The following is a 41324-nucleotide window of genomic DNA, read 5'->3' as shown; positions in this document are numbered from 1 at the left end:
CAACCCAGCAGCACCACCGACCGCACGAAAACACGCCCGGCCTTGGGGCGTCGACCCACTACGGCCTCCACACCCCTTGACTCGACCTACAGCCAGCTAGTACTGGTTGGCGACGAACAGTTCCTGGGCGGGAAACTTGGTCAGGATGACCGGGCCATCCTCGGTGACCACGACCTCCTCCTCGATGCGCGCGGCCGAGGTGCCGTCGGAGGCCGGACAGTAGGTTTCCATCGCGAACACCATGCCCGCCTGGATCTCCAGCGGGTTCTCCAGCGAGTTCAGCCGCGAGATGATCGGCCGCTCATGCAGCCCCAGACCGAGCCCGTGCGCGAATTGCAGACCGAAGGCCGCCATCTCGTTCTCGAAGCCGAAATCCTCGGCCTTGGGCAGCAGTCGGGCGATCTGATCAGACCCGACACCGGGCCGGATCGCCTCGATGGACCGATCCATCCATTCCCGGGCCTGTTTGTAGGCGTCGCGCTGACTTTGCGTGGCGCTGCCCACCCCGAAGGTGCGGTAGTAGCAGGTCCGATATCCGTTGTAGGAGTGGATGATATCGAAGAAGGCCTGATCACCCGGCCGGATGATGCGGTCGGTGAAATTGTGCGGGTGCGGGTTGCACCGCTCCCCGGAGATGGCGTTGACGGCCTCCACCTGATCGGAGCCGAGTTCGTAGAGCCGCTTATTGGCCAGCGCCACGATCTCGTTCTCCCGCACGCCGGGTTTCAGCGCGTCGACGATGTCCTGATACACCCCGTCGACCATGGCCGCGGCCTGGTTGAGCAGCATGATCTCGTCGGCGGACTTGATCACCCGCGCGTCGAGCATGCTCTGCTGCGCATCGACGACCGTCAGACCCTGGCGTTGCATCTCGAACAGGAACGGCGGCTCGACGATGTCCATGCCGACTGGGGCGTCGGCCAGGCCGGCCGCCGCCAGGATGCTCTTGATCTCGGTGACCGCGTCGCGCATCAACCCGGCCTCCGGAGCCACCGCCCCGCGGAAACCCAGGAAGCCGGCCCGCCAGTTCTCCTGGGGCAGCCACGGCGAGTACAGCTTGTGGTGGCGTACCGCCGAACCGAAGTCCCACAGGATCGGATCACCCTCGCGGGTCAGCAGACAGTACCGAATCATCTTGTCGCCCAGCGCACCACCGATCCAGGTCTGGGTGGTGTAGCGGATGTTGTAGAAGTCGAACAGCAGGAAGGCGCCGCAGCCGCTGGCCTCCAGCGCCGCCTTCGCCCGCCCGATCCGGTACTCCCGCAGCCGGGCGAAATCCACCCGCTCCTCGTAGTCGACACCCATATGGCCGGGGGCACCGAGCGGTCGGGCAGCCACCGGAGGTGCGAGCGGCTCGTGCAGGGCCGTCACGAGTGCACCGGGGTCAGGCCGTCATCCACGCTGACGTTCTCCGACGCCAGTTCGACACCGGCGCCACGGGCCACCTCCAGCAACAGGGTGGCGAAGTCCTCCTCGACACCGACGCCGGCGCCCGCGGACTGGGCGATGATCTGCCGGGTCGCCGAGGCGATCGGCATCGGCGACTTGAGGTTGTAGGCCGCCTCCAGCCCGAGGTCGAAGTCCTTCTGCAGCAGGCCCATCGTGAAGGTCGGAGTGAAGTCCAGGTTGACGAACGCCGGCGTCTTGTACTGGGTGAACACCGACCCCATCACCGAATCGTTCAGGAAGGCCAGGAAATCGGCGCGGCTCACCCCACCCTTCTCGACCAGCACGGTGATCTCGGCCATGCACTGCGTCACCACCCCCAGCATCAGGTTGTGCGCGATCTTGACCAGCCGGGCCACCTCGCCCTCACCCACATAGGTGACGCTGCGACCGAACACCGACAGCACCGGCTCCACCGAGTCGAACACCTCACGCGGACCGGACACCGCCACGGTGAGTTTGCCTGCCGCAATGACTTTCGGGTTGCCCGACACCGGGGTCGCGAGGAAGTCGCAGCCGCGGGAGTTGGCGGCCTCCCGGATCAGCACCGAGGCCTCCGCCGACACCGTCGACGAGTCCGCGATGATCCGCGGTGACACCTCACCGGTCAGCAACCCGCCCTCACCCAGCATCACCTGCTCCAGGTCCTTGGAGCTGGACACCATCGAGAACACCAGATCGCGATCCGCCAGATCGACCGGCTGCGTGACGACCTTGGCACCCTTGTCGGCGAGCGCGGCAGCCTTGGACGCGGTCCGGTTGTAGACGGTCACGTCATAGCCGGCATCCAGAAGCCGCAACACCAGCTGGGCACCCATCCGGCCGGCGCCGATCCAGCCGATCTTCATATTCGAGGCAGACATGTGTGTGTTTCCTTTTCTCGTTAAGCCGTAGTGGGGGTGGCCGGGGTGTCGGACGTGCTGGGTGTATGCACGGCACCACCGAAGTAGAGATCGGCGATCTCGGGGTTGGACAGCACCGACTGGGCGGGGCCGGTGAGCAACACCCGGCCGCTCTCCATGACGATGCCCGAGGACGCCATCCGCAGACCGAACCGGACGTTCTGCTCGACCATCAGGATGGCTTTTCCGTTGTCCCGCATGATCGCGACGGCCTCGTCGATGACACCGAGCGATTTGGGATCCAGACCAAGGGAGGGCTCGTCGAGCAGCACCAGTTTGGGGTCGAGCATCAGGGACCGGGCGAATTCGACCATCCGCCGCTGCCCGCCGGACAGGTTGCCGCAGCGGATTCCGGTCTTGTCCCGCACCAACGGGAACATGCCCAGCACCTGGTCGTAGCGCTCCTTGACCAGCGCCCGCTGGCGGCGGATCACGTAGGCACCCATCAGGATGTTCTCCTTGACGGTCAAGGTCGGGAACAGCCCGTTGCTCTGCGGCACCTGGGTGACACCACATTCGAGCACCTGATCGGGCGCCAGCCCGGTGATGTTCTTGCCGTCGAGTGTGATCCGGCCGGCACTGGGTTTCAGGATCCCGCTCACCGCCCGGAGCACGGTGGACTTTCCCGCGCCGTTGGGTCCGACGATGCAGCCGAGTTCACCCGGCCCCACTTCGAGATCGACCCCCTGCAGGACATTGCCACCGCCGTAGCCGGCGACCACCCCTTCGAGCTTGATCATGCCGGGTTCCCTTCCTTGACAGACACTTTGGACGGTGCCTCCAGCAGGTAGTCGTCACCGAGGTAGGCGTCCAGGACCACCGGGTCCTTCTGGATCTGTTCGGGCGTGCCCTGCGCGATCACCGCACCACGGGCCAGCACCCGGATCGGGTCGCACAGCCCCACCACGAACGGCATGTTGTGCTCGACCAGCAGGAAGGTCTTGCCGCCCGCGTTGAGTTCGCGGATCAGGTCACCCATCCGCTCGATCAGGGTCGGGTTGATACCGCCGGCGGGTTCGTCGAGCAGGATCAGCTTCGGGTCGAGCATCAGCACCTGGGCCAGTTCGACGAGCTTCTGCTGCCCATAGGACAGCGCACCGGCCCGGGCATCCCGATAGGCGGCCATGCCGACGAATTCCAGCAGTTCCTCGGCGCGGGCGGCTTCCGATCCGCTGACCGCGCCCAGCCCCAACTGCGGCACCGAGAAATTGCGCAGCGGTGCGACGACGTTCTCCAGCACCGTCATCTCCCGGAACAACCGGGTGATCTGGAACGTTCGGCCGAGGCCGTGGTGGGCGCGTGCCCAGGGTGACGCGTTCTCGATATGCGTTCCACCGAGCAGGATCTCACCCTTGTCCGGGGCCATGGTGCCCGAAATCAGGTTGAACACCGTGGTCTTGCCGGAGCCGTTGGGCCCGATCAACGCGGTGATCGATCCCTCGGGCACGGTGAAGCTGCAGTCGTTGACGGCATGGTTGCCACCGAAACTCTTGTGCAGGCCCCTGACTTCCAACAGGGTCTTGCCGGTGGGTTCGGGTCGGCGGATGTCGGCCCGGACCAGGGGACGGTCCAGCGGGTTGAGCCGGGCACCGGAAAGCCCGACGGTGCCCTTGGTCCTGAGTTTCTCGATGAGGTTGGCCAGGGTCGGCAGGATGCCCTTGGGCAGCAGGATCACCAGCAGCACCAGCAGTCCACCGAACAGCACCAGGCGGGCGTTGCCACCCCCGAAGGCCTGGTTGGCGTAGATGTTGACGGGCTGGATGATGAAGGCGCCCAACACCGGTCCCCACAGTGTGCCGCGGCCGCCGAGGATGACGGCGAGCACGATCAGCGCACTGGTGATGATGGAGAACATGCCGATCGGGTCGACAAAGGACAGGTAGTACCCGTACACCGAACCGGCCATGCCGACGAACAGCGCCGACAGCCCGAAGGCCAGCAGCTTGTACACCGGTGCGTTGACACCGATGGTGCCGGCCTTGCCCTCGTCCTCGCGGATGGCGATCAGACCCATGCCGAACTTGGTGCGCCGGATCCACCAGGTCATCAGCAGCGAGGCCGCCAGCAGCGCCACCAGCACCAGGTGGAAGGGCCAGTTGCCCCATGCCTCAGGCCAATCCGGCAGCGGCAGGGTGAGCCCGGAGGTGCCGTTGGTGACAGAGACCCATTCGATGGCGACGAATTGGATGAGGAACAGGAACGCCACGGTGATGATGACGAAGGCCGGGCCACGTGACCGGTAGGTGACCAGACCCAGCAGCATCGCGATCACCGCGGCGATGACACCGGCCAACGGGACCCACAGCAGCGGTTCCATATCCGGGAACCGATTCGACATGATGGCGCCCACATACGCGCCGATGCCCACGAACGCGCCTTGGCTCAGCGACAGATAGCCGGTGAAGCCGGTGATGACATTGAGGCCGCTGGCGCCGATGGCCAGCACCAACGACAGGATCACGATGTTCTGCGCGGACATGCTGGGCGAGAGCGGGAAGAGCAGGATCACCAGCGCGGCGACCGTGATCAGCGCCCGGGAACCCCATTTGTGCAGACCGGGGTCCAGAAGCTTTGCCCTGGTGGTGTTCTGGGTCGTCATGCCACCGCATCCTCTCGGAGTCGAGTGCCCATCAGGCCCTGCGGCCGGGTGATGAGCACGACGATGATGACCAGGAACGGCACCGCCACCGGCCAGGCCGCACCGACGTAGGCGGTGGCCGCCATCTCACCGATGCCGATGACCAGCGCGCCGAGTACCGCGCCGGGCAGGCTGCCGAGACCGCCGAGGACGACGATGGCCAACAGTCGGGCGATCCACTGATAGTGGGTGCCGGGCAGGAACGGGTAGATCGTGGAGAGCATCGCGCCGCCGGCCCCGAGGGTGGCCACGCCGATCGCGAAGGTCAGCGCGGCGATGGTCGCGACGCTCACCCCCACCAGCAGCGCACCATTCTCGTTTGACGAGGCCGCCCGGATGGCTCGGCCCGCCCAGGTGTGGTTGAGCAGCAGGTACAGACCTCCCATCACCGCGACCGCGATGACCGCGGCGATGAGCATGGCCTGCGGAATGTAGATGGAGCCCAACGACAATGAGGCGTCGGTGTAGGACACCACCACGGTCGAGGAGGTGTTGCCCCAGATGAAGCCCATGATGCCTTCGAGCATCAGCGCGATACCGAAGGTGGCCAGCACCGTCATCGTCACGTGTGCGCTGCGCACGTGCTGGATGATCAGAACGTAGATCACCCAACCGAATCCGAACATCACCGCCATCACGATCGGGATGGACAGCAGCGGGTCGAGGCCCAGGTTGCGCCACAGGGTGAAGGTCAGGAACGCCGCCAGCACGGCGAACGCACCGTGGGCCAGATTGATCACCCGCATGACCCCGAAAATCAGGGTCAGGCCGGAGGCCATCAGCGCGTACAGCGCGCCGACGAGCGTTCCGAGGATGAGTGTTTGGACGAGGGAGGTCATGGGATCAGATGTCCCCACCGCGCCAGCGCATGATCTCCTCGGAGGTGGAGACATCGGCCGGCAGCACCACCTGCGAGACGCCGGCCTGCCACTGCCCCACCAGGAAGTCACCCTTGGGGCTGCCGTCCTCGTTCCAGCTCAGCGTGCCCAGCAGTGTGTCGACGCTGTTGTTTCGTAGCCAATCTGCCAGCGCCGCTTGGTCGTCGATAGAACCGACCGCTTCGACGGCAGCCTTGAGCACCTGGCCGGCGGCGAAACCGTCGGCGGCATCCTCGGGCGGGCTCTGGCCGAACTTCTGCTCGTAGCGCTCGACGAACTCCTTGTTCTGGGTGGTGTCCGACAGCGGGCTGTAGCTGGAGGAGAAGAAGACACCCTCGCTGTTCTCCGGGCCGACCGCATCCAGGTACTGCTGGCCGTAGGTGGGCGAGCTGCTCTGGTACAGGATGGAGGGCTGGTAGTTGGCACGGTTCATCGAACGGATCATGTTGACGCCGTCTTCGAACTGGGCGCCTTGGACCACGATCTCGGCGCCGGCGTCACGCATCGCGTTGACCACCGAGTCGAAGTTCTTGGTGGTGGCCGGGTATTTGTCCTTATAGACCGTCTGGATTCCGGCGGCGGACAGGATCTTCTCGGCGCCCTCGACGACGGGCCCGGCGAACGGATCGTCGAGCGTCGGGTATGCCGCCGTCTTGGGCCGCTGCTCCGGCGGGAGCCCCGCGATCCACTCGGCGAAGACCTTGGCCTGATCGGTGGCGATGGCCTGCTGCGAGAAGAAGATGTAGGAGAAGCCGCGGTTGAACATGTCCGGCGATCCGCACGAGGGGCAGACGAAGAGCATCTTGTTCTTCTCGGCGATGGCCGAGGCGGGAATGTTGAGCAAGGAGGACTGGCTGCCCAGCAGCAGGTTCACCTTGTCCTGCGAGATCAGGTTGTTGTAGTTGCTGACGGCGGTTTCCTGTTGGGTGGCATCGTCTTTGATGACGATCTCGACCTGCTTGTCGAGCAGACCGCCTGCCTCGTTCGTCATCTCGACCCAGGTCTGATAGCCCCGCTGGGTGTCCAACCCGCCCTGGCTGAATTCACCGGTGAGCGGCAGCGAGGCCCCGATCCGCAGGGTGTCCCCGTCGGTGGCGCTGTCCGCCGAACACGCCGACACGGTCAGCGCGATCGCCGCGGACGCGGCGACGGCGCGAAATACATGGGTAAAGCGCATGTCCAACCTCTCTGTCAGACCGATTGCCCCATCGCGACGACCGACTGTTGCGGAGATCACTTGCAATCGATTGCAGTGAATCGTCACATAGCACCTGGGGAGTGTCAACACCCCGAAGGGCCGGCCAATCGCCGAACCTCTCGGTAGCAACGCCGGATTGCGCGGCGACAATCCCGACACATTCCGGCACCCTTCCGTGAACCAGCAACCCGGTCTATAGTCGACCGCAATCGATTGCAACATCGACCTGCGCGCGGATCCGCACCTGACGGAGGCTCATGACCATCACCGATACCGAGACGGCTCGGCCACCACTGGCCCGCACCGAATGGGGCGCCTACATCGATGGCGGCTTCGTTCCGGTCGCTGACCTGCCCACATTCGAGGTGGTCGAGCCCGCCACCGCCACCGTCCTGGCCACGGTGGTCTCCGCAGACGACGCCCTCGTCGACCGGGCCGTCCGGTCCGCCCGCGCGGCATTGCCGGCCTGGCGGGCCCTGTCCGGCAGGCAACGCGGCGCGTACCTGAAGAAGGTCGCCGACCACATCCGGGCCCATGCCGACGAGCTCGGCGAATTGGTGTCGCGGGAGAACGGCAAACCCAAACGCGACGCGCTGGCCAACGATGTGGCGTTCTCGTCCAACTGTTTCGATTTCTTCGCCGGCCTGGGTGACAGCCTGCCAGGTGAGATCATCGACCAGGGCCCCATCGAGACCCGGGTCATCTACGAGCCGTACGGCGTGGTCGCGTGCATCCTGCCGTTCAACTGGCCGCCGATCCACTTCGCCAAAAAGGGCGCACCGGCGCTCATCACCGGCAACACCGTAGTGATCAAGCCCGGCGAACAGGCACCGTTGACCGTGCTGCGTCTGGTCGAGATCGCCAACGAGGTGCTGCCGCCCGGCGTGCTCAACGGGGTCCCCGGCCTGACCGCGGGCGCCGCGCTGGCGGGCCACCCGGGTGTCGAGCGGATCAGCTTCACCGGGGCCACCGCAACCGGCCGGCGGGTACTCGAATCGGCCGCGCAGAACCTCACCTACGCGACGATGGAACTCGGCGGCAAGAACGCGCTGATGGTGTTCCCCGATGCCGACCTGGATCTCGCGGTCACTGTGGCGATCGAGGCGATGTACTACAACCAGGGCGAGGCGTGCACCTCCACGGCCCGGATCCTGGTGCAGGACAGCGTGTACGACGAGTTCCTGACGAGGTTCAGCGCGGCGGCGACCGCACTGGTGGTCGGCGACGGCCTGGACCCGGGCACCGATATCGGCCCGATGGTCGACGCCCGACACCGCGACCGGGTGCTCGAATATCTGCAGATCGCACTCGACGAGGGCGCCCGCATCGTGGCGCAGGGACATGTCCCGAGCGAGGCCCCGTACGCCGCCGGCTACTGGGTGCCCCCGACGGTGCTGGCCGATGTCACCCCGGATTCCACCGTCGGCCAGGAGGAGATCTTCGGCCCGATCGCACTGCTGATGCGCTACTCCACCCTCGACGAGGCGATCGCGATCGCCAACGGCACCGCTTACGGTCTGACCGCCGCGATGATCACCCGCGACGAGGCGGCGGCCTGGCACATCGCCGCCCGTCTGGAGGCGGGGATGGTGTTCGTCAACAACTACATGCGCCGGTCCTTCCTCGGTTCACCGTTCGGTGGACAGAAGGGCAGCGGCTTCGGCCGGGAGAACGCGCCAGAGACTCTGCACGAGTTCGTCCGGTCCAAGGCGGTACGGTTCCGGTCCGGCCGTGGAGAGGTGCCGGTGTGGCCGCCTAGATGATCCTGATCATCGGCGCCTTCGTCTCACTGCTCGACCGATCGGTGATGCCACCTCTGATCCCGGTCATCGCCGCGGATTTCGGTGTACCGCTGGAGTCCATCGGCCACTCGCTGACGGTCTATGCGGTGGTCTATGCGGCCTTTCAATTGTTCTGGAGCACGTTGGCCGCGCGCTATGGCCGGGTCCGCATGCTCGTCATCTCGACCGCTCTCGGCGGATTATCCAATCTCGCAACGGCATTCACCCACAGTGCAGCGACCTATGGTCTCGCCCGGGCCGCCGCGGCGGCAGCCTTTTCCGCCACCATCACCACGGTGCTGATCTACTACGGCGAAACCTTGACCCTGCGGCAACGTGCGGTCGCCACCGCCAACCTGGCGGCCGCCATCGCGATAGGCCTGGCGGTCGGCACGGTCGGTTCGGCCGCAATAGCCCAATGGTGGGGCTGGCGTTGGGTTTATGTCGTACTGGCGGCGGCCTCGCTGGCACTGGCGCTCGGGTTCACCCGCCTGCGGGAGGCGACCACCGACACCCGCGAGCGGCTCCTCCCGTCGCTGCGGAAGCTGGCGGCCAATCGGTGGGCACTGGCCATCCTGGCCTTCACCGTCGCCGAAGGCGCCCTGCTGGTCGGAGTGTTCAACTACCTCGCGGTGGCCCTGCAGACCGCCGGTGCGTCGGTACTGGCCGCCGGGATCGCCACCGCGATGTTCGGTGCCGCGGTGGTGGCCGTGAGCCAGCTGATGAAGCTCATCCTGGATCGCTGGCCGTCGTGGGTGCTGATGCTGCTGGCCGGGGTGGCGACGGTGGCGGCGTATATCGCCGTGGCCGTACAGATCTCGCCTATCACCGTGGTAGTCGCGGCGATCCTGCTGGGAACGGCCTGGGCCGGTGGCCACACCACGATGCAGACCTGGATGACCGATGCGGCCGCCGACAGCCGCGCCATCGGGATGTCGTTCTTCTCGATCGCGTTGTTCGTCGGCGCGTCGCTCGGTGCGGCCGCAGGCAATGCCGCCGCCGCCACCGGCCGTTTCGGGATGCTGTTCGCGCTGACCGCGGCGGCAGCGGTCGTGTACGCCGCCGTCACGACGTCGGCCCGGGCCCGATATGTGGTGCGCGAGTAGCCGTTCAGTCGACCAGCACCGCCGGGCGTACCATCTCGTCGAAACGTTCTGTCAGCCCGTCGAGTTCGGGCATCGGGAGGAACTGCCTGCGCAACCCGACCAGGGTGCCCAGCGCCGCGGCGCCGACCGCACCGTCGCCGATCAGCCCGCGTAGCGGATCTTTCAGCACACCAACATGTTCGGCGGCCAGCTCCGGGTCCAGCCCGAGCAGCCGCGCGGCGGACGCCTCGGCCTCGGCGTCCAGCGCACCGGACCGGATGGCCCGGGCGGTGTCCCCGAGTGCCTCCACCAGCCGGTCCACGGCGGCGGCGTGCGCGCCGTCGCGCAACCGTGCCACGACGGTTCCCAGGTAGGGACCGAGCCGGGTCACCTCCGCGAGCAGCAGGCAGCCGTGCGCCCGCGCCGTCAACTCATTCCCGGCATTGAGCACCGTCAGGTCACAGCCGCCGCTGCGGAGCGCCTCGGCGCGCTTCGGCGTCGACCCCAGCGTGATGATCTCCAGATCCTCGCGGGTGATCCCTAGTTCGGCGAGCAGCGCGTAGCCGACGAAGGCGAATCCGGAATTCGGCACATCGACGGCCAGCCGTCCGCCGCTGACCTCGCGCAGGCCGGTGACGCCCGGTCGTGCCGCCAGACACAACCGAAGCCCCCGGTCGATACCGGCGACGATCTCGACATCGAGCAACTCGCCCAACGGGTTTCTCGGCAGGAAGCGGTAGGCCAGTACGTTGTCGGGACTGGTGAAGACGGCATCGAACTCGCCGTCACGCAGCGAGCCGAACTGCGCCGGTGAGGACGGAACCGGCACATCGCGCACCTGCACTCCGGCCGCGTCCAGTCGACCGGTCCCGCGGGCGACGTCGAGCAGCACCGACGGGCTGAACACTCCGAGCGTGATCTGATCCATGACCCTGCAATCGATTGTAGGAACTCCGTGTCGGAGCCTATCGGGTCAGGGGCGGGCCGACCCCGTGGAACCGCGACATACCAGTGACACCGGCAGCGTCAGCGTCACCGCCTCCTGCTCACCGGCCTCGATACCGCGGAGCAACAGACGGGCCGCCTCGGCACCGATCTCGCGCAGCGGCATGTGCACCGTCGTCAGCGGCGGCCAGAAGTCCTCGGCGAACGGCATGTCATTGAAACCGACCACCGAGACATCCGCCGGACAATGCAGCCCCTCGGCCCGCAGCCGCCGGATCAGCCCGAGGGCCACCAGATCGTTTCCGGCGACCAACGCCGTCGGATGAACATCGTTGTGTGCCAACAGATATTCGGCCGCCTCGACACCCGCATCGATGGTCAGCGCGGATGCATAGGTGGTCTGGTGCTCGACACCGGCCCGGGTGGCTGCCGCCTCGAAAGCCTCGGCCCGTGATCGGGTGGTGGAGAAGTTCGGCGGGCCGGCGACATGCACGATCCGCTTGTGCCCGAGTTCGACGAGATGCTCCAGAGCCAACTCGATACCGCGGGCGTTGTCGCCACCCACCAACGGGAAATCGCCGACCCCGGTACCGCGATTGACCAGCACCACCGGTACGTCGGCCGCGACCGCGTCGTCGACCACCGGCTGATCGTCGAGCCGGCCCGTCGCCAGGATGAAACCGTCGACCCGGCGTTGCAGCAGCGATTCGAACACCGAGATCTCCACGTCGTCATGCGAGTCGGTGTTCGCGATGAGCACGGTGTAGCCCTGCGCCTGCAGCACGTGCTCGATACCGCGGATGATGGGCGGGAAGATCGGGTTCATCAGATCCGGGATGATCACCCCGATGGTCATCGACCGGCTCGTCCGCAAGCTGCGGGCCATCGCGTTGGGCACATAACCGAGTTGACGCGCAGCTCGTTTGACGCGCTTGAGCGTTTCGGCATTGACCTGATCGCGGGTACGGGCGTTGAGCGCTCTCGACACCGTGGCCTTGTGCACCTCGGCGAGGCGCGCCACATCGTCGATGGTCACTCGTCTCGGCATGTCCGGCTCTCCCCACACCCCCGAGCCCGGGCTGTCGGACTCATCGGTCGAGATTACCGCGACGGGTCGGGCGTCATGCCGCATGTTGCAATCGTTCGCAACCGGGCGTGCCGCAGGACACATCGGCAGAAGAAACTAGGCTGGTCTGTTATGACCGTCTCCCGCCTGCAGCCCTACGCGGTGACGATCTTCGCCGAGATGTCCGCGCTGGCTGCCCGGATCGGTGCCGTCAACCTGGGGCAGGGCTTTCCTGACGAGGACGGCCCGGCGGGCATGCTCAAGGTCGCCCAGGACGCGATCGCCGAGGGCATCAACCAGTACCCGCCCGGACTGGGCATCCCGGCGCTGCGCCAGGCGATCGCCGCGCAGCGGCAACGCCGCTACGGCATCCGCTATGACCCGGACACCGAGGTGCTGGTCACCGTCGGCGCCACCGAGGCCATCGCCGCCGCCCTGCTGGGCCTGGTGGAACCCGGCTCCGAGGTACTGGTGATCGAGCCGTTCTACGACTCGTACTCCCCCGTCATCGCGATGGCCGGCTGCCGTCGCGTCACCGTGCCGCTGGTCCCGGACGGCCGCGGGTTCGCCCTCGACGTGGCGGCCCTGCGAGCCGCCGTCACGCCCCGCACCCGCGCGCTGATCCTCAACTCGCCACACAATCCGACGGGCCTGGTGCTCACCGCTGCCGAGCTGTCGGCGGTCGCCGCGCTCGCCGTCGAGCACGATCTGCTGGTCGTCACCGACGAGGTGTACGAGACGCTGACCTTCGGCGCCGAGCACCGGCCGCTGGCCGGCTACCCGGGGATGCGCGAGCGCACAGTGACGATCTCGAGTGCGGCCAAGATGTTCAACGCCACCGGCTGGAAGATCGGCTGGGCGTGTGCGGCACCGGACCTGATCGCCGGGGTGCGCGCGGCCAAGCAGTACCTGACCTACGTCGGGGGTGCCCCCTTCCAGCCCGCGGTGGCCTATGCCCTGGACCACGAGGACGCATGGGTGGCCGGCCTGCGGGCCGACCTGCAGGCCAAGCGGGACCGGTTGGGTGCGGCACTGAGCGAGCTGGGTTTCGAGGTGCACGACAGCGCGGGCACCTACTTCCTGTGTGCCGACCCGCGCCCCCTCGGCTACACCGACAGCACCGCGTTCTGCGCCGAACTGCCGACCAGGGCCGGTGTCGCCGCGATTCCGATGTCGGCGTTCACAAGTGCGGACAACGGGTGGAATCATCTGGTGCGCTTCGCTTTCTGTAAACGGGACGACACCCTGGACGAGGCCATCCGTCGTCTCGAGGTGCTGAGATCGTGATGACACGGGACGATGGACGGATGGTCACCCAGCGCCGCGTCCCCGCCGACGCCCTTGCGCGCATCGATACACTGCTCGCCGGCGTGGACGACACGCTCGCCGCGCGGTACCCGGGCGCGCAAGCCGGCAGCCAACCCGTGCACACCGTGTACGTCAGCGCCGCCGACGCCGGGCCCACCACCGTCATCGAGTGGGGCACGACGGCACTGGAGCTGCTCGACGACCATCCGGCGGTGTTCGCCGAGCTCGGTGATGCCACCGCGCTGGCCCTGGTGCGGGAACGGCTGCGCACCGCGCCGATCGCCGATCTGCGTATCGATTTCGAGGACGGCTACGGCCGGCGCGCCGACGATGCCGAGGACGCCGATGCGGTGGCGGCCGGCGATACCTTGCGCACGCTGGGTCTGGCGCACTGTGGCGTGCGGATCAAGGGACTGACGGCGGCCGACCGGGCCCGTTCGGTGCGCACCCTGGAACTGCTGCTCGACGGCGGTGTGCCGGACGGCTTTGTGTTCACCGTGCCGAAACTGCGTGCCGCCGAACAGGTCACCGCGACCGTCTGGTTGTGCGAGGCACTGGAGCAGGTGCACGGTCTTACACCGGGCACCCTGCGCTTCGAGCTGCAGATCGAGAGCCCTCAGGCGGTACTCGGCGCCGACGGCACTGCCACCGTCGCCAAGGCCATCCAGCTTTCCGACGGACGATGCAGCGGATTGCATTACGGCACCTACGATTACAGCGCCGCTTGCGGCATCGTCCCGCAGCAGCAGGCACTGGATCACCCCGTCGCCGACCACGCCAAGGCGGTCATGCAGGTCGCGGCCGCCCAGACCGGGGTGTGGCTGGCCGACGGTTCCACCCAGGTGTTCCCGGTCGGCGCCGACGATCACGTGACCGCGGCGATCCGGCGCCACCACCAGCTGGTGACACGTTCACTGCAGCGCGGCTACTTCCAAGGCTGGGACATGCATCCGGGCCAGCTGGTCACCCGGTGGTTGGCCACCTTCTCCTTCTTCCGCGCCGCACTCGACGCCGCCGCGCCAAGGCTGCAGGCCTACCTGGAGCGCCGGGGCGGAGCCATCGTCGACGAACCGGCCACCGCCGAGGCGCTTGCCACGGTGGTTCTGCGCGGATTGGACTGTGGCGCTTTCGATATCACCGACGTTCTGGATCACGCACCGCAGGCCGACATTTCTGTCCTGCACAACCTCAAGGAACGAAAGCCGTTATGACCGATTCCCCACCCGATTTCAGTTGGCTGCCCGACCTGGCACTGCGCACCGCCGGAGGTGCCGTGCTGTGGGCAAACGATGACGCGTTCGCCGAGAAGGAGAACCTGATCAAGCCGGGCCCGGCAAAGTATCAGCCGGCCACCTTCGGTCACCGCGGACAGATCTACGACGGTTGGGAGACCCGGCGGCGCCGCGAACCCGGCCACGACGAGGCCATCGTGCGCCTCGGGGTTCCCGGTGTGATCCGGGGACTGGTGATCGACACCGCCTGGTTCAAGGGCAACTTCCCGCCCGAGGCATCGGTCGAGGCCCTGGAGGTCGGCGGCTATCCCCCGGTCGACGAGTTGATCGACCATCCCGGCTGGGAGACGCTGGTCGAACGCGCAAAGATATACGGCGACAGCCGAAATCCCTTCGAAGTGACCTCCGAGAAGCGCTGGACCCACGTCCGGTTGCGGATCTACCCCGACGGCGGTGTGGCCCGGCTGCGGGTGCACGGCGAGGGCCGCCCCGACCCGCAGTTCTTCGGGGTGGGGCCGGTGGATCTGGCCGCGCTCGAAAACGGCGGCCTGGTACTGGATTGCTCGAACCGCTACTACAGCTCGCCGCAGAACCTCATCTTCCCGGGTATCGCGAAGGTGATGGGGGACGGCTGGGAGACCGCTCGGCGCCGCGATGACCGCAACGACTGGGTGCACATCCGGCTGGCCGCCCGCGGACGGGTGCGCCTCGCCGAGATCGACACCTCGTACTTCATCGGAAACAGCCCCGGCGCGGCACAGATCACCGGCCGCACCGACGACGGTGAGTGGGTGACCCTGGTGCCGCGCACCACCCTGCTGCCCGATACCCGGCACCGGTTCCTGGTGGACGACGAAACACCGGTCAGTGAGGCCAGATTGGACATCTACCCCGACGGTGGCCTGGCGCGGCTGCGGCTGTTCGGGGAGTTGGCGTGAGCTATCCCAGGGACTTCATCGGCTACGGGCCGACGCCACCGCATCCACGCTGGCCCGGCGATGCGGCGATCGCGGTGCAGTTCGTCCTCAATTACGAAGAGGGCGCCGAGAACTGCATCCTGGACGGCGATCCGGCCTCGGAGACCTTCCTGTCCGAGATCACCCCGGCCGAGGCGTTCGGCAATCGGCACATGAGCATGGAGTCGATGTACGAGTACGGCTCCCGGGCCGGGCTGTGGCGGGTGTTGCGGGCCTTCGAGCAGCGCGACCTGCCGCTGACCATCTTCGCCGTGGCCCGCGCCATGCAGCGCAATCCCGAAGCGGTGGCGGCCTTTTCCGAACTCGGACATGAGATCGCCTGTCACGGCCTGCGCTGGAAGTCGTATCAGATGATCGGCCAGGACACCGAGCGCGCGCATATGGCCGAGGCGGTGCAGATCCTGCAGGAGCTCACCGGGGCCGCCCCGCTGGGCTGGTACACCGGCCGCGATTCGCCGCACACCCGCGAGCTGGTGGTCGAGCACGGCGGTTTCGTCTACGACTCGGATTCCTACGCCGACGATCTGCCGTACTGGGTGAAGGTGGCCGGCACCGATCATCTGGTGGTGCCCTACACGTTGGACACCAACGACATGCGGTTCTCGTCATCGGCCGGGTTCGCCAACGGGGACGAGTTCTTCGCGCATCTACGCGATGCGTTCGACGTGCTGTACGCCGAAGGTGTTGCCGGACAACCGAAGATGCTATCGGTGGGATTGCACTGCAGGCTGGTAGGTCGACCCGCCCGGACGGCGGCACTGCACCGGTTCCTCGACCACGTGCAGTCCCATGACCGGGTGTGGGTCGCGCGGCGTATCGATATCGCCGAGCACTGGCGGGCGGTTCACCCGGCGGGCTGACGCCCGCGCGCCCCGTCTGTGGACGTGATGCAGTATCACCGGTAGTGCTACATCTCGCGCGGCATTGTCGCTCCCCGGGCGCCGCGAGCTACGTGGCTTCAGCCAGAACGGCGTATGCAGGCAAATGACTGTACTCAGGTACGCGCCGGCACCGAAAAGCGTACGTGGCTTCAGTCTTTCGAGCGGGTCAGCTCACGAGGCTGAAACCGGCGACGGGCTACCGCTTCGGTACGTACTCCTTGACTGGCGGGGTGGCGTACTCGCCGCGCTTGCCGGTGGACAGCCCCATGGTGATCAGCGATTGCACCGTCAACGTCGCGGCGGTGACACCGTCGACCACCGGCACCCCGATCTCGGCGGAGATCGCGGCGCACATCGCGGCCATGCCCGCGCAGCCGAGCACCACCGCATCCGAACCATCGGATTCCACCGCATCCCGACAGGCCTCGGTGACCAACTTGAACGCCTGCGGATCTGTCTCCAGATCCAGCACCGGGATCTCGCAGGCGTGGTAGCCGCGGCAGAACCGTTCCATGCCATAACGTTCGGCGAGTTCTTCGGCGCGGCCGATGGTGCGCCCCAGCGTGGTGACGATGCTGAACCCGCGACCCAGATGGCTGGCGGTGTGCATGGCCGCCTCGGCGATACCCAGCACCGGTCCGGCGGCCAGTTCGCGGGCCGCATCCAGGCCCGGGTCACCGAAACAGGCGATGACGTAACCGTCCACCCCTTCGGCCTCGCCGCGGGCGATCACGTCGAGCAGGCCCGGCACGCTCATCGCCTCGTCGTAATGACTCTCGATCGACGGCGGGCCGAACGGCGAGGTGACCGCGGTGACGACGGTGCCGGGACCGGCCACTGCGTGCGCGCAGCGGCCGATCCCGGCGGTCATCGTCTCGGTGGTGTTCGGGTTGATGACCCAGATACGTGTCACGTCAACGATTCTGCCACCAGCTTGTCGCGACTACCCAACAGGTAGTACACCGCGAAGCCGACACCGCAGCCGATGAACCAGCTGTACTGCGCCGCGGCTGCCATCCCGGTGACACTGCCCCCAAGCAGCACCGGGATGACGGCCAGCACCGCACCGAGCACGGTGGCCAGCACCGCGACCCGGTTGTAACCCTTGGTGTACCAGTACTTTCCGGAGTCCTCCATGGTGAACATGTCGTCGACGACCACCTTCTGCTTGCGGATCAGGTAGTAGTCGGCGATCAGCACACCGAACAGCGGGCCGATGAACGCGCCCAGGGTCTCCAGCGTGTAGTGGATGACCTCGGGGTTGGCGTACAGGTTCCACGGGGTGATCAGCACCGAGCCGACCGCGGCGATCATGCCGCCGGCACGCCAGCTGATGCGCTGCGGGCTGACATTGGAGAAATCGAAGGCCGGCGAGATGAAGTTGGCGACGATGTTGATGCCGATGGTGGCGATGGTGAAGGTCAGCGCGCCCAACACGATGGCGAAGGTGCTGTCGATGCGTGCCACCGTCTCCACCGGATCGGTGAGCAGCTCACCGAACACCGGCAAGGTCAGTGACGCCGTCACCACGACGAGCACCGAGAACACCAGGAAGTTCACCGGCAGACCCAGGAAGTTGCCCTTCTTGACGGCCTCGAAACTCTTTCCGTAGCGCGAGAAGTCACCGAAGTTGAGCATCGGTCCGGAGAAGTACGACACCACCAGCGCGATGGCGCCGAGCATGACGGGCACGGCCGCCCAGCCGGTGTGGGTGACATCGCCGAGGTTCAGGTCGATGGCGCCCCAGCCGGCCTTGTAGATCAGGTAGCCGCACAGGATGAACATCACGACATAGACTGCAGGACCGCAGAAGTCGATGAACTTACGGATGGATTCCATCCCGCGCCAGAACACGCAGGCCTGCAGCACCCACAGCAGCAGGAAGCTGCACCAGCCCAGCAGCGACAACCCGGCGAATCCGTACTCGTCGACCTGAGCGTAGGGCATCAGGCCGGGGAACAGCTTGAGCAGCACCACATCCAGGGCCGCCGAGGCCAGGTAGGTCTGGATGCCGTACCAGGCCACCGCGATCAGGCCGCGGATGATGGCCGGGATGTTCGCGCCCAGCACACCGAACACGGTGCGGCAGATCACCGGGTAGGGCACCCCGGTGGCCTGGCTGGGCTTGGCGACCAGGTTGCAGAAGAAGTAAACGATGGTGATGCCGACCAGCAGCGCCACCAGCACCTGCCAGCTGGCCAGGCCGAGCGCGAACAGACTGCCGGCGGTGACGTAGCCGCCGACGCTGTGCACGTCCGACATCCAGAACGCGAAGATGTTGTAGGAGGTCCAGGACTGCTTGCCCAGCGGGGCGAGGTCCTCATTGGTCAGCCGCGGGTCGTAACCGGGCTTGATCACGCCACCGCCGACCGGGTGGCCGGCAGCTTCGACGATGTCCCCGGCGCCGACAACGGCGCCCGGCGGGAGATCACTGGGAGGTACAGCGGTATCGGTCATGGTGGGCGACTATCCGCCCGGTTTGTTTCCCGGCCGTTTCCCCCGACTCATCTTCTCGGTTGCGCCGGAAATATATTCCGCTCAGGCGAGCAGCCCGGTATCCCGGGGCAGCGTGGCGATCACGGCGTTGAGCCGGGCGGCGTGTTGCTCCGACACCGCGATCAGGGTGTCCACATCCCCGGCCAGGAAGGCCTCCAGCATGGCGCGATGGTCGGCGTGCAGATCGGCCCGGTCGACCGGACTGACGTGCACCATCGACTGCACCGGTTCGGTGACGTTCCAGGCGGCTTCGAGCATGTGCAGCAACCGGTGCATGCGCGACGGGGCGGTCAGCGCATGGTGGAACTGTCGACTGCCCCGGTGGTAGGCCGCCGCGTCACCGTCGGCGATGGCCTGTTCCAGACGCTGGTTGGCCAGCACGGCCTCGGCCCGGTCGGTATCGGTGGCGTTGTGCACTGCGGCCGCCAACGACGCCGACTCCAACGTCTCGCGCACGATGTACATCTCGCGCAGTTCCTGGGCGGTGAGCAGCGCGACGGTGTATCCGCTGTTGCGCCGGTGCGCCACCAGCCCCTCGGCCACCAACGTCTTGAGCGCCTCCCGGATCGGGATCTGGCTGACGCCGAACACCTCGGCGACCTCGGCCAGCGGGATCGCCGTGCCGGGCGGAACCCCGCCGTCGAGGATGGCGCGACGCAGTTCGACGAGGATGCCGTCCTGCGAGGTGCCGGCCCGGTCCGCGGCCAGGCGCTCGAGCAGCGCCGAACGTCGCACCCGCATCATCGGTCAACCGTAGGTCCCGGATATTTCGGTGGTGTTGCCATCGGGCCTACAGCGAGGCGGTGACCTCCCACGCGCGGGCCAGCACCGGTAGTGAGTGATCCAGTGGGCTGAGCGCGACATCGGTCGCGCCCGCGTCGAGATAACGGCGCAGGTGGGCTCGCACGCTCTCGGCGTCCCCGACGGCCGCCAGATCGGCGATCGAATCGAGGCCCTCCCGTTCGATCACCTTCTGATACGACGGGATGGTCGCGTAGAAGGCCAGCGTCTGGGCGGCCAGTTCGCGGCCGGCCTGCACATCATCGGTGACCAGCGCCGGAACCATCGCGATGATCTTCGGCTCGGGCCGGCCCGCATCGGCGGCGGCTTTGGTGATCGCCGGCACGATGAAATCGGCGAGGGTGCGCGGCCCGGCCAGGTACGGCAGGGTGCCGTCGGCGAGCTCACCGGTGACCTGCAGCGCCTTGGGCCCCATGGCCGCAACGTAGAGCGGGATCGGGGTGCCGCCGGCGAGCGACACCGGCCACTCCGGGTCGGCGGTGAAGTGCTCACCATGGAAGTCGGCGACGCCGTCGTCGAAGATCGACCGGAGCACCTGCAGGTGCTCGCGCAACCTGCCGACCGGGTTGGGCCAGGCGGTGCCGAACGCGTCCTGTTCGGGTTTGTGTGCACCCAGCCCGAGGCCCAGGCTGAAGTTGCCGTGGGCGGCGGCCTGGGCCGTCTGCGCCTGCGAGGCGACGACAAGGGGGTGGCGCGGGTTGAGCGGGACGACCGAGGTGCCGACGTGCAGGCCCGGCACCGCGGCGCCGATCAGGCCGGCCAGGCCGATGGCGTCATGGTCGAACTGCTGGGCCAGCCAGATCTGCCGGACCCCGGCGTCATACGCCGCGCGGGCCTGGCTGATCGCGTCGTCGACGTGGTTGGCGGCGCTTCGGTTGGGGACGAGAACGATTCCAGTGGGCATGTACGGGTCAGCGAGCCCGCACGCACCAGAATTCCTTTGGACTCGCGTTGATTCCTAAAGCGTGTCGAACAACTGGCTGCGGTCGAGCCGTCGGAGTAGTAGGGCGACTTGACTGAGGTAGACGAAGCCTTCGTGCGCGACCAGGGTCATTTCGTAGTGGCGGTCGATGCGGCGGCAGTGATTGATCCAGCCGTTGGTGCGTTCGACCACCGAGCGTCGTGGTTGGACGATGAACCCGTGGCCGGGTTTTGGCCCGGACACCACCTCCACTGTGACGCCCGCTTTCGTCGCTGCGGTGGTGACGGGCTGGCCGGTGCAACCCATGTCGACCCACCCGTGACCGATGGTTGGGTCGATCCGCTTCGCTTTGCCGAGCAGCTTCGGGAATGCTGCCCGGTCTTGGACATTGGCCTCGGTGAAGACCGCGGCGATCAGCACACCGGCTGAGTCGTCGAACACATGCCGTTTTACGCCGTCGACCTTCTTCGCCCTGTCGAAGGCGCGCGGCCCGGCCACCGGCGAGGCTTTGGCCGAGGAGGAATCAACGACGGCTGCGGTGGGCTGCGGCAGATGCCGCCAGGCGCATCCGGTGCGCAGCACGTACAAGATGGCGTCGAGGTACTCCCGCCACCGCTGCGGTGGGCAAGGCCGCTCACCGCGTGGATGTTTCGGTACGAGGAAGCTGGCGATATGAGCCCACGCGGTGTCAGACATATCGGAGCGGTACCGGCGCCGACCGGGTCTTGGGGCACATGACGATCGATGGTGATCGAGAGGTCGGACACGTCGTCGCTGGCCAACGTGTTGTCAGTGGTGTGTGGGACGCTCAACGGTGATGGCGCGGCACACGACATTCCGGTTCTGACTCGATCCAACGGTCGAGCAGCACGCGGTGCTGGCTCGGCATGCCGGGGCGTCGCGATTCGCGTTTAACCAGTGCCTGCGGATCGTGAAATCTGCGCTGAATCACCGCGGAACGGTCCCGGGCACGCTGGCCAATCACCGGCTGGCTCGCGCGATCTCCGATGAGGTATCCGTCAAGTCAGCTCTGCTCGCTTTGCAGCGAGCGCCGCACCGACCTGCCCCTGGCCGACCGGGTGTTCACCTGCCCCAATGGGCATGTGATCGATCGTGACGGCAACGCCGCGACGAATCTGGCCCGCTGGGGTCACACCCACCCAACCGATCCCCGGACCCCCAAGCAACGGGGCCGGGCCACCAACGCCCGCCGACGGGACGGCGCTGGCCAACACCCCGTGTTGGTGAAACCAGCCCGAAAGACGCGGGAACCGACGTTCGCACCGCACCCGCGGCCTGAACTGACGACGTCCGAGAAGGGCGGTGCCGAACACTCAGTCGAGTTGTTCGACACGCTTTAGCCGTAGAACCGGTTGACCCGGATGCGCAACCGGTCGACGGCGGCGTCGAGCACCAGTTTCTTGGCGCGCCGCATCAAGAATTCGGGGATGGGTGCGGCGACATCGATGATCAGGTCGAACCGCACCCTGGTGCGATCACCCTCGCGGATCAGCTTGTACTCACCGTGCTGCCCGCGCTGCTGAAAGGTGTCGGCGGCATCCCACACGACCCAGTCGTCACCCCAGTGGTACTCCAGCGACTCCTTGTCGGTGAAACCCATGATCTTGACGGTCGCTTTGACGTGATGCGGCTTGCCATCGGGATGGCGGTCGACCACCTCGGTGGCCCTGTGCACGGGTGACCAGGTCGGCACCTCGTCGATGTCGGCGATCGCAGCAAGGATCGCCTCCGGCGAGGCGTCGAAGAGGAGTTCTCTCGACGCTCTGACAACCATAGGGCAAATATAAGACTGTTCTTAGACAGCTGCAAGGGTTTCGGCGATCTGCGGGTTGACAATTGACGTTGTCGCAGGCAGCAAACCCGTCACCAGCCCAGGTCGGCGAGTGCGGTCCCCGCCTGCGGCGGGGTGCCTACCGGGCCGGCGGGTGTGCGGGAGAACCGCGGCGCGGGCGCGGCCTGCCGAACACCGGCGACATCGATCAGGGTGCTGCGGGCGTTCAGATGCGTACTGTCGGCGGCCTCGGCCCAGCCGAGCACCGGGGTGACGCAGGCATCGGTACCGGCAAAGGTAGCCGCCCACTCGTCCCGGGTGCGGGTCGCGAAACGCTCCTCGAAGACCGCCCGCAGCTGCGGCCACCGGTCCCGCTCGAACTGGCCGGGCAGCTCGTCGGCGTGCAGGCCGAGCCCGGCCAACAGTGCGGCGAAGAACTGCGGTTCGATGGCGCCCACCGCGAGGTGCCCGCCATCGGAGGCCTCGTACACCCGGTAGAACGGCGCGCCGCCGTCGAGCAGAAACGATTCCCGTTGGTCGGCAAGGGATCCCGTTGCCTTCATGGTCCACATCATCTGGGACAGCACGCTGACCCCGTCCACCATCGCGGCATCGATCACCTGACCGGTGCCCGACTTCTCACGTTCGTAGAGCGCCGCGAGGATCCCGACCAGCACGAGCATGGAGCCGCCGCCGAAATCGGCGACGAGGTTCAGCGGGGCGACGGGCGGACGGTCCCGGTAGCCGATGGCGCTGAGCGCACCGGTCTGGGACAGGTAGTTGATGTCGTGGCCGGCGGTCTGGGCCAGCGGGCCGTCCTGACCCCACCCGGTGATGCGGGCGAAGATCAGCCGCGGGTTCACCGCTGCGCAGTCGGCCGGCCCGATACCCAGCCGTTCACATGTCCCGGGCCGGAAACAGTCCAGCAGCACATCGGCTTTCGCGAGGAGGTCCAGCAGCCGCTGCGGATCGGCCTTGACGTCCAGATCGACGATTCGCTTGCCGCGGTGCAGCAGGTCGACGTTCTCGGCAGGCATCTGCAACCCGCCCGGACGGCGGACCCGCACCACATCGGCACCGAGGTCGGCCAGCATCATCGCGGCATGCGGGCCGGGGCCGATCCCGCCGAGTTCGACGACCCGGACCCCGGCCAGTATCGTCACGAGGCTTTCTTGACCTTGAGCACCTGCTTGCGCAGTCCGTCGGTGGCCACGTCGATGGCGCCGGACATCACCTTCTTGAGGATGAACCCGGGCAGCGGGATGGCGAGTTCGATGTCCATGTCGAACCGGACTCGTGTCTTCTCGGGGTCCGTCTCCCCCAAAGGGGTCAGCGTGTAGCTGCAGTTCTGCGATTTCAGCTGTCCGGCCTTGACCAGCACCCAGCTGACCTTGTTCGGCTCCCAGGTGTAGTCGATGGTCAGCTGATCGCTGATGCCGACGGTTTTGATCGTCTGGATGACGCGGTGCGGACGGCCGTCGTCGTCGCGGTCGACGACCTCGGCCTTCTGGTACTGCGGGGACCACGTCGGGGTGGACTCGACGTCGGCGACGACGGCGAGGATCTCCTCCGGGCTCGCTTCGATGACCACTTCACGGGAAACGCTGGTTGCCATGGCCTGACACTAGCGATGCCCGGTCCCGCGAAGGTGAGTTTGCGCGTCAACCGCCCTGACGCGCGCCGTTTACATTCCGGTGGCAGCATCGGCGCCCATGACCACCCCGAAGCCCCAGACCATCGCGTACCCGGCGCCCGGTTCCCGACCGCGGCGCGTGGACGACCTCGCGGTCGCCCCGCATGTCATCGTGTTGTTCGGGGCCACCGGCGATCTGGCCAAGCGCAAGCTGCTGCCGGGGATGGCGCATCTGGACGGGTCCGAACTGGCGCCCAACATCGAGATCATCGGCACCTCGCTGGAGGACCTCACTCCCGACGAGTTCCGGGTGCTGGCCAAGGAGGCCATCGACGCGTTCGGCACCCACAAGCTCACCGCCGAGCAGTGGGAGGACTTCGCCGGCCAGCTGACCTATGTGCCGCAGAGCGCAGGACCGGCGGCCCTGGCTGCCGCCGTCGCCACCGCGGAGGCCAAGCTGGGTCCCGATGTGCAACGGCTGCACTACCTTTCGGTGCCGCCGAAGGCGGCCCGCGCGGTCATCGCCACGCTGCGCGAGGCGGACCTGGTGGACCGGTCCCGGGTGGTGATGGAAAAACCGTTCGGCACCGACCTGGCCAGCGCCATCGAACTCAACGATTTTGTGCACGAGACGTTCCGGGAGCGGCAGATCTTCCGGATCGACCACTTCCTGGGCAAGGAAGCGGCGCAGAACATCCTGGCGTTCCGGTTCGCGAACGGGCTGTTCGAGCCGATCTGGAATCGCAACTTCATCGACCACATCCAGATCGACATCCCCGAGACGCTCGGCCTGGACCAGCGGGCCAACTTCTACGAGAGCACCGGCGCCTACAAGGACATGGTGGTCACCCACCTGATGCAGGTGATGGCCTTCGTGGTGATGGAACCGCCGACCGCTCTGGAACCCCGCGCCATCAGCGAGGAGAAGAACAAGGTCTTCCGTTCCATGCTGCCGATCAACTGCGCCGACGTGGTGCGCGGGCAGTTCGCCGGGTACCGCGAACTCGACGGTGTGGCAGCCGATTCCGATACCGAGACGTTCATCGCAATGAAGGTGGGCATCGACAACTGGCGCTGGGCCGGGGTACCCATCTACCTGCGCACCGGCAAGAAGATGGCCGAGGGCCAGCGCATCATCTCGATCGCCTTCAAGGAGGCCCCGCGCACCATGTTCCCGCAGGGCTCCGGCGTCGGCGCCCAGGGCCCGGACCATCTGACCTTCGATCTGGCCGACTCGTCGAAGGTGTCCCTGTCGTTCTACGGCAAGCGGCCCGGGCCGGGGATGAAGCTGCAGAAGCTGTCCATGCAGTTCTCCACCCAGGAGACCGATTCGTCAGACGACGTGCTGGAGGCCTACGAACGGTTGATCCTCGACGCGATGCGCGGCGACCACACCCTGTTCACCACCGCCGAGGGTATCGAATCACTGTGGGACCGTTCGGCGCAGCTGCTGGAGGATCCGCCGCCGGTGAAGCTGTACCAGCCGGGGACGTGGGGACCCAACGCCATCCATCAGTTGATCGCGCCGAACGCCTGGCGGTTGCCGTTCGAGAGGGCCTGGCGGGACAAGAAGTCCTAGGTTCCTGCACGCCGCCAAAGGTGCCCTACGGCACCGGCGGCACCAGCAGGGATTCCCAGCTGGGGGCGGCGGGCCGGCCCAGATCGCCCTGGGTGTAGTTGCGCCCGTCGGGGCCGATGTAGTCACCGGTCGCCGGATCGTAGGATGCCACCGCGATCGGCGGGGGCGGTTCACCCGGAGCGGAGACCCCGGGCGGGTATTGCGGGATCCCCTGGCCGCTGAGCGTGGCGTTCGGATCGCCTTTCCAGTTGTAGCCATCGTTGAGCGGGACGTACTCCTCGTCGCTCTCACAGATCTCGACGGTCGGCGCCCGCTTCCACGGTTTCGTCTCGCACGGGATGTTGCGCACCCCGCGGACGTTGAGATCGGAATCCTGCGGCACCCGGCAGTACAGCTCGCCGGATGGCCGGTCCGGGGCGTCGACGTCGGTGGGCACGCGCTGCTGGCGTGCGGGCAGGAACCCGGTGTTGCAGGGCGGAGGCCAGTTCAGGTTCAAATTGAAGTCCAGGTAGATGCCGCGATAGTCCTGCACGGTGTCGGAGTTGGCCAGCGTGATCGCCGACATCACCGCGGTGCCCTGCGGCACCAGGACCAGCAACTGTTCCAGGTCGGCGCGGTAGGTCACGGCGATATCGCCGAGGCTCACCAGATTGGCCAGCAGCACCGGCAGTGCCGGGGCGAACCGGTCGAACAACGCCTGCCCTTCCTGCAGGGTGGGCCCACCCTGGTTCAACAGGTCCCCGAACGCGGTGTCCGCAGCGGCGAACTGTCCGGTGATGTCGGCCATCCGCGAGGCCCAGGTCTGGATCGAATCCGCGGTCTGCACCTGGGAATCCAGTACCGCCGGCGACTGGTCGATCAAGGTGGCCAGCTGATCGGCTGATGCGCCGGCATCGATGGCCAGTGCGGTCGAGCCGTCCACGATGCGGGCCAGGTCGCGCCCCAGCCCACCGACGGCGGTATCCGCCTCGTCGATGAGGATACGCAGGTTCTCCTGCGGAATAGCTTGCAGCGCGGTGTTGGTGGCGTCCAGCAGGCCGGCGATATCGGCGGGCACCGTCACCTTACCGGCCGCGATGACATCGCCGTCGCGCAGCGGCGTTCCGTCTTCGCCGTTCGGCGTGAGTTCGACGAACTGCTCACCGATGGCCGACCGACTGTGCACCGCGGCCGAGACATCTGCCGGTACCGGGGTGTCCGATTCGAGGTCCAGGTCGGCGCGTACCCCTGTGGCGGTGACCTCGACGGAAGTGACCCGGCCGATCTCGTCACCGCGGTAGGTCACCACCGAGGTCGGGTACAGTCCGCCCGAACTGGGCAACTCCAAGGTGACGTGATAGCGCCCGATCCCGATCAGTGCGGGCACCTTGACGAAGCCGAACAGCATGACACCGCAGGCGATCACGGTGATGGAACCGAGGATCGCCAGCTGTATCCAGACCCTGCGATGCAACCGGATCATGTCAGTAGGCTCCCCACCGATACGGCGCCACCAGCGGGTTGCCCGCCGTGTACGGGCTCGGCATGGTGCCGATGGTGCGGCCCCACTGCATCTCCAGTTCGGTCAGATCGCCTTCCCATCGGGTGCCGGTGAAGATGCTGCTGTCCAACCGGCTCAGGGTCAGGTCGACGATCAGGCTGATGTTCGCGAAATCGCCTCGGAACCAGTTGGGAATGGTGCTCTTCACCCACGGGTAGGTGGACAGGAAGTCGAGTCCCTGAGTGAGCGCCGGCCCCGCATCGGCGAGTTCGCGGAACACCGGGGCGATATTGCGCAGGTTGTTCACCAGCGATTCGCGGCTCTGCTGGACCGTGGAGTTGGCGATCGCGCTGAACTTGCCGAGCGCGTCGATGGCCTCGACGATCTTGACCCGCGAATCGGCGAGCACCTTGAGCGCCTGCGGCATGGTGGTCAGCGCGCGGTCGACGACGGCGTCGTTGGCCGCGACCTGACCGGCGAGCTCATTGAGATGTTCGGTGGCGGTGATGATGTCGTCGGTCTGCGCGTTGAGCGCGGTGATGAAGATGTCGAGCTCGGTGAGCAGGCTGCGCATCTCGTCCTCGCGCCCGGCCAGCGCCTTGGCGAACGTCTGGTTGATCTCCTGCAACTGGGCCAGCCCTCCCCCGTTCAGCAGCACCGACACCGAGGCCAGCGTCTGTTCGGTGGTCGGATAGGTGGCTGCCGCCGACAGCGGGATCACCGATCCGTCGTGCAGCGTGCCCTGGGCCGGCGCATCGACCGGAGGTGCGAGTTCGATGTGCATGGATCCAAGCAGGCTGGTCTGGCCGACCTTGGCGGTCGCGTTGGCGGGCAACACGACGTCACCGTCGATGCGCATGGTCACCAACGCGTGCCAGTCCTGGACTTCGATCCTGGTGACATTGCCGACGTTCACATCGGCCACCCGGACGCGGGTGTTCTGCTGGATGACGACGACATCCGGCAATTGGGCCTGGATGGTATAGGACCCCTCGTCGGTACCCGCAGTGCCGGGCAGACTCAGCGAATTCAGGCCCCGCCATTGACATCCCGGCAGTACGACCAGCGTCGCGGACAGTATCCCGATCAGCACAGCGCGGGTCATGGCGTGCCGCCCGGCACCATCAGGCCCGGCAGACCGGTGGCCGGATCGCTGGGGACCGCGGGACCCTCGGCGGCGAGCATGGCGATCGGATCGGGGGGTGGCGGCGGGGCACCCGGGATCAGGTGATTCTCGCTGTAGGTGATCTCATTGGGGCGTGCGGTGGCACCGACGAACGGGTTGCCGCCGATCGGCAGGAAGTTGTACTGCCGATTCTTGACGATCGGTGCCAGATACTGTGTGCACAGTTTGGCGGACTGCTCGCTGTTGAGCCGGGAGGCGGCCTGCACTGCGCCGCAGATGAATCCGACGGTATTGGAGAAGTTGCCCAGCGCCATGATGCCGGTCACGGCGGCCTGCGCGGGCTGGTAGATGTTCACGAAGTTCTGGAACACCGCCGGAGCGATGTGCAGGATCTGCTTCACATCGGTGCGCCGGTCGTTCAGTGCGGTGGTGATCGAGTTGAACCGATCGAATGTGGTGCCCAGCGATTCCCGGTTGTCGGCGATGAACCCCCGCAGGTCGGACACCGCCAGGTCGAGAGCCACGGTGGCATCGGCGATCTCGTCGGGGGAATCCGACAGGACTGTCGACACGTCGGCCAGATTGACGTTGAACTGGGCCAGCAGATCACTGCTGGAGGACAACGCGGAGACCAGCAGCTGCAGGTTGCGGATCGTGCTGAAGATGTCGGTGCTGTGATCCCCGAGCACCGACATGGCCTGGGAGAGCTTGATGACGGTGTCGCGGGCCGTGTCACCCTGGCCCCGCAGGTTTGCCGCCGCACTGTTGATGAACTCACCGACGGCGTTGGGTCCGCCCGGCGTCGCGGGCTGCAGTGATTCGGTGAGCTTCTGCAGTTGCGCACGGAAGTCGTCCCATTCCACCGGAACTGCGGTGCGCTCCTGCGGAATCGCCGCACCGGGAGCCAGTTCGGGCCCGCCGTCATACGCCGGGACCAGCTGGATGGCGCGGGCGCTGACCAGCGACGGGGACAGCACCGCGGCGCGGACATCGGCGGGCACCGGGTGCCGCGCGTCGACCGTGAAGGTGACCTTGATGCTCTCGGGCTGCGGTTCGATCGCCTCCACGGTGCCGACCGCGACCCCGAGGATGCGGACCTCGTCACCGGCGTAGAGGCCGTTGGCATTGGCGAAGTACGCCACGAAGGTGTTGGTGAGCACCCTGTTCCACCAGTCGGTGCCGACCACCGAGAGCGCTGTCACCAGCACCACCGACAGCAGCATGGCCGTCACGATCCGAAGCCGACGCCTCATGGCACATACACCGGGGTCGGTCCGACCGGTGCGGGACCAGAGAATCCCGGCGGTGGCGGCGCGGGCGGTCCTGGCGGCGGGCCGCCGGGCGATGGTGCCGGCAGCGGCGGCTGGTAGGGGTAGCGCGGATCACCCGGGTGTCCGGTGATCGACTCGGGCAGTGTCAGGTTCGGATCACCGCCCTGCCCGGTGCGCGGATACGGCACCGGGAGTGCAGGAGTGCCGGGCTGGCCGACACCGGGATCGACGAGTTCCGAGGGCAGCCCCACGGTGGGGTCCAGCCCCAGATCGGAGAAGGCGGCATCGACAAACGGCTGGACGAACTGACCGGGCAGCAGGTTGACGAGCGAGGCCTTGAAGAACGGGCCGGATCCGAGCACCTCACCGAAGGACATGGCATAGCGGCGCAACAGGTACAGCGTGCGTTGCAGTTCCTGCTTGCGGTTGTCCAGGATCTCCAGCACCCCGTTGAGCTTGTCGAGCGCGGGTCTGAGTTGTTCCCGGTTGTCGGCCACCAGTCCGGACAGCTGAGCCGATGCCGCGGCCAGATTGCCCATGAAGCTGTCGACGGCGTCCCGCTGCGAGAGCAGTTCGGCAAGAAGCGAATTGGCGTTGACCACGAGGGCGGCGATCTGGTCGCTGCGTTTGGCCAGCACCCCGGTGACCGTGTTCGCATCGGCGAGAAGGTTGCGCAGTTGGGCGTCGCGGGTGTTGAGAGTGTCCGAGAACTGCGCGACACCGTCGAGTGCGAGCTTGAGGTCGGCCGGGGTGTTCTGGAAGGTCTCGGCGAGGGTGGACAGCGCGGTGGACAACTGGGTCGTGTCCAGACCGCTGATCGTGGTGGTGAGATCGCCCAGGGCGGTGGGCAGATCGTAGGGTGAGGTGGTGCGTTCCAGTGGGATGGCGCCGGACAGTTCACCGTCGCCCTGCGGGGTGAGTTCGAGCATCTTGGTGCCCAGCACGGTCTCGGTCTTGATGGCGGCCTCGGTGCGGTCTCCGAGCGCGACATCGTCGTCGACGGTGAACTCGACACGAACCTTGGTGCCCTCCAGGGTCACCTCGGATACTCGGCCGACGCCGTAGCCGGACACCCGGACATCACTGCCGGGTTTGATACCGCCGGCTTCGGCGAAATAGGCCGAGTGATCGGATGTGCCCTTGATGACCGGCAGTTTGTCGTAGGAGAACGCGGCGACCACGACGGCGACGAGCGTCACGGTGCCGACGATGCCGACGGCGGTGCGGTTACGCTCTGCGATGGGTTTGATCGTTGGCGTCTTCATCATCGTCCCCCGTCGCTGCGCTCGCCCTGGTTCGGCGTGCACCGTCCCGTGTCCTGACCTGCCAGCTTGATGTACACGGGCTGCCCGCCTTTCCCGTTGACCTTCAGTGCGGCATCACACAGGTAGAAGCCGAAGTAGTCGCCATAGAGGCCTTGGCGGGCCAGGATCTGGTAGGTGTCCGGCAGGGTGCGGACCAGATCGTCGACGTAGTCACGGTCTGCCATGATCTGGCCGGCAAACCGGTCGGTCTGGGCGACAGCCTCTTTCAGCGGTTCCCGCGCCTGCACCAGCAGATCGGTGATCGTGCCGGCAGCGGCGTTGATATGCGCCACTCCGGTAGCGATGTCGGTGCGCCGGTCGGCCAGCCCCTGCACCAGCGTCGACAGGTCGCCCAGACCGGTGGAGAACTCGGCATCGCGTTCGGCGAACGTGGTCAGCACGGTGTTGAGATTGGTGATCACCTGACCGATCAGTTCGTCGCGGCCAGCCAATGTCTTTGTCAGGGCCGATGTTTGGGCCAGTACCGACGAGACGGTGCCGCCCTGCCCCTGGAACACCTTGAGCAGTTCCCCGGACAGCGCGTTGACCTGGTCGGGATCCAGGGCGCGGAACAGCGGCCGGAATCCGCCGATCAAACTGTCGACATCGAGGGCGGGCTGCGTGCGGTTCAGCGGAATCGTCTGTCCGGGTTGCAGTGTGCGAACCGAGCCCGGCCCCTCCTCCAGCGCCAGGTAGCGGTCGCCGATCAGGTTCTCGTAGCGCACCGCGGCCGTGGTGCCCTCGGTGAGTTGCAGTCCCTTGTCGATGGCGAACTCGACGGTGACGGTGCCGTCCTTGTGCAGGGTCAGACCGCCCACCTTGCCCACCTCGACGCCCGCGATCCGTACGAAGTTGCCGCTCTTGAGCCCGGAGATGTTGGTGAACACGGCGTGGTAGCCGACCCGTGAGTCGAAGCGGAACTGCCCGAACACCGTGACCAGGGCGAACAGGAAGACCAGGCACAGGGTGGTGAACAGCGCGACCCGAAACACGGTGCCGGTGATGTGTTCTCTACGCATGAGTGTCTCCTAGGGCCCGGCCGGTGGCGGCGGGAAGGGCGGCGCCGGCGCGCCGAACGGTCCCGGTCCGGGGGCGGGTCCGCCGGGATAGCGGATACTCGGCAGTTCGGGGACGGCACGGGTGACCGGGAAGTAGTTGGCCCAGCCGGGGAAGCCGATTCCGGGGTTGGTCCGGATCTCGTTGGGCAGCGTGCCCCAGCCGGTGTCGGTGACCAGCGCCTTGACCGGGAAGCTCTGGCTGACGTCGGGCAGGGATCCACAGCTCGGCTTGCCACCGGGTCCGCCGGTGGCGTTGGTCTTGGGCAGGTTCTGCGGGTACCGGTAGGCATCGTCGCCGGCGAGCATGGCCGCATCCATGATGACCGATTTACCGTTACCGCCCAGCGCATCCCGGCCGCCGTGTTCCAGGAACCAGAATGCACCCTGGAACAGGCAGGTGTAGGTCGGCGAATACTTGAGCAGCAGGTTGGTGGTCGGGTCCAAGATGTTCATGGCGCGCACCAGGTCGGTCTGATTTCCGCCGATCAGGTCGACCCCGGACCGGGAGAAGCCTGCCGCTGACAGCAGGAGGGTGTCCAGGGCCCGGGCATGGGTGCTGATGGTCGTCGACGTGGTGGCGAAACTGTCCAGTATCGACACGATGTCCCGGGCCGCATCCGAGTAGGCCGCGGTGGTCTGCCCGAACAGTTGCCAGTCCCGTTGCACCGTCGGCATCCGCGGATTGACGGTCAGCAGCACCGAGTTGGCCGCGGTGATGGCATGTCCGATGCGGTCGCCCTTGCCGCGCAACGACTCCGATACGGCGGCGAGCACCGCGTTGAGTTTGGCCGGGTCGACGGCCTGCACCACGGCCTGCAGGTTCTCGAACACGGTGTTGACCTCGACGGTGACGTTACGGCTGCGCAGGACTGCCCCGGGGCTCAGACGTTCTGCGCTGGGTCCCTCGGCAGGCACGCTCAGCTCGACGTACTTGGCGCCGAAGGCCGTGGTGGACTTGATCTCGGCTTCGACGTTGCCCGGCAGGTATTCGAACGGTCCCGGGTACATGCTCAGATGCAGTGCGGCCAGACCGGATTCGGTGCCGATCGCGCGGACCTCACCGATCTGGACGCCGCGCAGTTTGACCTTGGCGCCGTCCTCCATCACCAGGCCGGCACGGTCGGAGACCAGGGTGACGGGCACGAAGGTGCGCAGTGTGCCGTTGAACAACAGTGCCGTCATGACCGCCAGCGCGATGATGACGATCAGCAGGACGGGCGCCCACCAGATCGGGTCGATCCGCTCCCGGCGCGGACTGTTGGCCATGCCCCTCACCCCGACAGGTGGAAATTGCCGGACTGCCCGTACACGGACAGTGTGATGGTCAACAGCACAAAAACCGTGGCGGTGACCGAGGTCCGGACCGCACGCCCGACGGCCTCACCGACGCCGGCGGGCCCACCGGTGGCGGTGAATCCGTAGTAGGTGTGCACCACCATCACCGCGGCGGCCATCGACAGTGCGGCCACGAAGGACCACACCAGGTCCGACGGCCGCAGGAACGTCGAGAAGTAGTGGTCGTAGACACCGGCCGATTGGCCGTAGACGAAGGTGGTACCGAATCGTGTTGCCAGAAACGACATCAGTACCGCGACGGTGTAGAGCGGGATGACGACCACCACACCGGCCACGATGCGGGTGGAGACCAGATAGGTGATGGCCCGGATACCCATCACCTCGAGGGCATCGATCTCCTCGTTGATGCGCATGGCGCCCAGTTGGGCGGTGGCACCGGCGCCGATGGTGGCAGCCAGTGCCACCCCCGCGGTGGCCGGCGCGATGAAACGGACGTTGAGGAACGCCGACAGGAATCCGGTGAGCGCCTCGATACCGACATTGGACAGTGTGTTGTAGCCCTGCACCGCGATGAGCGCGCCGGTGGACAACGTCAGGAACCCGATGATGACGACGGTCCCGCCGATGACCGCCAGCGCCCCGGTCCCCATCCCCATCACCGCGATCAACCGCAACACCTCACCGGGATAACGGCGAACCGCATCGCCGATATGTGCCAGCGACTGTCCGTAGAACGCGGTCTGCTCCCCCAGCAGCCGGGTGCGGTCGACGATGCCCTGGCCGAATCCGGTCATCAGGGGGCCACTTTCACACCCAGTGCGGTGGCCAGGATGTTGATGAGGAACAACGCCATGAAGGAGAACACCACGGTTTCGTTGACCGCGTTACCCACTCCCGTCGGCCCGCCGCCCACCGAAAGTCCCTTGTAGCAGGCGATCAGGCCGGCCGACAGCCCGAACAGCAGCGCCTTGACCAATGACACGATGACCTGCGGGAGGCCCGTCAGCAGGGTCAGACCGGCGACAAAAGCACCCGGGGTGACGTTCTGGACGTAGACGACGAACAGGTAGCTGCCGGTCAACCCGACCACGGCGACCACCGAGTACAGCATCAACGCGACGAAAGTCGCCGCGATGACTCGCGGAACCACCAGCGCCTGAACCGGATTGACGCCGATCACCTTCATGGCGTCGATCTCCTCGCGGATGGTGCGGGCGCCCAGATCGGCGCACATCGCGGTGGCGCCCGCCCCGGAGACGACGATGGCGGTGACCACCGGCCCGACCTGGGTGACCGAGGCCAGCGCCGCACCCGCACCGGACAGGTCGCCGGCCCCGATTTCCAGCAGGACGATGTTGAGGGTGAAGACGATCAGGACGGTGTAGGGAATGGACAGCATGATTGTCGGGAAAATGGACACCCGGGCCACGAACGCAATTTGCTCGAACAGTTCCCGCCAGGCGAAGGGTCGGCGAAACATCGCGGCGAGGGTCTCGGCGCTGAGCACCACGAAGCCGCCCACGGCAACCATGGACTTGCTCACCTGCCCCGAGGCACTCATCGCGCGGACGTTAAGTCCGGTGCAGTTAGCTGTCAAAGGCAGCGAAAAGCAAACACCGACGTCAATTCGGGATTTTGCTGGTGGGTATCACGCGAATGGTTTCGCTCAGCGTGATTCGATCTGGCCGGTCAAAATTCGCGCCACTGCGTAGACTCGCAGGCGTGGACGTCAATCCTGCCGCTGCACCGACCGGAACCGGCTGCGTGGAATGTGATGCCGCCGGCGGCTGGTGGGTGCACCTGCGTCGCTGCGCGGCGTGCGGGCATATCGGCTGCTGCGATGACTCGCTGGCCAAGCACGCCTCAGCGCACTGGCGCGCGACGGGACATCCGATCATCCGGAGCTTCGAGCCGGGCGAGGACTGGTTCTGGAACTACGACACCAACCAGTACTACGACGGGCCCGAACTCGCTGAACCGCAGGCACATCCCGCCGATCAGCCGGCACCCGGCCCGCGCGCCAGGGTGCCCCGGGACTGGATGGCGCAGCTGCAAGGTCGCTGACCACGTGGTGAAGGCCGGCGGCGACAGCACCGTCACGGTGCTGGTGGCCTTCGCCGCGAACCTGGCGGTCGCGGTGGCCAAGAGTTTCGCGGCCGCGGTGTCGGGCTCGGCATCGATGGTCGCCGAAGCCGCACATTCCTGAGCCGACACCGGCAACGAGGTCTTCCTGCTGATCGCCGACCGCCGCAGCGTCCGCAAGGCCGACGAACGACGTCCGCTCGGCTACGGCAGGGAGGCCTATGTCTGGTCACTGCTCGCCGCGGTCGGTCTGTTCGTCGTCGGAGCGGCGGTGTCGATCTGGCACGGCGTCACCGAGCTGTTGCACGGTGAGGACGGCGCAGAGGACTACCGCATCGCCTACGTGGTGCTCGCCGTCGCCTTTGTCCTGGAGGGCATCTCGTGGCTACAGGCCATTCGTCAACTACGAAGCGATGCAAAGGCATTGGACAGCGACGTGCTGCGGTACGCCTTCGAGACCTCGGATCCGACGGTGCGTGCCGTGTTCGCCGAGGACAGTGCGGCTCTGATCGGTATCGTCATCGCGTTCACCGGCATCCTGTTGCATCAGCTGACCGGCGATGTCGTGTGGGACGCCATCGGATCCATCCTCGTCGGGCTGCTGCTGGCAGTGGTCGCCGTGGTGCTGATCAACCGCAACCGTGTCTTCCTCACCGGTGAGGGCGGGCCACCACGACTGCGGCAGGCGCTGTCGGACCGACTGGCCGGCTACCCCGAGGTGGCGCTGGTACGTTTCCTACGCCCGGAGTTCATCGGCCCGAAACAGATCTTCCTGATCGCGAGTGTGGATCTGGTGGGCGATGCCGTCGAATCCTCTGTCGCGCGGACGCTGCGCATGCTGGAGCACCGTCTCGAGGATTCCGCGCCCGAGATCATCGAGGTGGTGCTGACCGTTTCCGAGCCCGACGAAACGGGTAGTTCTCCGTTGTGAGTACTGATCCCAAGACCACCGAGTCGGACGCCGGCAAGCCGGGCGCCGAGGACGACGTCATCAGTGACCCGGCCAAGGGCGCCGAGGACCGGACCGACTGGTCCGACGAAGGCGGCAGGCCCGCCGAGGACGACTAGCCCCTCGGCTGATCCGCGTCGGCCAACGCCGCCTTGGCCGCGTTGTAGCCGGGAATGAAGGTGATCCCCGGACCGCCGTGACAACCGGCGCTGCCCAGATAGAGTCCGTCGATCGGGATGGGCTGGTCGACATAACCTTTCGGCCCGGGCCGGTTCGGCCCCATCTGCTCGGGATGAATCAGCCCGTGGCAATAGTCGCCGCCGGGTGCACCGAACATGGTGCCCATGTGTTTGGGCGTGAAGGTGGTATGCCGGATGATGCGTTTCTCGAAATCGGGTGCCAGCCGGGTGATCTTGTCGATCACCCGCTGCCCCATCTCGGCCTTCAGATCACCGTAGGAGGCGTCCGGGTTCTCGACCGGGAACCACAGCGAGAACGCGGACACCGCATGCTTACCGGGCGGTGCGAGGTCGGGGTCCTTGACCGAGGGCATCTGCATGGCGATCGCAGGATCAGCCGGGACGATCCCGCGCCGACACTGCTCCCATTGCTGCTGCAACTCCTCCGGAGTGTTGAAAAGCCCAATGGCGGATTGCATTTCGGGATCGTTGAGCATTTCGTAGGGGGCGGCGAAGGTGGGCATGCCGTCGAGCGCAAAGTGCATCTGCAGGTAGCTGCCGCGGTGGTCGACGTGTGAGAAGCGCGTCCGGACGTCGGCAGGCAACGCAGCCGGGTCGAGCATGCCGGTCACCGTGGCGTCCGGCGCGATCCCAGAGACGACGACCGGTGCGTGCACCTCGGAACCGTCCTCCAGACGCACGCCGGTGACATGGGAGTCGGCGGTGAGAATCTCGGAAACCTTGGCACGCAACCGCATCTCGCCCCCACCACCCACCAGGGCGTCGAGCAGATGCGCGGTCAGCGCGCCGATACCGCCGCGCAGTTTCTTCATCAGAACCGCGTTCTCGTCGGGAACCGCCAGCCCGAACGCCAGCGCGGCGGCGCTGCCCGGTGTGGACGGTCCCCGGTAGGTGGTGTTGATCGCGAGGAAGGACAGCATGCCGCGCAGCGCACCGTGTTTCTCGCCGTCGGGCAGGTAGCGGTCCAGCACCTCGGTGACCGAGCCGAACAGCATGTCGCTGATGGCCGATCGTTCGAACTCGTTCTGCGCACAGGCGTACATCTGATCGAGCGTCTTGGGCGGGCGGCCCGCGTCGAAGCGACCCAGCGCGCGGGTGGGCGCCTGGCTCCACGCCATCAGGCCGGCCATCCCGTTGACGGCCTCGGCACCGTGAACTTCGTTGAGATGGGTGAGCAGTTTCATCGGGTCGGTGTAGTAGATGACCGGGTCGTCGCCGATGCCGCGCAGCGATACCGACATCACGTCGGCGTCGACCGTCGGGAGCGTGTCGAGGCCGAGTTCGCGGCTGACCACCGCTGACGTCGGGAACTGTAGCGACCCGGCAATCTCGAACTTGTAGCCGTCGAAAAGCTCGACGGTGGAAGCCATTCCGCCCGCGTACAGCTTGGCGTCCAGACACAGCGTGCGCAGTCCGGCGCGCTGCAGCAGGGCGGCGGCGGCCAGACCGTTGTGGCCCGCACCGATGACGATCGCGTCGAAGCTATCCGGCATCACCCGAGGCTCGCAGTCGGGCGACGTTTTGTCAATATTGACAAAACTACCGGCGGGGAATGACGCCTGACTCCAGTGAATCCAGCGCGGTGCGGCACAACCGGGCCAGCTCGGGCAGGGAGCGGTCCTCGGCGAGCATCCAGACCTCCATCGCCCCGAACACAGCCGCCGCGATACACCGGGCCGCGACGGTGACCTGCAAGCGGGCATAGGCGTTGGGTGCCGGCGGATGGTCGTGGCGCAGGTGCTCCTCGACCACCTCGGCGAACGCCGCCTCCACCTGACGGATGTGCCGGACGATGCGGCCGGGATCGAGCTCATCGGAGCGCAGTTCGGCGATCCGGGCCACCGCGTCGACGTCGTACGGGGACTCCAGGATGGCGGCGTGCACGGCGTCGACGATCGATTCATCGGCGGACCGGTTGGCCAGTGCGGCGCGGAACCATTCCAGCCCGGCGTCGTAGTCGACGAACAGCAGATCGTGCTTGGACGAGTAGTGCCGGTAGAAGGTGCGCAGCGAGACCCCGGCGTCGGCGGCGATCTGTTCGGCGGAGGTGTCGTCGACTCCCTGGGCCAGGAAACGCACCATCGCAGCTTGGCGCAACGCGTCGCGGGTTCGCTCGCTGCGAGCAGTTTGAGCGGGCCGAACCATCGCCACAACCTACCCCAGCGGACGCACGACCTATGGTGGGGCCAACGCGATAAATCGAACGGAGCCCCGCCTTGCGCGTGCATCATCTGAACTGCGGCAGCATGCCGATTCCGACCGCTCCCCTGGTCTGCCATGTGTTGCTGGTGGAGAGCGCCGAGGGGTTGGTGCTGGTCGATACCGGTTTCGGCCTGCTCGACTGCGCCGAGCCCGGCCGTCGGCTGGGGACGTTCCGGCACGCGACCCGTCCCGCGCTCGACCCGGCCGAGACTGCGGCCCGCCAGATCGAGCGACTCGGCTTCCGCCGCGACGATGTGCAGCACATCGTGGTGACACATTTTGATCTGGACCACATCGGCGGGCTGGCCGACTTCCCGTCCGCGCAGGTGCACGTGACCTCGGCCGAGGCGGACGCGGCCATGTACAACCCCACCCGGTTCGAACAGTTCCGCTACCGCAGCTCGCAATGGGCGCACGGCCCGAAGGTGATCGAGCACGAGGCCGACGGAGATGCCTGGCGCGGGTTCGCGGCGGCCAAGGAGCTGCTCGACGGGGTGGTGCTGATACCGCTGGCCGGGCACACCCGCGGCCACGCGTGTGTCGCCGTCGACGCCGGACACCGCTGGGTGCTGCACGCCGGTGACGCCTTCTATCACCGCGGCACGCTGGACGGCGGGCCGGTACCGCTAATGTTGTCGACCTTCGAGAGTGGCCTGTGCTGGGACCGGAAGCGGGTGCGCGAGAACCACTCCCGGCTGGCCGAGTTGGCCGGGCGCGGTGAATCCGATCTGCTGATCGTCAGCGCCCATGATCCGGTGCTGCTCGAGCAGGCCCGCGCGAGCGCCTGAGTCAGCGCGGCGCGACCAGCGCGATCGTCGCGTCGACCGCCTCTTCGGTGATATCGCTCATGGTGCCGCCGTTCTCGACGGTGACGGCGGTCAGTTCACGCAGACCGCCCAGCAGCATGATGACCCGCTGCCGGGACACCGCGCCGATACCGGCCTCGCGGAACCGGGGGCTGTCGACGAGCGCGTTGACCATCTCGATGAACTGCTCCATGAAGTCACGGGTCAGCGCCCGCCCGGCGACACCCAGCGAGGGGCCGTCCCGGATCCAGCTCAGCGTCAGGTCGGGCCGGGACTCACCCGAGGCGATCCAGGCCTCGATGGCCTGGCGTGCCTGCTGGCGCCACGGTGCCTCGGGGTCGACGGCGGCCGCGATCTGGCGGACCTGATCGGCGTTCGCCTCGGCCAGCAGCGCCATGAAGCACTCCTCCTTGCTGGCGAAGTGCTCGTAGAACGTGCGTCGCGACGTCCGGGCGCGGCGCACGATGTCCGCGATGGTGGTTTTGGCGTATCCGTCCTCAGCAATCGAGGCCTCGAACGCGGACAGCAGACGGGAGCGGAAATCCCCCGCGGCAGCGTCCGTCGTCACCCGGTCACCATAGAACGGGTCATCACGGCGGGCATCAGCTGATCGGGGTGATGGGGCTGAGCACGTCGCGCACCAACTGCGCGACGTTGGTCTGCGGGCTGCCGTCGGGAAAGCTGACGGTGGCCAGCACGTTGCCGCCGGCGTCGGCGAAATTGCCGTCGGCGCGGCCCTGATGGGTCGACGAAGTGACCAGGATGATGCCCGAGGTGTCGGCCTTCTCGGCCAGCGGCACCGAGAAGCGGGCGTTCTGCACGGTGCTGTTGGCCTTGTCCTCGATGATGATCCGGTTGGCCGGGAAACCCAGCAGCCGCAGCAGATTGCTCATCTCACCGGCCTCGGTGCGGCCACTGCGCGGGTTGCCGCCGGTGACGATGATCGGCGACTGCGGGAACGCCTGCGCGACCGCCAGTCCGGTCAGCACCCGGGTGTAGAGGATCGGGCGCATCCAGCCGTCCGGGGTCAGCCCGTAGCCCAGGATCACGATGGCCGGTTTGGAGAAATCCTTGCCGACGAAGGGTTGGGCCGAGGCCGGTGCGGCGACGCCCAGTGCCAGGGCGAGCGCCATGACGGCGGCTACCGAAGCCTTTATGGCGGTCCAGAGGCGGTTGCGCTTGTCATCCCCGAATGATTGCGACACGTGTTCATATCGTGACGTTTGAGGAGTTTGTTACGGCGCCGACAATTGCGGCCCGTGTGAGTGGCCAGGGCCGGGATCGAACCGGCGACCTTCCGCTTTTCAGGCGGACGCTCGTACCAACTGAGCTACCTGGCCGGAAGGCCCCGGTCTTGCGACCGGGATACCTCGCCGAGATGGCGACCCTGACGGGACTCGAACCCGCGACCTCCGCCGTGACAGGGCGGCGCGCTAACCAACTGCGCCACAGGGCCTTGCTTTTACTGCTCACAGAGGAGTCACCCTCTGCGTCGTACCCCCAACGGGATTCGAACCCGTGCTACCGCCGTGAAAGGGCGGCGTCCTAGGCCGCTAAACGATGGGGGCCTAATCCGAATCTCTTCGGGGCTGCTCTCTCCGCCGTCGCGTTGGGAGCTTCGATAGCTTAGGTTACCGATCCCCGAAATCCCAAACCGGATACCCCCACCCGCCTGAACTGGGCGCCAAGTATCCTCAGACACCGACGCCCCTATAGCTCAGTCGGTAGAGCTACGGACTTTTAATCCGCAGGTCCCAGGTTCGAGCCCTGGTGGGGGCACAAAGCATCCAAGACTTCAGCCTGGTCGGCTCCCAGGCCGACCAGGCTCACACCACGTAGACGAATCGGCCCGGATCCCTACCTGAGTACAGCCGGCTCGGCGTGCGGGGACAGCTGACTGAAAGCAGGTAGACCGGCGACGCGGCCTTCACCCTGCCGAGACCCCACTGCAGGGCACCGCACACATCGCCCTGGACGAGGCCACGGGCCG

Annotated in this window: 39 protein-coding genes, 4 tRNA genes and 2 pseudogenes; 14 read left to right on the top strand and 31 right to left on the bottom strand. The window is 66.7% G+C overall.

Translation table 11 applies throughout. The features are described from left to right. Positions 1–96: 96 nt before the first annotated feature. The 6 genes from ACLBYA_RS14760 to ACLBYA_RS14735 are packed head-to-tail and all read right to left on the bottom strand — an operon-like array spanning position 97 to position 7041. Complete coding sequence (locus ACLBYA_RS14760; RefSeq protein ID WP_447710157.1) at positions 97–1371, bottom strand: M24 family metallopeptidase; 1275 nt, start codon at positions 1369–1371, stop codon at positions 97–99. Next, positions 1368–2309 carry an NAD(P)-dependent oxidoreductase gene (locus tag ACLBYA_RS14755; protein WP_447710156.1) on the bottom strand — a complete coding sequence of 314 codons (942 nt, stop codon included), beginning with the start codon at positions 2307–2309 and terminating at the stop codon, positions 1368–1370. Before ACLBYA_RS14755 ends, ACLBYA_RS14760 begins: the two co-directional genes overlap by 4 nt. A 20-nt stretch (positions 2310–2329) precedes the next feature. Beyond that, positions 2330–3088: an ABC transporter ATP-binding protein gene (locus tag ACLBYA_RS14750; protein ID WP_447710155.1), complete on the bottom strand. Its 759-nt coding sequence runs from the start codon at positions 3086–3088 to the stop codon at positions 2330–2332. Continuing rightward, complete coding sequence (locus tag ACLBYA_RS14745) at positions 3085–4947, bottom strand: branched-chain amino acid ABC transporter ATP-binding protein/permease (RefSeq protein WP_447710154.1); 1863 nt, start codon at positions 4945–4947, stop codon at positions 3085–3087. Before ACLBYA_RS14745 ends, ACLBYA_RS14750 begins: the two co-directional genes overlap by 4 nt. Then, a complete protein-coding gene (locus tag ACLBYA_RS14740) occupies positions 4944–5825 on the bottom strand; it encodes a branched-chain amino acid ABC transporter permease (RefSeq protein ID WP_447710153.1) in 882 nt (293 codons plus the stop codon). Before ACLBYA_RS14740 ends, ACLBYA_RS14745 begins: the two co-directional genes overlap by 4 nt. A gap of 4 nt (positions 5826–5829) precedes the next feature. Next, positions 5830–7041 (bottom strand): amino acid ABC transporter substrate-binding protein, encoded by a 1212-nt coding sequence (locus ACLBYA_RS14735; RefSeq protein ID WP_447710152.1) that lies wholly within the window; start codon positions 7039–7041, stop codon positions 5830–5832. 278 nt (positions 7042–7319) lie between these two features. Here ACLBYA_RS14735 and ACLBYA_RS14730 point away from each other — a divergent pair, with 278 nt between their 5' ends. After that, positions 7320–8825 carry an aldehyde dehydrogenase family protein gene (locus ACLBYA_RS14730; RefSeq protein ID WP_447710151.1) on the top strand — a complete coding sequence of 502 codons (1506 nt, stop codon included), beginning with the start codon at positions 7320–7322 and terminating at the stop codon, positions 8823–8825. Beyond that, a complete protein-coding gene (locus ACLBYA_RS14725) occupies positions 8822–9949 on the top strand; it encodes an MFS transporter (RefSeq protein ID WP_447710150.1) in 1128 nt (375 codons plus the stop codon). The genes ACLBYA_RS14730 and ACLBYA_RS14725 overlap by 4 nt, the downstream gene beginning before the upstream one ends. A 4-nt stretch (positions 9950–9953) precedes the next feature. Here the strand turns inward: ACLBYA_RS14725 and ACLBYA_RS14720 are convergent, their stop codons facing one another. Further along, positions 9954–10856: an ABC transporter substrate-binding protein gene (locus tag ACLBYA_RS14720; protein WP_447710149.1), complete on the bottom strand. Its 903-nt coding sequence runs from the start codon at positions 10854–10856 to the stop codon at positions 9954–9956. Between the two features lie 45 nt (positions 10857–10901). Further along, a complete protein-coding gene (locus tag ACLBYA_RS14715) occupies positions 10902–11921 on the bottom strand; it encodes a LacI family DNA-binding transcriptional regulator (RefSeq protein ID WP_447710148.1) in 1020 nt (339 codons plus the stop codon). Between the two features lie 150 nt (positions 11922–12071). Here ACLBYA_RS14715 and ACLBYA_RS14710 point away from each other — a divergent pair, with 150 nt between their 5' ends. Genes ACLBYA_RS14710 through puuE form a run of 4 tightly spaced genes read left to right on the top strand, consistent with a single transcriptional unit; the run spans position 12072 to position 16316 of the window. Then, on the top strand, positions 12072–13226 hold the full coding sequence (locus tag ACLBYA_RS14710) for a pyridoxal phosphate-dependent aminotransferase (protein ID WP_447710147.1): 1155 nt from the start codon (positions 12072–12074) through the stop codon (positions 13224–13226). Then, positions 13226–14458, top strand: coding sequence for a DUF6986 family protein (locus tag ACLBYA_RS14705; protein ID WP_447710146.1), 1233 nt, complete (start codon positions 13226–13228; stop codon positions 14456–14458). Before ACLBYA_RS14710 ends, ACLBYA_RS14705 begins: the two co-directional genes overlap by 1 nt. After that, the gene (gene alc / locus ACLBYA_RS14700; protein ID WP_447710145.1) at positions 14455–15417 is read left to right on the top strand and encodes an allantoicase; all 963 of its coding nucleotides are present in this window, start codon (positions 14455–14457) and stop codon (positions 15415–15417) included. The genes ACLBYA_RS14705 and alc overlap by 4 nt, the downstream gene beginning before the upstream one ends. Then, the gene (gene puuE, locus ACLBYA_RS14695) at positions 15414–16316 is read left to right on the top strand and encodes an allantoinase PuuE (RefSeq protein ID WP_447710144.1); all 903 of its coding nucleotides are present in this window, start codon (positions 15414–15416) and stop codon (positions 16314–16316) included. The genes alc and puuE overlap by 4 nt, the downstream gene beginning before the upstream one ends. 217 nt (positions 16317–16533) lie before the next feature. Here puuE and ACLBYA_RS14690 read toward each other — a convergent pair whose 3' ends face one another. From ACLBYA_RS14690 to ACLBYA_RS14670, 5 genes are all read right to left on the bottom strand, one after another. Further along, the gene (locus tag ACLBYA_RS14690) at positions 16534–17250 is read right to left on the bottom strand and encodes an aspartate/glutamate racemase family protein (protein WP_447710143.1); all 717 of its coding nucleotides are present in this window, start codon (positions 17248–17250) and stop codon (positions 16534–16536) included. Continuing rightward, on the bottom strand, positions 17247–18794 hold the full coding sequence (locus ACLBYA_RS14685) for an NCS1 family nucleobase:cation symporter-1 (RefSeq protein WP_447710142.1): 1548 nt from the start codon (positions 18792–18794) through the stop codon (positions 17247–17249). Before ACLBYA_RS14685 ends, ACLBYA_RS14690 begins: the two co-directional genes overlap by 4 nt. Before the next feature lie 81 nt (positions 18795–18875). Beyond that, positions 18876–19574 (bottom strand): GntR family transcriptional regulator, encoded by a 699-nt coding sequence (locus tag ACLBYA_RS14680; protein WP_447710168.1) that lies wholly within the window; start codon positions 19572–19574, stop codon positions 18876–18878. A gap of 49 nt (positions 19575–19623) precedes the next feature. Further along, positions 19624–20538, bottom strand: coding sequence for an LLM class F420-dependent oxidoreductase (locus ACLBYA_RS14675; protein ID WP_447710141.1), 915 nt, complete (start codon positions 20536–20538; stop codon positions 19624–19626). A 54-nt stretch (positions 20539–20592) separates the two neighbouring features. After that, positions 20593–21252, bottom strand: a complete 660-nt coding sequence (locus ACLBYA_RS14670; protein ID WP_447710140.1) for a transposase — start codon at positions 21250–21252, stop codon at positions 20593–20595. A gap of 163 nt (positions 21253–21415) precedes the next feature. Between ACLBYA_RS14670 and ACLBYA_RS14665 the strand changes: the two are divergent. Both ACLBYA_RS14665 and ACLBYA_RS14660 read left to right on the top strand, forming a co-directional pair. Further along, positions 21416–21673 (top strand): annotated as a pseudogene (locus ACLBYA_RS14665) (helix-turn-helix domain-containing protein); the annotation flags it as partial. Then, positions 21564–21917, top strand: coding sequence for a zinc ribbon domain-containing protein (locus ACLBYA_RS14660; protein WP_447710139.1), 354 nt, complete (start codon positions 21564–21566; stop codon positions 21915–21917). The pseudogene ACLBYA_RS14665 and the gene ACLBYA_RS14660, both read left to right, overlap by 110 nt. Here ACLBYA_RS14660 and ACLBYA_RS14655 read toward each other — a convergent pair. The 3 genes from ACLBYA_RS14655 to ACLBYA_RS14645 form a co-directional block, all read right to left on the bottom strand. Continuing rightward, positions 21914–22351 (bottom strand): SRPBCC family protein, encoded by a 438-nt coding sequence (locus ACLBYA_RS14655; RefSeq protein ID WP_447710138.1) that lies wholly within the window; start codon positions 22349–22351, stop codon positions 21914–21916. The genes ACLBYA_RS14660 and ACLBYA_RS14655 overlap by 4 nt on opposite strands. A gap of 89 nt (positions 22352–22440) precedes the next feature. Next, positions 22441–23511: a CaiB/BaiF CoA transferase family protein gene (locus tag ACLBYA_RS14650; protein ID WP_447710137.1), complete on the bottom strand. Its 1071-nt coding sequence runs from the start codon at positions 23509–23511 to the stop codon at positions 22441–22443. Continuing rightward, a complete protein-coding gene (locus ACLBYA_RS14645; RefSeq protein WP_447710136.1) occupies positions 23508–23963 on the bottom strand; it encodes an SRPBCC family protein in 456 nt (151 codons plus the stop codon). Before ACLBYA_RS14645 ends, ACLBYA_RS14650 begins: the two co-directional genes overlap by 4 nt. Positions 23964–24060: 97 nt before the next feature. On the opposite strand from ACLBYA_RS14645, the gene zwf reads away from it, so the two are divergent. Further along, entirely contained in the window at positions 24061–25560 is a 1500-nt protein-coding gene (gene zwf / locus ACLBYA_RS14640) for a glucose-6-phosphate dehydrogenase (protein ID WP_447710135.1), read from the top strand. 25 nt (positions 25561–25585) lie between these two features. Here zwf and ACLBYA_RS14635 read toward each other — a convergent pair whose 3' ends face one another. The 8 genes from ACLBYA_RS14635 to ACLBYA_RS14600 are packed head-to-tail and all read right to left on the bottom strand — an operon-like array spanning position 25586 to position 34656. Then, positions 25586–27022 carry an MCE family protein gene (locus tag ACLBYA_RS14635; protein WP_447710134.1) on the bottom strand — a complete coding sequence of 479 codons (1437 nt, stop codon included), beginning with the start codon at positions 27020–27022 and terminating at the stop codon, positions 25586–25588. Between the two features lies 1 nt (position 27023). Next, positions 27024–28145 (bottom strand): MCE family protein, encoded by a 1122-nt coding sequence (locus tag ACLBYA_RS14630; protein WP_447710133.1) that lies wholly within the window; start codon positions 28143–28145, stop codon positions 27024–27026. Next, positions 28142–29419 carry an MCE family protein gene (locus tag ACLBYA_RS14625; protein WP_447710132.1) on the bottom strand — a complete coding sequence of 426 codons (1278 nt, stop codon included), beginning with the start codon at positions 29417–29419 and terminating at the stop codon, positions 28142–28144. The genes ACLBYA_RS14630 and ACLBYA_RS14625 overlap by 4 nt, the downstream gene beginning before the upstream one ends. Beyond that, the gene (locus ACLBYA_RS14620; RefSeq protein WP_447710131.1) at positions 29416–30702 is read right to left on the bottom strand and encodes an MCE family protein; all 1287 of its coding nucleotides are present in this window, start codon (positions 30700–30702) and stop codon (positions 29416–29418) included. The genes ACLBYA_RS14625 and ACLBYA_RS14620 overlap by 4 nt, the downstream gene beginning before the upstream one ends. Continuing rightward, positions 30702–31760, bottom strand: coding sequence for an MCE family protein (locus ACLBYA_RS14615; RefSeq protein ID WP_447710130.1), 1059 nt, complete (start codon positions 31758–31760; stop codon positions 30702–30704). Before ACLBYA_RS14615 ends, ACLBYA_RS14620 begins: the two co-directional genes overlap by 1 nt. A gap of 9 nt (positions 31761–31769) precedes the next feature. Next, positions 31770–33065 carry an MCE family protein gene (locus ACLBYA_RS14610; protein ID WP_447710129.1) on the bottom strand — a complete coding sequence of 432 codons (1296 nt, stop codon included), beginning with the start codon at positions 33063–33065 and terminating at the stop codon, positions 31770–31772. Positions 33066–33070: 5 nt separating this feature from the next. Then, positions 33071–33889, bottom strand: coding sequence for an ABC transporter permease (locus tag ACLBYA_RS14605; protein ID WP_447710128.1), 819 nt, complete (start codon positions 33887–33889; stop codon positions 33071–33073). Then, positions 33889–34656, bottom strand: a complete 768-nt coding sequence (locus ACLBYA_RS14600; RefSeq protein ID WP_447710127.1) for an MlaE family ABC transporter permease — start codon at positions 34654–34656, stop codon at positions 33889–33891. The genes ACLBYA_RS14605 and ACLBYA_RS14600 overlap by 1 nt, the downstream gene beginning before the upstream one ends. 161 nt (positions 34657–34817) lie before the next feature. On the opposite strand from ACLBYA_RS14600, the gene ACLBYA_RS14595 reads away from it, so the two are divergent. From ACLBYA_RS14595 to ACLBYA_RS14585, 3 genes and pseudogenes are all read left to right on the top strand, one after another. Continuing rightward, a complete protein-coding gene (locus ACLBYA_RS14595) occupies positions 34818–35159 on the top strand; it encodes a UBP-type zinc finger domain-containing protein (protein WP_447710126.1) in 342 nt (113 codons plus the stop codon). Positions 35160–35163: 4 nt separating this feature from the next. Further along, a pseudogene (locus tag ACLBYA_RS14590) lies at positions 35164–36108 on the top strand (cation diffusion facilitator family transporter). Then, entirely contained in the window at positions 36105–36245 is a 141-nt protein-coding gene (locus ACLBYA_RS14585) for a hypothetical protein (RefSeq protein WP_447710125.1), read from the top strand. Before ACLBYA_RS14590 ends, ACLBYA_RS14585 begins: the two are co-directional and overlap by 4 nt. On the opposite strand, the gene ACLBYA_RS14580 is transcribed toward ACLBYA_RS14585, so the two are convergent. Then, positions 36242–37819 (bottom strand): phytoene desaturase family protein, encoded by a 1578-nt coding sequence (locus ACLBYA_RS14580; protein ID WP_447710124.1) that lies wholly within the window; start codon positions 37817–37819, stop codon positions 36242–36244. The two genes, ACLBYA_RS14585 and ACLBYA_RS14580, sit on opposite strands and share 4 nt — an antisense overlap. A 46-nt stretch (positions 37820–37865) precedes the next feature. Further along, positions 37866–38471, bottom strand: a complete 606-nt coding sequence (locus ACLBYA_RS14575) for a TetR/AcrR family transcriptional regulator (protein ID WP_447710123.1) — start codon at positions 38469–38471, stop codon at positions 37866–37868. Positions 38472–38542: 71 nt separating this feature from the next. Here ACLBYA_RS14575 and ACLBYA_RS14570 point away from each other — a divergent pair, with 71 nt between their 5' ends. Then, complete coding sequence (locus ACLBYA_RS14570; RefSeq protein ID WP_447710122.1) at positions 38543–39316, top strand: MBL fold metallo-hydrolase; 774 nt, start codon at positions 38543–38545, stop codon at positions 39314–39316. A gap of 1 nt (position 39317) precedes the next feature. On the opposite strand, the gene ACLBYA_RS14565 is transcribed toward ACLBYA_RS14570, so the two are convergent. The 5 genes from ACLBYA_RS14565 to ACLBYA_RS14545 form a co-directional block, all read right to left on the bottom strand. Beyond that, a complete protein-coding gene (locus tag ACLBYA_RS14565; RefSeq protein WP_447710121.1) occupies positions 39318–39902 on the bottom strand; it encodes a TetR/AcrR family transcriptional regulator in 585 nt (194 codons plus the stop codon). A gap of 34 nt (positions 39903–39936) precedes the next feature. Continuing rightward, positions 39937–40467 (bottom strand): YdcF family protein, encoded by a 531-nt coding sequence (locus ACLBYA_RS14560; protein ID WP_447710167.1) that lies wholly within the window; start codon positions 40465–40467, stop codon positions 39937–39939. A gap of 133 nt (positions 40468–40600) precedes the next feature. Further along, a tRNA-Phe gene (locus ACLBYA_RS14555) sits at positions 40601–40674 on the bottom strand. 39 nt (positions 40675–40713) lie between these two features. Beyond that, positions 40714–40790, bottom strand: a tRNA-Asp gene (locus ACLBYA_RS14550). Positions 40791–40829: 39 nt separating this feature from the next. Continuing rightward, a tRNA-Glu gene (locus ACLBYA_RS14545) sits at positions 40830–40902 on the bottom strand. 138 nt (positions 40903–41040) lie between these two features. Between ACLBYA_RS14545 and ACLBYA_RS14540 the strand changes: the two genes are divergently transcribed. Further along, positions 41041–41113 (top strand) — tRNA-Lys (locus ACLBYA_RS14540). Positions 41114–41324 lie beyond the last annotated feature (211 nt).

The organism is Mycobacterium sp. C31M, from assembly GCF_053345865.1.
This window is presented reverse-complemented; position numbering and strand designations above follow the sequence as displayed.

Bases quoted from the DNA above. Each gene is read 5' to 3' on its own strand.
- ACLBYA_RS14755 (WP_447710156.1), bottom strand. From the start codon at position 2,309: ATGTCTGCCTCGAATATGAAGATCGGCTGGATCGGCGCCGGCCGGATG.
- ACLBYA_RS14750 (WP_447710155.1), bottom strand. From the start codon at position 3,088: ATGATCAAGCTCGAAGGGGTGGTCGCCGGCTACGGCGGTGGCAATGTC.
- ACLBYA_RS14745 (WP_447710154.1), bottom strand. From the start codon at position 4,947: ATGACGACCCAGAACACCACCAGGGCAAAGCTTCTGGACCCCGGTCTG.
- ACLBYA_RS14740 (WP_447710153.1), bottom strand. From the start codon at position 5,825: ATGACCTCCCTCGTCCAAACACTCATCCTCGGAACGCTCGTCGGCGCG.
- ACLBYA_RS14735 (WP_447710152.1), bottom strand. From the start codon at position 7,041: ATGCGCTTTACCCATGTATTTCGCGCCGTCGCCGCGTCCGCGGCGATC.
- ACLBYA_RS14730 (WP_447710151.1), top strand. From the start codon at position 7,320: ATGACCATCACCGATACCGAGACGGCTCGGCCACCACTGGCCCGCACC.
- ACLBYA_RS14725 (WP_447710150.1), top strand. From the start codon at position 8,822: ATGATCCTGATCATCGGCGCCTTCGTCTCACTGCTCGACCGATCGGTG.
- ACLBYA_RS14720 (WP_447710149.1), bottom strand. From the start codon at position 10,856: ATGGATCAGATCACGCTCGGAGTGTTCAGCCCGTCGGTGCTGCTCGAC.
- ACLBYA_RS14715 (WP_447710148.1), bottom strand. From the start codon at position 11,921: ATGCCGAGACGAGTGACCATCGACGATGTGGCGCGCCTCGCCGAGGTG.
- ACLBYA_RS14710 (WP_447710147.1), top strand. From the start codon at position 12,072: ATGACCGTCTCCCGCCTGCAGCCCTACGCGGTGACGATCTTCGCCGAG.
- ACLBYA_RS14705 (WP_447710146.1), top strand. From the start codon at position 13,226: ATGACACGGGACGATGGACGGATGGTCACCCAGCGCCGCGTCCCCGCC.
- alc (WP_447710145.1), top strand. From the start codon at position 14,455: ATGACCGATTCCCCACCCGATTTCAGTTGGCTGCCCGACCTGGCACTG.
- ACLBYA_RS14685 (WP_447710142.1), bottom strand. From the start codon at position 18,794: ATGACCGATACCGCTGTACCTCCCAGTGATCTCCCGCCGGGCGCCGTT.
- ACLBYA_RS14680 (WP_447710168.1), bottom strand. From the start codon at position 19,574: ATGCGGGTGCGACGTTCGGCGCTGCTCGAGCGCCTGGCCGCGGACCGG.
- ACLBYA_RS14675 (WP_447710141.1), bottom strand. From the start codon at position 20,538: ATGCCCACTGGAATCGTTCTCGTCCCCAACCGAAGCGCCGCCAACCAC.
- ACLBYA_RS14670 (WP_447710140.1), bottom strand. From the start codon at position 21,252: ATGTCTGACACCGCGTGGGCTCATATCGCCAGCTTCCTCGTACCGAAA.
- ACLBYA_RS14660 (WP_447710139.1), top strand. From the start codon at position 21,564: ATGAGGTATCCGTCAAGTCAGCTCTGCTCGCTTTGCAGCGAGCGCCGC.
- ACLBYA_RS14655 (WP_447710138.1), bottom strand. From the start codon at position 22,351: ATGGTTGTCAGAGCGTCGAGAGAACTCCTCTTCGACGCCTCGCCGGAG.
- ACLBYA_RS14645 (WP_447710136.1), bottom strand. From the start codon at position 23,963: ATGGCAACCAGCGTTTCCCGTGAAGTGGTCATCGAAGCGAGCCCGGAG.
- zwf (WP_447710135.1), top strand. From the start codon at position 24,061: ATGACCACCCCGAAGCCCCAGACCATCGCGTACCCGGCGCCCGGTTCC.
- ACLBYA_RS14635 (WP_447710134.1), bottom strand. From the start codon at position 27,022: ATGATCCGGTTGCATCGCAGGGTCTGGATACAGCTGGCGATCCTCGGT.
- ACLBYA_RS14630 (WP_447710133.1), bottom strand. From the start codon at position 28,145: ATGACCCGCGCTGTGCTGATCGGGATACTGTCCGCGACGCTGGTCGTA.
- ACLBYA_RS14625 (WP_447710132.1), bottom strand. From the start codon at position 29,419: ATGAGGCGTCGGCTTCGGATCGTGACGGCCATGCTGCTGTCGGTGGTG.
- ACLBYA_RS14620 (WP_447710131.1), bottom strand. From the start codon at position 30,702: ATGAAGACGCCAACGATCAAACCCATCGCAGAGCGTAACCGCACCGCC.
- ACLBYA_RS14615 (WP_447710130.1), bottom strand. From the start codon at position 31,760: ATGCGTAGAGAACACATCACCGGCACCGTGTTTCGGGTCGCGCTGTTC.
- ACLBYA_RS14610 (WP_447710129.1), bottom strand. From the start codon at position 33,065: ATGGCCAACAGTCCGCGCCGGGAGCGGATCGACCCGATCTGGTGGGCG.
- ACLBYA_RS14605 (WP_447710128.1), bottom strand. From the start codon at position 33,889: ATGACCGGATTCGGCCAGGGCATCGTCGACCGCACCCGGCTGCTGGGG.
- ACLBYA_RS14600 (WP_447710127.1), bottom strand. From the start codon at position 34,656: ATGAGTGCCTCGGGGCAGGTGAGCAAGTCCATGGTTGCCGTGGGCGGC.
- ACLBYA_RS14580 (WP_447710124.1), bottom strand. From the start codon at position 37,819: ATGCCGGATAGCTTCGACGCGATCGTCATCGGTGCGGGCCACAACGGT.
- ACLBYA_RS14575 (WP_447710123.1), bottom strand. From the start codon at position 38,471: ATGGTTCGGCCCGCTCAAACTGCTCGCAGCGAGCGAACCCGCGACGCG.
- ACLBYA_RS14560 (WP_447710167.1), bottom strand. From the start codon at position 40,467: ATGGCGCTCGCCCTGGCACTGGGCGTCGCCGCACCGGCCTCGGCCCAA.